A 57,671-nucleotide genomic window follows, 5' to 3' on the forward strand; every position below is an offset into this window, starting at 1 on the left:
GTTCTCGGACACGCATAAACTTCGTGAGGCCGCGGTGCGGGCGCGGCGGCTTGGCTTTGCCGGAGCTTTGGCGATCCATCCGACACAGGTGGCCATATTCAATGAGGCTTTCTCGCCAAGCGCCCAGGAGCTCGAGTGGGCCCATAAAGTTGTCGCGGCGGCAAATGATGCCGCCACGCGTGGACTGTCCGCATTCTCGTTGAATGGCAAAATGATAGATCCGCCAGTGGTGCGGCGCGCCCACGAGATCCTGATTCTTGTGGGCAACAACTGACTGGCCTGTTATCAGCGGCTGAACAGGAGCGAATGGCACTACACCGCGCCGGGCAAGCCGATGCAAAATGGCTACGCGATTCCCTCAACGGCCGAATGCGAGACGAGCTGTTGAACGATGGCCTGTTCTTCGGCCTCGACCACGCCCGCAGTGCCACTGCCGAATGGAGGCAGGACCTAAATCCTGTTCATAACACTCATCTGTCTATGTCATTTGAGTGAATAGGTTTTGCTGATCTGGATGCGATCCCATGGGGTATTTTGGGTTTTGCCGCGCGCGATGAACGATGCGCTGAGCCGCCGGTTCGTCAAGCGTTGATCGGCTGAAGACCCATGGACCGTCCGGCAGAGGATGAACGCCTTCGATCGACGCGAGTCCACCGAAGGCGATGCAACGCGGCTCGCCATTGTCAAGCAGACCACGCCAGCAGGAATAGCGCGGAATGTTGTGCTTGGTTCCCGTGTAGCGGACCGTCAGCTCGCGGCCGCAGCGCCGGCAGCGGACAAGGTCGGCGAGCAGAGCGTCGCCATGCTTGGGCGCCCCGTGATGCCGGCTCGTGGGCACGTGGTCGCTCACCATCTTGCGGATCGCTTCCGCCTTTCCCAGCCGACGTAGCCTTCGTGTGCACCCGGAATCAGCGCCAGCATCTCGCGCCTTACGGCGGCTGCGCGAGCGAATGGCGGCATCTGCGCGGTCTGCGCGTCGTGCGGGTTGGAGAAGATCGAACTGATATGTCGTAGGCTGGCGCGGTATGGACCTCTCCCCGGTTCGCTTCGTGAGGACCCGATGCTGCGCCCGAATCCTCCAATTGCGATGGGGTGTGGGAATTGGCCGTCGGGTCCTGCAGCAGTGTCACCAAGACGCCAAGCGTTCTGGGATCGATATGTGGGGCAGGGCAATGCGCCACGCGGTGCAGACCGCGATCAAACATCCAGGCCGGAACTTCCAGCCACCGATCGGAGGCGTGGCGGGAGAGACTGCAGCGGAAAACCTCCCGGTCGGCGTTCTCGATCACCTCATGAACGTGAACACAACGCCCGGCCCAAGGATGCCACGGATAAAGAAACTTGCGTTCCTCGGTCCTGTGGGTGTTCTTTCCTGGTGTTGTTCAACACCGTGAGGCCGCATTCCTCGCTCGCTATTTGACCCCGGCGGTCTTCGCCGGAACCCTCGCCGCAACCGGCTCCGACGCTGCACTCAATGAAGGCTTCGCGCCTCCGCCCGTTGCTCAAACCGCGCCATAACAGAAACGGCCGAGGCTAATCGCCACTGGTTGAAAGTTCAGTGGCAGGTCAGAGGGTCTGGCTCGACGGCCTTAGCTTCAGGCTATCCGGCCAATCCCGGCGATCACCCAGCGACACGATGACTGACCAGTGCTCAGCGCCACCGCCGGAGCTGCAAAAAGAGTTGCGTATGATTGAGCGTTCGACCACGTTGCTGTCGATCTTGATATGGCCTCGTCCAGGATGCGCGAGAGGCGCTTCCCAGCGCGAGAGCGTGTAGGGGATCGCCGCTGTGAGCTTGGTCTTCTGACTGATTTGGCCGAGCTTCTCTAGCCGCCCTGGGTCCAGTGCCGTGATGGTTGAGCACTTTTTGCCTGCGTGCAGCAAGGCCTCGTTGGCCTCGGCTACGGATGTCATCCTCGATCTTTTAGAGTTCGCGGATCCTTCTTAGCGCCTCGATCGGGCGCGGCATGGCAGAAGGCGAGCGTGAAGCCGCTTTTCGTCGGCCAGCAAGCGATGGCCCGCTATAGCCGTCGACCTGCAAGTTCCGGTAGAGAGCCTGCGAGATGAGCGATCGCACGCTGGGCCTTTTCGGTCCGGCGCATAGACATAAGACGCCCGGCGGTCCGCTCCCTCCCTAATCAGTCATCGCGGGCATAAATCCAGAGTAGGCCTGTCTTCGTCTTGCCGACCCCGGAACGAGCACCGGCGCGGTCGTCGCACGTCGGCGAAGAGTTTTGGCGAGGACTTCGGTTTTGCTAAAGCAACCGTTCATGGACCAGACGTAGGTGCCAGTCCGGCGCGGCCGACTACCGGCGCTGCCAGCAGCCTGGGCAAGCGAACCAAATTGTAGCCCGCCAAGTTATGCCGCGCCCGCGGTGGCACATCCTCGCAGCTTGACCTTGGCCATGCCGTCTGAGGTCTTGACTGACCGAACCCTCCTCTGACCCCTTAGGGCAGTGCTGACTGAGATCATAGCCCGGATGGCGCTTCGTGCGGTCATCGATCGCTATACGCGAGGCTTGTTGCTTTCTGCTCAAATGGGCGTTGAAGGCAACGCGCGGCGTGATCTTGCTCTTTGCAGGTCCTTGACTGGCGCGTCCTAGGCTTCGCCAGCGCCAGTCGATGCGCCGTCGCGGCGTCTGCGGTCCAACATAGCGAGAGCGGCATCACGCTCGCCTGTGCCAGGCCTGGGTATGAAACTTTCCAGTCAAGCCGGATTGGCCAGCACCTGGGTGCATAACCAACCTGTTGTCGCGGCTTCATTAGCATGAGGTGCCCGGAAACGAAGATACGTATGGACCCCGCCCCGCTTTCCAATTGAGCCTAGGGGCTGCTGATTCCTTCTTCGCCAAGGGTCGTGAACGGCGTGATCGACCAATGGATTAGGTTGATGGGACGATGAGTGTCGCCTCGGTCGAGCAATGGTGGATGAAACTGCGATGACATGTCCGATAGGATCTCTGTAATCGCCCTGCCTGACGCCCTGCCTTCAGGTTTTCGACATAAAATTTCACCTCGGTCACACCTGATCTTAATGTCGCCAGCGATCTAATCCAGTGTGCCAGGAATGAGGTACCGTACGGCCGCACTGCGAGAATGCCTTCTTCGCAAATCCCAGTCCTCGCCGTGACTGCTAGGTGCAATACTGCAAGCCAGCTGAACCAATTGAGGATCTGTCCCCTCATCGAGGCGCGGATTGACTTGGATGACGACGGGTCCAGGCTTCGTCCACGGAGTTCAATGTTCGTTGGCCCAGCTGAGGCCGTGAGCTTGCAAGCAATTCTGTGACACGTTGACGATACGATCATGCTCGTCATTAGTCAGCAGGGTTGGTTGGACAATTCACCTCTCGGAAGAGGAAATGGGGTGGCCGGCCGAAGTCCGCCAGCGGCAATAGCAATGACCTCCTTTCCCATCTTGTTAGCGCCGCTGGTTGCAATGGCGCTTGGTACTGAAGACTTCAGTGCAGCTGTTGGCGGTGCCCCAGAACTCGACCTGCTTTTGACGCCGAACCTTTCCGTTCTGTTCCCCATGCGGCAGTCTCGGCTCGATAGGAAGCATCGGCGATTCTTAGACAATGATAACTTCGTGGGGCCGCAGGCGATCCATTTAAACATCGATGGGGCTTTTCACCAAGCGCACAAGAACTCGAGGGACCCGTCGTGTCCTCGCGGCGAAAAAGATGCGACGGCGCAAGGCAAAGGCGCGTTCACATTGGACGGGAAGATGGTCGATCTACCGGTTATTCGAAGGGTCCGAGAAATCATCTCCATGGATCAGGGCGCCGAGTTGGCCGGTTGAAGCCTCGGCGGGTTGGGTCCATTCTGGACACATAGGTTACGGTTTTGGTCAAACCACACTGAGATGACACGACAGTTAGGCGTCATGTCGCTCTGCAATTATTGCTGTCGCGCCATCACATTTCGAGATAGATTACATCATTGCAGTCCGCCCTCGGAAGAGTACCCGTGGAAATCAGGCAGTTAAGATACTTTGTTGGCGTGGTCGAAGCAGGCAGTTTCACGAAGGCCGCTGGCTTTCTGAATGTCGCCCAGAGTGCGCTGAGTCTGCATGTGCGCCAATTGGAGGAAGGCTTCGGCACTCAGCTGCTGATACGCGACAGGACCGGCGTGAGCGTGACGGCGTCAGGAGCCAAACTCCTGGAGCGGGCGCGGGCGATTCTCAAAGAAATTCGAATTACCGAGGTGGAATTGACCAACACAGCCGCTTCCCCCGCCGGGGAGGTGACTATTGGCATTCCGTCTGGAGCTGCTCGCGTCCTGAGCGGTCCGCTGCTTGAGACGGTAAGACACGAACTGCCCAAGGTGTCCCTCAAGATGGTCGAGGGTATGACGGGACCGCTAGAGGAATGGATGGCGGCTGGACGCTTCAATCTGGCGGTTCTGTACCGCACTGCGGACAGTGTGGGGCGAATGACTGTGCTAGCGCGCGAAGACCTTTGTCTGGTGGTTCCGTCCGGCGAGCCACCGTTTGAAGATGCGATATCTCTGGCCGACCTGCATGCATTCCCCCTGGCGGTTCCCATGCGCAACAACAATGTCAGGCGTTCGGTGGCTGATGTCGTCGCACAACACGGTTGCGCGATGGACGTCAAGTTTGAAGTGGACTCGCTCTCAACGATCATCAACATGGTCGTAGAGGGAAAAGCGCATTCTATTCTCGCCCCGTCTGCCGTTCAGAAAGAAGCCTCTCAAGGGCTGGTCCGGACGGTCAAGATAGTCGATCCGGTAATTACCCGCTCCGTGGTGCTTGCTGTAAATCCCAAAGATGAGCGTTCTGCGGCCGTTTCTGCGGTCCGCAAGCTCATTCCGAAGGTCGCCAGAGAATTGATTGAGAGCCGGGGCTGGGTAGCATCGGCTCCTGACGCGACCTGAGAACCATCGATCTGTAAACAACGGCATGACTTCCTTCCTGTCGGAACAGATCGATCTGGATTCCAGATGGATTTAGGCACTAATCGATATTTGACCCGCTGCGACCATCGCGATGAAACTGGCTCAAGCGAGCTCAGCGGCTTCGAAAATTGAAACGGCGCTCGCATGGCCAGAATCACAAGTGGAGCCCGCGATGTCCCACGCCAGGAGCTACGAGCTCTTCATTAATGGCAAATGGCGAGCCGGTGGTAGCCGAGCCACTTTGCCGGTGATCAACCCGGCGACGGAGAAGGTATTTGCCTCAGTGGCCTCGGCTACGGTTCCAGACTTGGATGAAGCTCTTGCTTCGGCAGAACGCAGCCGCAAGGCGTGGTCCTCACGCCCCGCCAAAGAGCGTGGCGAGATCCTCGTCTCTGCCGCCAGCAATCTGGCTGAGAAAGCTGGCGCCGCAGCCAGGGACCTGTCGTCCGAACAGGGAAAGACGATTGCCGAAGCAACAGGAGAGTACGCGCGCGCAGTCGAAACGCTGGAATGGAATGGCCGGCATGCCGATGAGTTGTCGACCCCGATTCCGTTGGGTCCGAACAGGATGATCGTCCCGGAGGCCCTCGGTGTCGTCGCTGCCTTTACGCCGTGGAACTATCCAGCCGTTCTCATCGCCCGCAAGCTCGCCCCCGCGCTGGCGGCAGGCTGCCCGGTGATCCTCAAAGGGGCCGAAGAGACGCCAAGCGTGGCTGTCCATGTCGTGGAATCTTTGCGTCAAGCAGGGATACCGGAAGGCGTGGTCAACCTGGTGTTCGGTGTTCCTGTGCATATATCACGGCATCTGCTCAGTTCGCCAATTGTCAAAGTCTTGACGTTCACGGGGTCGACCGCTGTTGGGAAACAGCTGGCCACACTGGCCGCGAATAATCTGCAGCGCTGCATCCTTGAGCTCGGTGGACATTCCCCGGTTATTGTGTGCGAAGATGCCGACCTGGCAACGGCGATACCGGCTATTTCGGAATACAAATTCGAGTGCGCGGGCCAGAGTTGTAATGCGCCCAGCAGGATTCTTGTCGCCCGATCCCGCTATGAGGAATTCCTGTTCCGGATGACGGAGGCGGTCCGAAAAATCAGGATCGGTCCACCGGATGACCCTGCAACGCAGATGGGTCCCATGGCAAACGCGCGGCGAATCGAGGCCATGCAACGCCTGACCAAAGATGCGGTAGAGGGCGGCGCCCAAATCGAGACCGGTGGCATCCCCCTTGACCGACCGGGGTTTTACTGGCCGCCAACCATCCTGACTGGCGTACCGAAGGAAGCGAGAGTGCTTCATGAAGAGCCGTTCGGACCAATTCTCACCGTGGCTCCTTTCGATACGATCGAAGAGGCGATCGATGAAGCCAACGCCACGGAGTACGGTCTGGCCGCCTACTTGTTTACTGGCGCGGCCGATACGCAACAGAGGCTTGTGGGCGGTCTTTCTGCGGGCGCTGTTAGTGTGAATTACCTGAAAGGGGTTTCCGCTGATGCCCCTTATGGAGGAGTCAAACAAAGCGGCTATGGATATGAAGGCGGCGAGCAGGGGGTGCGAAGCTTCCAGATTCTGAAAATGGTCAATGGCCTCGGTTCATTTGGATAAAATCCGGTGGGAAACAGAACACGGACCATGGCCGGTAGCGACATCACAAGGAGCGTCGCCGACGCCCTTCAGTACATCTCGTACTATCATCCTCCAGATTATATCCGGTCTCTTTCTCACGCATACACGCGAGAACAGAGCCCGTCGGCGAAGAATGCCATAGGTCAGATTCTGCTGAACTCCCGCATGGCGGCCTTTGGGCGGCGCCCGATTTGTCAGGACACCGGACTTGTGGTTGTCTTCGCAAAGGTCGGCATGGATGCCCGCATTAAGTCAACAGCCAGTTTCGCGGATCTTGTGAATGAGGGCGTACGTCAAGCCTATCTCGATCCGGACAATCCCCTTCGGGCATCGATCGTTGCGGATCCCCTCGCTAGACGGGTCAACACCCGCGACAACACACCGGCAGTTGTCCATGTCGACCTGGTGCAAGGTAACCAGATTGAGATCACCATCGCCGCGAAAGGCGGCGGGTCGGAGAACAAGGCACGTTTTACCACCCTCAATCCCACCGCCTCCGTTTCCGACTGGGTGGTCAATACCGTTTCGACCCTTGGCAGCGGGTGGTGTCCACCTGGACTGATCTCTGTCGGCATCGGTGGTAGCGCTGAAAAGGCGATGCTGCTGGCCAAGGAGGCCATGAACGAGCCCATAGATATGGCGGAACTGATCGCAAGGGGGGCGTCAAGCGCAGAAGAGGGGCTGCGGATTGAGCTTTATGAGCGGATCAACGCGCTTGGTATCGGCGCCCAAGGCCTTGGTGGTCTGACGACAGTCGTTGACGTCAAGGTTGCGACCTATCCTACTCATGCAGCGTCCAAGCCTGTGGCGCTCATCCCGCAATGCGCCGCCAACCGGCACCTGAAGTTTACTTTGGACGGCTCTGGACCCATCAGCCTCCAGCCGCCCGATTTGCGCGAATGGCCCGACATCGGAGCCGACGAATTGAACCCAGCCGGCGTCCGGCGGGTCAATTTAGATACGCTTACGAAGGAAGAGACGGCATCGTGGCGCTGCGGTGAAACGCTCCTGCTTTCTGGAAAGATGCTGACGGGCCGTGACGCTGCCCACAAACGAATGGTCGAACTGATTGATGCCGGCAAGCCGCTCCCAGTCGATCTGAGGGGCCGCGTGATCTACTACGTCGGTCCCGTCCGGGCAGTGAGGAATGAAGTCGTTGGACCCGCCGGTCCAACAACCTCCAGCCGCTTGGACGATTTTACGGACAAGGTGCTCGCCGAAACCGGCCTTTTCGCGATGGTGGGCAAAGCGGAGAGGGGACCGGCGGCCATCGCGTCGATTGTAAGACACAGAACGCCATACCTTGCTGCAGTGGGTGGCGCTGCGTACCTGATTTCAAAGTCGATTAAGGCGGCGCGGATTGTCGCCTTTGAAGACCTGGGCATGGAAGCCATCTATGAATTCGATGTGCAGGACATGCCCGTCGTCATGGCTGTCGATGTTGAGGGAAACTCCATTCACAATTCCGGGCCTCTTGAGTGGCGTAAGCGTATGGCAGCCGACAGCATCGCACGCAACATCGGTGTTTGAGTCTTTCCGGTTGGGCGATTTCGGCCAGACCCGAGCGCCAAATTATCGGGCAAGCCATAAGACGAGCGGCATTTGCGGTGCCCTGCGCCTCGGCGAGCCGGCCAAGCAAGGCCTTCAATTCACCCTAATAGTTGAATGTGCGAGTGAATACTGCATTGAGTATGCCGTCCATGCGATCGAGGGTCGAATGCAGTCGCGCGTCTATCAAGTACGGCAGCGAGATTCAAGAAAATCGGTTATCTATTTATCATGGTCTCCGCCGCCGCCGACTATTCTCTCCAGCTGCACCATTGCCCCGTTGGGCGTTGGGGCGATAGCCAAATTACTTCTGCAGCTTTTCTCAGCGGATCGCTCACCCTCAGCTGATTTTCGTACCCCATTCTGGCACATCTCGGGCCTGGAACGGATGCCTTCCACTGCTACATTCGCTCGTTTCAATTGATGATAGAATTGATCGGCACACAACGCGATGTCATCGCTGAGAGCATAGGTTATGAAGTCGAAACCCGATCCCGTGCAACTCGACAGTTGGGACCTGCGGATCCTCTCCGAAATTCAGGCAGACGGTCGGATTTCAAAAAGTGAGCTTGCAAAACGAGTTCATCTTTCGGCGTCCGCCTGTTCGGAGCGGCTCCGAGCACTCAAGGCCGCGGGGATTATTGAGGGATTTTATGCGCGGCTGAGTCCTGCCCTCATCGGCGGCATGATCTTTGTGATGGTGGAGGTCGTGCTGGATCGTCATCGTCTTGAGGACCAACGACACTTCGAAACTGCTATCCAAGACATTCCGGAAATCCTGGACTGCTGGGCAATTGGGGGGCGCGTGGATTATCTGATGCGGGTCGCATCTCGTTCTATGGCCGCCTATCAGGATTTCATGGAGGGACTGCTGCAGGCAGGCTTGGGGATTGATCAATACTATAGCCTTGTCGTCACGAAACCAGTGAAGTCCAATTCACCGATACCTTTGTCCGCCCTGAGGCAACGGTAACCCAAAAGCTAAGTTTCAACGGCGTTTGGCACGGATCCCGTAGATTCGTCGGCAAAAGGCACCCATTCCGACGAAACTCAAGGGACATTTGCGGTATACTAATTGCTGGAAAAAGGTGGCCGAGCGCTATCCGCCAGTTGATCGCGAGCAAGGACGATGCGCTTGAGCAATCTGGAACCGATCTATTCCAGGAGAGGATCGAAGCAGCCATCGGACGCACTTGCCCAGCACGGTTACGGCGAGAAGCCAAACCGGATCGTGCCTGGTTGAGGAGGCGTCCATATCTAAGATGCGAAGTGCCGAAAAATGCCTCTACCGCTACTTCAAGGGGGGAACTTTCGCCCTGGATTGGCGATCAGTGGCGATTGAGCTTAGTCGCGGTCAGCGCATCCGTGTAGGGGGCGAAATCTACAGCGAGGGTTTGGCAAGCCGACGGGTAGCGGGAGTGCAAGCTGGCCCGCTCGGCCTTGGCGACCAACCCGGCCCTCGACGCCTGCGGACATTCGGAGATCGCGTTTTTACGTCCTAAGTTCGTTGCTGTTCGAGATTAGGAGATCGTCTGTCCTGTTTGACATTGCTGGTCTCCGCAGCCTTCTAAGCGAGGAGCATGGCTGTGCCGGGATCGCGTAGGTGGGTGACAAGGCCGGTCACTCCTGCCACCCGACGTGGTCTTTGAGAAGGTGGAGGTTGCGCTACCGGCTGGAGAGCATGGTGCCAGTTTTCACAAGACAAGGGTCGCTTAATCGAATGGGCGTCAAGTTCATAGATTGCGAACAGATCATGGGGGGATTTGAATAGTGCTACTGACCGAGGCAGAGCTGAAAAGAGTTGCGAATGCCAGTCGAGGACATAGAGCCGCATCGATCGTTCTAAAGGAAGAGACGGCCGCAGCTACAGCCAGATCGTCATTCGACGTTTTTCTGTCACATTCTTTCAAGGACGCAGAGATCGTTCTCGGTGTGAAGCGAATTTTCGAGGAGCTTGGGTTCACTGCTTACGTAGATTGGGTCGAAGATTCACAACTGGACCGCACAAAAGTCTCCTCGGCCACCGCCGAGTTGCTGCGGACCCGTATGAGGCAGTCAAAGACGCTAATCTATGTGCATTCAAACAATTCTCCAGGATCCAGATGGATGCCTTGGGAGCTTGGCTTTTTCGATGGGTTTCGGACCGCGGTAGCGGTTCTGCCCGTGGCAAAAAATTCTTCGGAAACATTCTCCGGGCAAGAATTTTTGGGCCTATACCCTTACATTGATGGGACAGGACCTGCATTCCTGTTTATGAACAGAGGGACCGCGCCTCGCTCAAGAATAGGCTCTGTAAGCTCGACTGCTAACCTCACGTTTGCCAAATCCTGGCTTAAAGAATTTACCGCCACAAAATAGACTGGTGTGCTTCAAAAATGAAATATCCTGGACTCTATAATAGCGCCGACGTGGCATCCAACGAGCAGCAGGCGACGTTTCTGCGCCTGATCCGGGCAGAGTACGTTCTTCTTTTTTTAGCGTCGGTGCTCTCTTTGGACTTGTCGCCATCAAAAGCCTATTTCGGTGTCTATGCTGCGGTATTTCTTTGCTCAATGGGAGTCCTCATTTTCCGGTCGGTCACAAAGCCCGAGCAGGTCTGGTATCAGGCTCGAGCTCTGGCAGAGTCGGTGAAGACATTGACTTGGCGCTTCGCGATGCGAGCACAGCCGTTCGATGACGCGCGCGCCGCTGACGCCAGAGCTGATTTTCGAAAGCTCATGGAAGGTATCCTTGATAGCAATCGTCACCTTGGTAGCGCGTTGAGCGGCACCGATTCAGCATCCCCCCAAACAACCGACCAGATGATGTCGATAAGGGACTCCCCGCTAAAAGAAAGAAAAGACCTATATCTGCAGAGACGAATCTGCGACCAACGGAAGTGGTACGAGAAGAAGGCGCGCTCGAACAAGAGGTCCGCGAAAGTCTGGATGGGCCTTGGTATTTTTGCATACGCTCTGGGATTCTCGTTCATCGTAGTACGCATCGCTGACCCCGCGATGCCAGGCTGGCCGACCGAGCCGCTAATTGTCATCGCCGCCTCCCTTATTGGGTGGACCCAGATCAAGAAATTTAACGAATTGGCATCGGCTTACACGTTGACAGCTCACGAGATCGGCTTGACTGCCGACCTTATTACGGACGCCAACTCGGATGAGGCATTCTCCGCCGCGGTGAACGAAGCCGAACTGGCTTTCTCACGGGAGCACACCCAGTGGGTTGCTCGTCAAAACAACTAAGAGACAACAATGGCATACAGCGATCCGACCTATGTAATATTTGACGGCGATGAAGACGCTTGGGCATACCGCTTTATGAAAGGGTGGAACGCCAGCGAGAATGTGAGTTTTGAATTCGCGAACGCTCACGATCTGGACAATATGACGAGCCGAGCACAGGACGAAGATTATGTTAAACGCAATCTTCGCAACAGAATGAATGGATCGAGCCAGGTACTTGTCCTGATCGGTGAGAAGACGAAAAACCTTTTTCGCTTCGTGCGCTGGGAAATGGAATTGGCTCTTGATCTAGGTCTGCCGATAATCGCAGCAAACCTTAACGGCTCGCGGCAACAAGATGTGAGCTGTCCGCCTATCATCAGGGACAAATGTGTTGTGCACGTGCCGTTCAAGATGAAGGCCATCAAGCACGCGCTAGCCAATTGGCCGAGCGAATTTCATCGGCTTTCAAACGCTCAGCGTGGCGATGGCGCCAGGAGCTATGGCGAAAGCACCTATCGCGATCTCGGCTTATAATCGCCACCTAAAAGCACTTAGCCGCCCAAACATCCTCGCCATCCGCTGGCGGCGACTAGCCTTAGCAACGTCCGCCAGCGTGTTCCGAGCTTGCCGAGCGATGATAAGAAGAGCACGACGTCCGATTTGCTGAGTTTGGCTGAAAGCTGCAGGTCATGTGCAACCTATTAGAGGAGCCCCGCTCGAAGCGTCGGATCGTCAGACAAGATCATGTCGCGCGAGGGCGCTGGTTTCGCGAGGAAAAGGAGCGGCTGTTCGATGTTTGAGGCTTGATCCAGCGTTTCGAGACTGCACGAGCGGCCAGCATTGATGGAGGCAGCTTTTCAGGCCGCGCAATTCTGTCGGCTCGCCCCCTCCTGCGAGCCGCAGCTCGGCTCGCCCTGCGCAGCAACCACGAATTTGCGATCGCAAGAAAGGCAACACGCTGACGATAGAACTTGGCGGCGCTGGTCGGCTGCGAATCAAGATGTCAATGGCAAGGAGCTCTCGCCGCGCGTCTTTGCCGGGCCGAACCTTCTGGCTATGCTCCTTCGAGAAGTCTGCCGAGCACCAGCCGCCGCACCGCCAAAGCTATCAATATGCGCGAGGGCACGACCTCAGCCTCTCAGCGCTGGCCAACCAGGTTGGAGCCTGTGCCGCGGCACGGAACCCGCTGCCTGCTGATCGAGGCGAATGTGCTTTGCCCCTGATCACCTCATTACCACCCTTGGGAAGGGCAAGACCGATCCGGACCGTCAGAATGTAAGGGATGACCGGCAGTTCGGCGGAACATGGCCGCCGGCGCTCTATCGTGCCTCGCGCGGCCGGCGGGAACAGCGTCCCGAGCGCTATTCATCCGTCAATATCGCCCGCTAATCGGGCACTATGCTGGGCGCATGCGCGTCGTAAGCTGTTCGTGTTTGCAGGACGCGCCCCCGACCCTCGGCTAAGGCGAAGGTGACGCCTTAGTTTTCACGGCAATTCGGGCCGATCCCGCGAATTTCACGGCGAATAACCTGCATTCCCGAGAAACTCAAGGGACGTTTCCGGTATGCTATTTGCTAAACAGGTGGCTGGCCGAGTGCCCTCCGCCAATTTATCGCGAGGAGAGGGACATGCGCTTGAGCAATCTGGGAACCGAGCAACTCCGGGAGAAGGATAGAAGCTTCGTCTTCCATCCTTCTACGCATCTGGCCAAGCACAGCCGAGGCGAAACGCCAAATAGGATTATGGCCGGTGCGGAAGGCGTCTATATCTGGGACACCGAAGGCCGAAGGAGCCTCGACGGTTTCGGAGGACTCTACTGCGTCAACATGGGATATGGATGCACGGAGATCGCCGAGGCCATTGCCAGGCAAGCACACGAATTGCCGTTCGCGCACGTCTATGCCAGCCAAGGTACGGAGCCGGTCGCCCTGTTGGCAGAGGCCGTGGTCGAGTATTTCGGTCAGAACATGCGAAGGGTCTATTTCGGCCTCTCCGGTTCCGATGCCAACGAAACCAACATCAAGCTGGTCTGGTACTATAATAACATTCTTGGCCGGCCCGAAAAGAAAAAGATCATCTCGCGAAATCGCGGCTATCACGGGTCTGGATTGGTCACGGGTAGCCTAACTGGCCTTCCCTTCTTTCACAATTTCTTCGACCTGCCTCTGGATTTGGTGCGCCATACAACCACGCCGCACTATTACCGCCAGGCGCGTGTCGAGGAGAGCGAGGAAGCGTTCTCCCGGCGCTGTGCCGATGAGCTTGAAGCCTTGATCCTGGCCGAAGGACCGGAAACGGTTGCAGCTTTTATCGGAGAGCCGGTACTTGGGACAGGAGGTATTGTGCCGCCCCCCAAAGGGTACTGGACGTCCATTCAAGCGGTGCTCGACAAATACGATATCCTTCTAATCGCGGATGAAGTGGTCTGTGGCTTCGCGCGAACCGGCGAGAAGTTCGGTTCCCACCTGTATAACATGCGTCCGGATTTCGTGACCATCGCAAAGGGTTTGAGTTCCGCCTACCTCCCCATCTCCGGGTCAATCATTGGCGACCGTGTCTGGTCGGTTTTGGAACAAGGAACTGAGAAGCACGGCGCACTCGGCCACGGCTGGACATATTCGGGGCACACGCTTTGTGCCGCAGCCGCGCTCGCCAATATTCGACTGCTTAAAGAAAAAAATATTCTGGAGCATGTCCGCGATGTTGGACCGTATTGGCAAGACCGGATGAAGGCCGAGCTGGCGGGACATCCCATCGTTGGTGAAGTTCGCGGAGTGGGTATCCTGTCGGCCGTAGAGATGATGCGGGACCCAAAACAAAGGATACCATTCGAACCCGACCTTCAGGTCGGGGTGCGCACTGCAGCTGCTCTGTTTGAGAATGGTGTCATCGGACGGGCCATGCCGCATGGCGACATCCTCGGTTATGCCCCCCCCCTGATCATTACCCGAAAAGAGATCGACATCATTGTCGACGCGACGGTAAAGTCGGTCGATACCACCTATCGCGCGCTGAAGGCCGAGGGTGCCGTATGATTTTGCGATCGCGAAGGAGCGAGTCCGGAGGCAGGCATGTCCCTGCGCGCTACTGCGCCGAGCAGACCCAAAACTGTTGAATTCCAGATATCTGATCTTGAGCATGCTCCGGGCTATTTCAGTCACGATTTGTAACCGAATCAGTTCTGCCGCCGCTGTCCTGTTGCCCAACGACCAGGACCTCTGTGCGGCGCGCCCTGCGGGTGTACCTCCCCGCCGGCAGGGCGCCCTTTTTGACCCACGTAATCAGTATCATTATGGCCCGTGCGGGATCGAGGGTCTGGTAAAGGTCATCTGCACGTTCCGATGCAGATTGAGCTTAGACGTGCCCTTTACATCATTGCAGCGGGCCATAATCATTGCGGTGAATTTTATCACGTCAGGTATATAGAAGGACGATACTCACACGCCACCCCGTTCACAAGGAAAGGCATTTTAATATTGTTGAGACGATTTGCCTATCAAAGAAAAGAAAGCATCGCAACACTTCTTTGCGGATCACGGCGCCCCGGGTGGGGGATGAGCGGCTATCCGAATTGTTATGCTAATGCCGACCCAAATTCCTGCAAAAGCTGGGGTCAATGATGGCTTTTGGTCAGCGCAGGATGATTTCTCCTGATTTGGTCGGTGCAGGGGCGGTCATGATTTAATGCATGGAGATTCTCTGATTGAGCTGTTGAGATCATGAGGCGTCTGCCAGACGCCCATCGGGTGAGCCCAGCATGATTGGGATGACCGACGAAGATCGAAAGTGTGGCAGCATTCTGGAGCCCGGTCAGCCCAGCGACGCCCGCGAATTCAATCACGTTTGTCGGGACATACACGACGCAGCCGGAAGGCGTGCAGAAAGAGGAAGAATCGAGCGCGACGATGACGAGGCACATGCCACTTGTTTTCGAGACATTCCTTGAAAGACTGTCACAGAGTATCGATGAGGCAGATTTCCGGGATGCCATGGCTGAGGCGGCCGGACGACTTGACCTAATCTTCTTTGCCTACCTCTCCTTGCCAGCACGGCCTTCCGGCAAACCGAGGTTAATTTCAAACTATCCACCCCGCTGGACCAGACAGTATCTGGAAAATCAGTATGAGAAACTCGATCCTGTGGTCTTGCGTGCTCGAAATGGCGGCTGCCCGTTTCACTGGGGATCGAATTTGGGAGGCGATAAAATGTCGCCGGCTCAACAGCAGCTATTCGATGAGGCGGCTCAATTCAGCATCTGCTGCGGTTTGACGATCCCAATTGTCGATCTCCGCGGCCGCATCGCTGCGGTTACTTTTGCCGCCGATGAGCCTCGTCCAGTATTTCTTCGGGTCGCTGAGCGGTACGAACAAGCTCTTCAACTGATGGCGGCCTGCTTTCATCGTTGCGTTCGCCGCAAATTGCCGAGCGATCGAACAGTGGATGGGGTTTCGCTGACATCCCGCGAATATGAGTGCCTGAGGTGGGCAGCGCGGGGTAATTCAGCCTGGGTGACCGGCCGCATCTTGGGTATCAAGCCACGCACGATCGCTTTTCATTTGGACAATGCCAAGAAGAAGCTAGGCGTGCGAACCCAAAATCAGGCTATAGCCCTTTTGGGGTCCGAAGGGTCCTCAATTGTCTGAGAAGCTTTTTGATCCCCTTGTGCTCGGGCCATTCGATCGCGCGCTTTGTATCGAGCGTTGACTGGATGCCGAGATCTTCTGTTCCGCCGGCTCGGGCGATGCAGCCGTATTCTTCCAGTCCGCGCCGGTGATCATAGTCTATGGGTGCTCGAGCGGGTGTGTCGTCGCTGACGAGCTAGTTGTGGAGCCTCAACAGGTTGTCCTCGGTTAGAGCGAGGCGACTGATAGGTGTTTTGGACTTTAGGCTCCCGTGGGGACGGTGCCAATTGTATCTGTGCAGCCAGACCGGCAACTCTGCGGCGCGGTGATCTGAAGTCGGATAAGCGATGGCATAAGCCCATTCGCGCAGTGCTGTCTGGATGAAGCGCTCGGCCTTGCCATTGGTCTTGGGTGTATAGGGTCTTGTCCTGACGTGCTTGAGGCCGAGATCGCGGCAGGCCTTGGCGAAGGCCTTTGATCTGTAGCAGGAGCCGTTGTCGGTCATGACGCGGGCTATCGTGACGCCGAGGCTGGCGTAGTAGGCCACCGCCGCCTTGAGGAAGGCGATGGCGCTTTCTTTTTTCTCGTCGGGCAGGATCTGCGAGAAGGCGATGCGGGAGGCGTCGTCGATGCAGACATGGACGAACTCCCAACTGCTGCCGCGCGAGCTGGCATTGCCGGTGCGCTTGCCGGTAATGCGATGACCGATGCGCTCGAAACGACCGAGCTTCTTGATATCGATATGGATCATCTCGCCAGGATGCTCGCGCTCGTAGCGTCGGATCGGCTCGGCCGGTTCGATATCCCGCAACCGCGACAGTCCGGCACGCTTGAGAACCCGGCTAACGGTGGCGGGCGAGACGCCGACCTCATGGGCGATGTGCTTGCCGGTCCAACGTTGCCGCCGCAGCGCCATGATGCGCTCGGCGATCAACGCAGCGGTGGCCTGCGGCATATTGGCGGGCCGCGAGGAACGGTCGATCATGCCGGCCCGCCCTTCGGACTTGTAGCGCTCGACCCAGCGCGCCACGATCTTGGCCGACACGCCGTAGACACGCGCCGCATGGGCTTTGGAGAAAGCGCCTTCTATCACCGACAGCGCCATCTCCTCTCGACGCAGCGGTGTGAGACGGGCATTCTTATGGATGTTCATTCGGACCCTCCGGTGAGTGCTGAAGCTTGGTAACTCCAGTCTCCCCGGTCCGGTCCGAATGGACAACCTCCCGAAAGCTCACAGCTAGTCGTGCGGTTATATAGTTTCCGAGGATGGCCCGCTTGCATACCTGCCTGCCGGTAATCTCTAACCCTTGACTTAGGGCGATGGCTATCGGTTATGCGGCTTGAAAGCGAAGAGGTGGACCCTTCGTCGAGCGCCGGTACGATATGGAGTGCTGCTCCGGGCTAATACCCATCCAGACAGAGCGGAACCTTCTATCACGTCAGACGCTCGGACAGTTGCCAAACCCCGATTTCCTGGGAACTGAATTGTGCTCGCCACCGGGTCCATTTTGCCGGCGCGTCTGTGGTGCAGGCCCCGATCAGCCTGACCAATGGCACAGGAACGCTTCTATGACCGAGCACTGCGAATTTGTCAGCTGGCGAACAATTCCTTGTAGCCGCTCGTCACCATCCAGTTCGCACGGTCGAGATGACTACGAAGCGCCTTCCTGGCGCGCTCCGGTTCAAGTGCCGGATCAATGCCGAGGATCAGTTGGGCCATTTCCTCTTCGGGCGCCTCATCGGCTGAGGCGTCCAGGAGCCTCATATAGATGGTAAAGTGCGCCCTGTCGTAGGCGGTAAGACGGTCAGACCAAGGGACTTCGTCGAGCAGTGTTGAGCTTTGAGTCCTATCTGTTCCCGTTGATTGATTCATGTCTGCCGCGAACCTCGCATGTTGATCGCTGGATCCAAGGCAGAATATCCCAAAATGGGATAATCCGAAACGGGGATTAGTCGCTGAGCCGGTCTCTACCTGCCGGTTCACCTAAATGCCCAAATCTCTTCGATCTCCCCGCCACCAGCGGTTTCTGGCCCAGTTGATCTCACTGCGCAATGTCAAAGGGCTGACGCAGGCGCAGGTGGCTGAGAAGCTTGGTCGTCCGCAATCTTTCGTGGCGAAATATGAGGGTGGCGAACGGCGTCTCGATGTCATTGAGTTTCTCGACGTAACTGCGGCCCTCGATGCTGATCCGTGTGAGATTCTGTTGAGCCTGCGCACGTAGTGGGCGCCCGCGCCCATCACCGCGCGTGCCGTGTGCCGGTGGGTCGAGCCCCGATTTTCTTGGCTCTGGCGTCTCGACCATTCCGCTGCGCCTCCTAGCGCGTCGTTAGACTCTCGCAATTCGCTCTGTTTTGTGCCTTTCTCAGCAGGTGGCGCCGCATCCTTCTAGGCCCGCCGCGGCGTCCCGCAACCCTTAGCCAGCTGTGAGCTTTCAGTAGGTTGTCCATCCGGCCCTTCGGATGCGGTGCGGCTCAGACGGCGGACCCGTTCCTGTCATGATTCGCCGCCGCACCCATTCCTGGGAAGCAGCCATTGGCGAGCGGAGGACAAAATGATGAGACAGCGAAGCGCTGGGCCATCCGCGCTGTGGTGATACGTCGATGCATGGCGGTTGCGCGACTTCGTTGCTTGAAGCGAAGCGACCGCACCGCCCATTTCGTCAACTGGCGAACAAATCCTTGTAGCCGCTCGTCACCACCCAGTTTGCACGGTCGAGATGACTGCGAAGAACGTTGCGTGCGCGCTCAGGTTCGCGTGCCGGATCAATGCCGAGGATCACTTTGGCCATTTCCTCTTCAGTGGCGTTGTCGGCCGAGGCGTCCAGGAGCCTCATATAGGTTGTAAAGTGGTCCTTGTCGTAGGCTGTAATGCGGTCCGACCAGGGGACCTCGTCGGCGAACGGCGTGTTCGATCTGGGCTGCAACATCGCTAATTCTATCTCCGGCCAATGGACCCGCGAAGCCCTGTGCCTGCTAAATGTGGATTACATATTATAGTTGATAAACTCAAGCCGCCTGATCCGCTGGCTTGCGTGCATGGATATGCGCAAGTTGGTCGGACGGAATGTGCAGAGGATCAGGCAAAGGAAGCGCCTGACGCAGGAGCAGCTTGCGGAGATTTCCGGGTTCAGTCAGCAGTACATCAGCGGCTTGGAGAAAGGCCGAAGAAATCCGACAATTATCACGATCTATGAACTGGCATTGGCCCTCGGCGTCAGCCACATGGATCTGGTTCGGCCCGACAAACAGGCATGATACACCCGCCCTCCAAGTAGCTGGCCGCCTGATGGCGCGCGCCGGGTGCTCGTGAACCCAGGCTTTTCTTAGGGTCCCCCGGCAGCCCCTGCCATTTGGCTCGCCCTGGCCCGGCGCACCCTATTGGACAGTCGGCCGCTGCGGTTTTTGTCAGCCTTTCCTGGGGCGGTCGGCATTGCCTTTTAGGCCCGCCGCGGCCTCCCGCAACCTTCGCTCTCGCTTCAGGTCCTTCTCTTGGTTACGATCCTTCGGATGCGGTTCGCCTCTTTCAGCGGGCCTAATCGCTTTCTGCCGCCCACCCCACGGGGACAGCCACGCGAGACTAGTATGGAGCGTTGCGGTTAGCGCACGAACAGCAAAGGAACTGAAAAAACAGGCAACTGTCGAAGCATGGCTGAACCAGCCATCGTGTCGGCATCTTGGAGCCGCGTGTTCGCCTTGAGGCCCTGCCGGTAGGATCCCTGCAGTTGAAGTCATTGTCGGCATTCTGACAACAATGGACATGAACCGCCGAACTATCAAGGCGACCAGGTTGTTGTCTAGCAATGGTTTTCCGAATCGGCACGGCACTTGCGTTACCAAAAACAAGTACGCCGCGGCACGGATCGCCCAAGAGGCTGAACGACCTGATCTGTTTGACCCTCGCAGCAGGGGTGGATGGCTAACACAAAGGAAACTTTGAAGGTGGACGTTTTCGAAAGTTCTCCAATACCTGTCAGGAAAACACGGACGCCATCTTTCTCGGTGGATCTAGCCTTGCTGGGAGTCGCATTCGTTTGGGGGGCGAGCTATCCGGTCGGGAAAGGCGCACTGTTCTACGCGCCGGTTTCGATACTTGTTCTTTATCGCTTCCTGATTACTACGATCATTACGGCAGTGGCTGCAAGACATGAGATCGCATTGGTCTCCTGGGGCGATTTCATCCGCGGCTTCGCATTGGGAACAATACTTTTTTGCATCTTTATTGCTGAAACTTACGGCGTTGCATCGACAAGCGCAATGAACACGGCCTTGATCATATCGCTTTGTGTGATTTTCACGCCGAGCATCGACTATGGGCTATCACGGCGACTTCCACCTACGGGCATTTTGGCAAGTGCTGCCATAGCGTGCATCGGTGTCGGCATTCTCACTGGCGGGATCAGCAGGTTCAGCCCGGGTGACGCGCTTGTCTTGGGGGCCGCGATTCTGCGAGCGGTTATGGTCGTTTCCACCAAACGCCTTCTGGCCGGCCGGCAGATTTCATCTGCAGCCCTGACGGCCATCCAAGGATCGACGGTGGCAACACTTACTTTCGTTTTGGCCGTCGCTCAGTTCGGAATTTCAGGCCTTGTTGTGAGGGCCACCCTTCAGTTTTGGGGCGCTGTTGCCTTCCTTGCACTCTTCTGCACCCTCGCTGCATTCTACATTCAAAATGCCGCAGTGAGAAAATCCACACCGACACGGGTTGGCTTCTTGATGGGAACAGAACCTTTTTTTGGTTTCGTTCTAGCGCACCTTCTTCTGAATGAGCCTTTGACAGTACCGAGCTTGATAGGCGCAGGCCTCGTCCTCGCTGCGACGTTTGCTGGCATCTGGTTTGAGAGCAGGACATCCAAATGAACCCCATCTTGGCTTCCACCAAACCCGCCATCGGCGGCATTTCGAGTTTTGAAGATCTGGAGGCTTTTCCGGACCGAACCGCACCAGTTGCAACCATGTTCAGCGGCGGTCTCGACAGCACCTATCTTCTCTACAAGCTGCAAAGCCTTGGCTTTGCGAACATTGAAGCTGTCGCAGCGGATGTCGGAACGCGCATCGATCAGCCTTTGTTGGAACGGACGGCAGCCATGTTCGGCGCGCGCTTTGTCTGCCTCGAAGGGCGGGATGCCTTTGTCGAACAAGGCGTGAAATCAGCCATTCGAGCCCACGCCAAGTACCTTGGCATCTATCCGTTGAGCAGTTCGTTGAGCCGTCCCATAATCGCATCTTTGGTTGTTAATCATGCTAGGTCAATCAACTCACGGCTGGTTCTTCATACAGCAAACCTTTCTCAAAACAGTCTTCCGCGCCTTAACAATAGCATTAAGCGCTCAGGATTTTCCGGCAACTTCGGCAGTCCGTATGAATGCTCTGTGATATCCCGACAACAGAAGACCTCCGACCTGTCCAAGTGTGGAGCGACTTTTGTGGCGGACCGCACGTGGAGCGCGGACGAAAACCTCTGGTGTCGGGAATTCGAGTCGGGGCCTTTGGAAGATCCCGAGAACTTTTCCATCCCCGAGGAGGCATTTGCTTGGACGCGCCACATTCCCGCAGAGCAGCCGGTAGAGATCAAACTCGGGTTTGCAGACGGAAGTCTCGTGTCAATTGATGACCGTGATGTTGCATTGGTCGACGCAATCCCGTTCCTGAATAACACGGTCGGCAAATTCGGGCACGGCCGCTTTGTCGGGCTTGAACACATCACAACCGGCCAAAAGGTTCTCGAAGTCCGCGAGGCCCCTGCCGCGGCCATTATCTTCGACGCGCTGCGTCACCTCGAAACCGCTTCTCTTGACGTGGCATCAATCGTTTTGAAGCAAGGGCTTGAGCAAGCCTGGTCCCAAGAGGCGGTTTCAGGTGCATGGGGCAGTACTATTCACCAGATGTGCGAACGGGCCATTGCATCCGCCCTCGAGGGCGTTAGCGGGAGCGTCAGCTACATAGTCGATCACACACGCTTTTTACCTCGGTCGATCCGAGCCAGGACGCCGAGATACATTAGGGACCGCGACCTTTGGGAATACCAAGCCGCAACCCACATAGCGTTGTCCAAAGCGTTCCGTCCTCGCCAAGTCACCAAAAGGGAGACACCCGTGGAAAACAACGCACCCCAGGCGCCGGCCAACCTCAGTCAACAATGCACTGACGGTCTGGTGACAAATGGATGGTGGTTTTCAAAAGGCGAGCGCGCCGAAGCCTGCTTTGGCATCGAAATTGATGCAGCCTGGAAGAACTTTGCTGACCATTGGAATCGACTTCTTCTCGATGAATACATGCGTGACGGCGGAACATATCGTTACCGGCGCTATAGCGCTTTTGAATATGACGCGACTGACGGAATCTTTAGGCTCCTACCCCACGCCCCCTACGAACAATCAAAAAGTGTCAATCATCTGAATGGCGGCTTCAAGCGCCACTTCGAGCCCCTTGAAAACTCCTTTATAGACCATCCCGTCTTAGAAAAGATTCTGACAGGTTTCTGCAGAATTCTATGTGAAGCCGCCCGACATGATCGTTGGAATATCAAGATCCATCCCTACCGGATTGTCGCGCGCGATGGTGTAAATGGCAAACCGGCACCCGAGGGCCTTCACCAGGACGGGGTGGACTTCATTGCTTGCTATATGATTGGGCGGGTCAACGTCACCGGCGGCATGAGCATGATCACCGACGCCTCAAAGGAGTTCCTCGGCGAGGTCGAAATGAACTCCCCGAATGATTTTGTGATCTGCAACGACCGCGAAACCTTTCACGATGTATCGTCGATTGTGGCCGAAAACCTGAAAATGCCGTACGCTTATCGCGACGTCCTTGTGATCGCCTTCGAGAAATTATAACGCCCAGCGCGCCGAGAGCATTTTCAACAAGGTTCAATACTGCTTGGTATCCTCTCGGGTGTTCCTGGTGCGGGAACAATGCAGGATTAATTTCTTGCATCTAAACACCTAGATAGCAGTTTCGCCTCTCTGGTATGATGGTTTTTGGCCTCGCGGATCTCGCGTAATACGAATGACCGTGGACACCCCCGATCTTCGCAAGAAAGTGAGAAATTATCCTCATGCTGTCCGACGAGGTGGTCTGCGGCTTCGGAGGCACCGGGAACTGGTTTGGTAGCCAGACATTTGGGATGGAACCGGACATGCTCTCGATCGCCGGGGGGCTTTCATCCGGTCACCTGCCCATTGGCGGCGTCATTATCTCGACAAGATTTATCAATGCGCCGCTGACGAGGCCCACAAGGTCGGCGTGTTCGGTCACGGTTTCACCTACTCCGGTCATCCGGTGATAGCGGCCGTCGCCGCCGAGGCGATCAGGATCTACAGCGAGATCGATTTCGTGACCCAGGCGCGTCGTCTCGGCGATCACTTGCATGGAGCCCTCGCGGACGCGCTCGGCGACCATCCGCTTGTCGGTGAAGCCCGCGGCCGCGGCTTCATCGCGGGGGTTCAGATCGTCGAGGATCGTGCGCCCGTCGCGTCTTCGCGCCCGAGCTGAGGATCGGCGATGTCGAGCGGCGGTGCCGCGAGCACGGCGTCATGATCCGCAATATGGGAGAAGTGCTTGGAATCTGTCCGCCCTATATAATCACCGAAAGCGAGATCGACCCCTTGGTTGACGGCATTCGTTCTGCACTCGACGGCGCCGCTGCTGCGAATTCCCGGGTCGGTCGGGTGGCATGAGTTCCAGCATTAAGACCGACTGCTTCACTTCAGTGGATATTATCGAGCAAACGCTCACCCGAGGGGTGCACTTCATCCGTGTCCGGTACAAAACGTCACCCATGTCTCAGGTCGGGCACGCCGCTCGCCAACGACACCGAGTTCGGCCTCGCGGCCTACTTCTACACCGGCGATCTCGGTCGCGCCTTCCGCGTGATGGAAGGACTGAAGTACCGGCGTCAATGAAGGCCTGATCACCACGCCGGAGGTGCCGTTCCGCGGCGTCAAGGAATCGGGCCTCGGCAAGGAAGGCGGCCTCCAGGGCATCGTGGATTATCTCGACACCAAACATGTCTGCATCGGCGGTCTCGGCGTCTAGTGGTTCCCGCCTGACATAGGAGTCCAATCAGAGATTCCCTTTCTGGCCTGCGCGTGCGAGTCTGGCGCATGCGCACAGGAAGATCGTTCACCGTTTCGTCGGCCGATCGCGTCCGTCTGACGGCGCTGATCAGGGATCGCAACGCCCCGCAAAAGCATGTCTGGCGCGCCGAGATAGTGCTTTTGCCCGCCGACGGCGTCGGCACCGGCGAGGTCATGCGCCGCATCGGCAAGTCGAAGACCGACGTCTGGCGCTGGCAGGAGCGCTTTGCCGCGGAAGGCTGTGACGGGCTGCTGCGCGACAAGACGCGACAGTGGCGCATTCCGCCGCTCGGTCCCGATGTCGGCGAGCGCGTCGTGGCACTGACGCTTGCCGATCCGCCGGGCGAGAGGACCCACTGGACCGCCGACATGATGGCGCAAGCCGCCGCAATCAGCGCCAGCGCCGTCAGGCGCATCTGGAAGGCGCATGGTCTCGCACCCCACCGCTGGCGCCAGGTTCAAGCTCTCCAATGATCCGAAGTTCGTCGACAAGTTGCGCGCCGTCGTCGGCCTCTATCTCGATGCGCCGGCCCATGCCATCGTTCTGTCGGTCGATGAAAAGAGCCAGATCCGGCGCTCGACCGCACCCACCCGGCCTGCCGATGAAGAAGGGGCGGCTCGGTACGATGAGGCACGACTACAAGCGCAACGGCACCACCACCCTGTTCGCCGCCCTCAACGTCCACTATTGTCCCGTTGACGAGAATATCATCTTAGTTGCTTGTAAAAATTTGTTCTCCACTTCCGTCTCCATCGTATCTCAGTCAACGCGATGGAGCAGGAAATGACTACAAACATTGTGAAACTGGAAGAAGGCAGGGCAATCGGCTCTAATCGTGACGTGCCGCTGTCAGATCATGAGGCGGAAGCCCTAGGGCATCTTGCGGTGGCGCTGAGTGGCATTTCGACGACCATTCGGTCCGCCGCCTACAAACACGCGCTAAACTCTAGTCACGCGATGAAGCCCCTAAAGGAGACGGAGGACGCGCTTACCGACTACGACGCCTTGGCGAGGGCGGCGGGCCGAAAGCAGCCGAAAGCGGCGGAGGAGGACGACAGGAAGGGGGACGCCCTAGCGAGAGAGGCCGCCGCACAGGTCAGCAGGGTCGATCAGACCCGATCTTCCCGCTGGAGCAGACCGCGAAGGGTACCGGTGGCATCAACGGACTACGTTCGGCAGGTGGTCATGGCAGATAGTCAGCTTGGAGCAGTGTCGGCACTGGTAAACGCGCGGCGAGTGGCTCCAGAACGCTTCCATGCTTCTGTTCCCAGTGTAGATAATAATCCGGATGCTCCGCTTCTGACCTCTTTTTCGGACTATCTGAGCAGGGTGTGCGGACTGGAGTCAAAGTCCCGCGAAGGCGTTCTCCTGGGCAGCCGCCGCTTTCTGGATTGGTTCCATCACCACCATTCCCGGCCAAGCCCTCGGCGCGTTGACGGCTGAGCATGTCCTTGCCGCTGTCGAACATCGGCTGTCACTATCGGCGACCTCCGGTACCCGCACCGGCAGCAACTTCTCACATCGTATTGGGCTGGCCACCACGACCAGAATCTCGCGCGCGTCGTCCCCAGGACGCCCCACTGGCGTTTGGCTCATCTAACCCTCGAACTCGGCTACGGCCCGTCGACGGTCTTCTTCACATGGGTCGGATTCGACGAAATGGACGAGGTCACAGGCGACGGCCATGCTGAACTGCTCGACGACGGCTCCATCGACATCACCTTCTATCACAACGGCGACGAGGCAATCCTCAAGGCCAAACGGGACACTTCTTCAACGGCCTGCTAGGAGATCCGTGTTCGCCTTGCGCTGACAAAGAAGCTCACACATGACGTCCGGGAGACGATGCTGGCAAATGGTCTGGCTGAAGCATTCCACCCACAATACCAAAGCCCGTCCCGATCCAAAGCGCTTCTAAGCACTCCACCTCAGGCGCAAGGCCGGTTGGCCAGTGCATCTTCTTGGTCCGCCGGAAGAGAACCCCGCCCGACAATAGCTTCATGAGGTCTTGCGCTGCAGTGTCGACCGTAAAAAAGGGCGCGCGAGGCGCCCTTCATTTAAACCGGCAGTCGGGAAGCAGACTTCACTCTGATATTCAAAAGCGGTAGGTGACACCTGCGCCTATCAGCCAGGGATCGAGCTCCGCCTTCCCCGTCAGCTTCGCGCCGGTCACCGTGACGTCGAAGTCCGGCTTCAGGAAAAGCTTCTTCACGTCGAAGTTGAGGCCCCAGTGCTGGTCCACCATGTAGTCGAATCCGACCTGCAGCGCCGTGCCGAACGTGTTCTTCACCTTGAGAGCATCAGCGCTGCCAGTGTCCTGGTTGTAGAAGATCGTGTAGTTCACGCCGGCGCCGACATAAGGCTTGAACGCGCCGAGATCGGTAAAATGGTACTGCAACGTGAGTGTCGGCGGCAGCAGCCAAACTTTGCCGATGTTGCCCAACCCTCCGATCGTCCCTTGGCCCGCGATGTTGGCATAAGTGGTACCGAGTATGAGTTCGGCGGCGATGTTGTCGGTGAAGAAATACGAGATATCGAGTTCCGGCGTCACCGTGTCCGAATACGAAAGACCGGAGCCGGGAAGCGTATCAACGTAGCCCAGATCTTTCGTAACGACGCCCAACGCCCGCAGGCGGACCTGCCAAGGGATTGGCGCTTCGGTGACCGAGGCTCCCGTCTCCGCCAGGACGGTCTCTGCTTGCGCAGGCTCCGCGGCGACGGCCTGCTGTCCCACCATGATCAGGGCCACCGCCGCTGCTGTTGCCCGCGCTACGCCCATTCGCGTTCTCGCCATGAGATTCACTCCTTGATGTTCAGAAAGGATGCACTGCACTATTTCGTCTCCTGCTCGAATGAATTGTTGATGGACCTCAAATGCCCCTCTTGCGTTGCAACGCGTTCCGCCGTCTCCGGAGGGTGATCGTTGAAGCCGATTGCGCTGCGGAGAAAATTGGTGCCTAGACTGATGAATGCGGCTTGCTCCCGATTGTCCTCGCCGCAGCCGTGCCCGCCTGCGCTGGCCTCGTAGAAGTAAGCGGGATAGCCAAGAGCCTGCAGTTTTGCGGCCATCTTGCGCGCATGGCCCGGATGGACGCGGTCGTCGCGTTTCGTGGTGGCGATCAGGATAGGCGGATAGGGCTGTCCCGGCGCTGCGGCGTGATAGGCGGAGATTTCCTTCAGGAAAGCCCAATCGTGAACCTTGTCCGGATCGCCATATTCGTCGATCCAGCTCGCGCCCGCCAAGAGCTTGGTGTAGCGACGCATGTCGATAAGCGGTGCTGTGCAGAACAGAGCCCCGAAATGCTCAGGATAGCGGGTCAGCATGTTTGCGATCAGCAGGCCGCCATTTGAGCCACCCTCGGCGGCAATCCGCCTCGGCAGGGTGATGCCCCTTCGCACGAGGTCGGAGGCAACGGCGGCGAAATCGTCGTGGGCGAGACGCTTGCCCTCCCTGCGCCCGGCTTCGTGCCAGCGGGTGCCGAACTCGCCGCCGCCGCGGATGTTCGCCTCGACACACGTGCCACCGCGCTCGAGCCACAGCTTGCCCAGCGGGGAGTTGTAGTAGGGCAGGAATGATACGCCGAACCCGCCATAAGCGGAAAGGTGAATCGGAGCATCTCCGTTCCCGTTCGCCGGACCAACCTGCGTATAGGGGATCAGCTCATGATCGATAGAGACTGCCTCGTGGCGCGTGACCACCAGTCCGGATGCATCGAAATTCTCCGGGCTGCGCTTCAGGATTGCTGAAGCGCTGAGAGACGGCGCGGCATTCAGATCGAACAGCAAGAGCTGCGGCGGCGTGATCGGATCCTGAGCACAGATCAGGACCTCTCCATTGGTCTCGTGAACTGCCGCATCGAATGACCAGACGTCGACAGTACCTTCGGCGGGCAGGGTGTTCAGGACTCGGCGCGTCCATTCCTGGTGGCCGGGAGTGAACATCTCGAAACGCGGTGCGAGATTGACGAGGTAAGAGATAATGAGCTTCCCGTCATTCCAGAAGAATGACTGCATGGAGCGCCTTTCCCCTGGTTGAAACAGGGTCTCAAAACGGCGTCCGCCGGCGAGGAAAGTGGAAAGCGAGATGACGATCAGCGCGTCGGCGGGATGGGTGGTGCCTCCCACCGTCCAGGGCTTGCGCGGCCTTACCGCCAGCCAGTCGCCGAAGACCCGCCACGACGCGTCGCGAGGAAGATCGATCTGCCTCCTCGGCCCGCTCCTATCGCCGATCCAGCTGATCTTCTCGAAGAAGGCCGGCTGCTCGATGAACCAAAGGCGCTCGCTGCGGCCGGTGCGGTCCGAATGACCAGACACTTGGAAGCTTTCGAACCCGGCCTCGAAGATTGCCGGCGTGGTGAGGGGATCCGCGTCACGCTTCCACAGTCGAACTGTGCGCGCATAGCCGGAGCGGGTGGCCATGCCATTACCAAGCGCACTGGAAAGCAGAAGCGTGTCAGGGTCCAGCCAATTAACGTAGCCTTTGGCCTCGGGGAGGTTGAAGCCGTCGGCGACAAAGCTCAGAGAAATCAGGTCGAATTCGCGATGCACGACCGCGTCGCTGCCGCCGCGCGACAGGCGCAGAACGGCTCTTTCCCGTCTCTCCGGCTCGATGGACGCGCCGTCCCAGATCCAGTCCTCTCCGTCGCTAGCCGCGAGAGCATCCAGATCGAGCAGTAGCTCCCATTGGGGATCCGCCTTCATGTAGGCGGCAAGGGTGGTCCGGCGCCACAGTCCGCGTGGATTACCGTCATCTCGCCAGTAATTGTAGAGGTACTGACTACGGCGCGCGATCAGGGGAAGATTGTCGCGATTGTCGAAAATGGCTGTCAGAGCCGCGCGGTCGCGCTCGAACTGCGTTCCACCGAAGTGCTTCAGAGTCCTTGCCGATTGGCCGGCGGCCCAGGCAAGTGCCCGCTCGCCCTCTACATCTTCAAGCCAGACATAGGGATCGTCGTCGGGAGCATCAAGCGTTGGACGGACATCAAATGCGTTCATGTCCGGACAGCCTTCAGAAAGAAGGGATAGAGGCTTCCGTCGGCTCGGGAACGCTCAGTGTCGGTAGCGGCGCCCACATGTTCGAAAAGCGTGATCATTGATGAGTTCTTCCAGTCGGTGCGGCATCGCAGTGCTTTTGCGCATAGGGCCGCAACCTTCGTGCCAACTGGGAAAATCGTTTCGGAACAATGCGATCGCTCTGGAAGCGTTGTGTCACATGTCCGACATCGTCGAGAATCCGACAACGAGTGCTCCTCCTAATCACCGGATCAACCTCCGGCGCCAGTCGTGGACACTGTGCAGAACTCGAGAAGTGAAGCTCATTGGAGTGAACCTGGTTGACGCCCAACATCTTCGCTCTGGAGCGCTTCACGCACACGGATTCATGGCAGACACCATGATGCGATCGATGCTGTTAGAGACCAAGCTGGCTGCGCCTGTGAGTTTCAGCCGCCAGCTGGAAGCAGCGGAGTTCTGAGGAGAAGGGTGGGGGGCCCAAGCCCTGCCGCAATCTTGGCCTGCACCGTCCCCTTGATTGTTGTGGGTCAACGTCTGCCTGCCCGCTGAATTTGGCACGCCTTACACCTACGTCACGACCAAGACCTTCCTGTTGCACTTCGGCCTCGACACACTGCGGGATTTGCCCGATTTCGAGGCGATTGAGGTTGCCGCGCTGCTCAGCAAGGAGAAGCTGCTGGCGGGCGATACTCCCATCGGGCTGGTGAGTGGTGGAGGAGGTGAGGAGCGACACTCCAAGGCCAGGACGGGCTAGCGCAGCAGATACATGGAAGTAATCGCTTGATATGAGCGGTTGAGAGTCGAATCAGGGAACTATGCGATCACTATCGATAAGAGGTGGCAATATCGATCGTGATTGTATCGGGCCACTCTACGGCGAAGGAGGCGGCAACTTGTGTCTCCGACCCGAAACGATTACCTTGCGGCCATTATGAGCAAGCATTTGGCATCCGTCTTGACGACGTGAACGCGCCCTGCAGCGTACAGCTGGACGACGCGGCGCTGGCCGATTGCTTTGCGGATCTCGATTTGGCCAAGCAGCATCCCGCTCATGTCAGCGCCTTTCTCGGCGAGGTCCCTCTCGCCCAGCAAGTCGAGTTCGCAACCGCGCACCACATTCGCGGTCGACGAGATGAAGGCTTTTGCCGCCAAGTTCTCTGCCTGGTCCGGCGAAAGCTATCCGCTCGCCGCATAATGGCTGGACATGATAGCCGACGCCCGTCCCGAATGGCGGCGGCTTTTTCGTATTATATCGACCTGATCGACAAGATGCGGCGGAACAGGGGTCCACGTGCGATGCGGCCAAAGCGGATCCAGCTCTCGAGCGCGACTACGGGGTAGGTGTGGTCGCTGGAGCCGCGGCCGACCTCGACCTCGCGCCAGCCGGTCTTGCCGCGCAGGGTGACCAGCAGCCCTTGCCGTCAAAAATCTCGATCCAGCTGGCGCCATCGCTGTTGTCGTCGCGCATGACGTCGAGACCGACGATCTCGGAGCGCCGCAGGCCGCCGCCACAGCCCAGGAGCAAAATAGCGCGGTCGCGCAGGCCCTGAGGTCGTGGCCGAGCGTGGCGATCATCGCCAGCAGATCGTCGCCAGGACCGCCTCTTTCTGCCGCGGTGGCTTTGCGTGCTTGCGGCGAATGCCGGCAAGAACCTTATAGATATGCCGCTCCGCGCGGTCCAACGGCCGGCCGCGCTGGGTAAAGTTCCAGGCGAGGCCGGAAAGCCGCCGCTCGATGGTCGCAAACTAAAGGGCAGGGGCGCCACGCTTCGGATCGCCGGCGGCGGTGCCCGAGGCACAGGCGCTGATATTGAGCCTGATCACCTTCGAGCCCGGAGGCAGGGGATCGAAGCCAGCGCGCCGGCACCAGGAGGAAAAATGCCGCCAATCCTTGGGGTAGGCGTCGCGCGTGTTCTCCGAGGTGGCGTTGTAGCCCCTCGCGGTCTCGACCAGTTCCTGGACATGCGCCGGGACTCTTTGAGCCGGGTCTCCATCTCCTTGTAGAGCTTGTCAAGCTCGCCATCGACTGGCTTCAGGTCGTCGATTGAACATTGCGTCATCATAGGCTTTGTGCCTTGTTGTAGCAGGCATCGTCCGTTCGCGCGGCGGACACAGACATCACCGTCGCTGAGCCGAGAACGACGGTAAAAGAAAATGCACTCACTGACTTCATAACCAATCTCTTTTGCGGGTGATTTAGAAACGGACGCCGAGCTTGGCGCTGAACCCGTGTGTCTGGGCATCCGAGGCGATCTGTCCCTGATAGGCGATGCCGAACGTCGCGTTCTCGGTGATGTTTACGTCAAGCCCAGCTTCGAGCAGAGCTGCGTTCTTTGCGATCGGCACGCCCTTGATGGCGAAGGAGGAACCGCCAGCAAAGGCAAGAGCGGTATCCGGCCTGACGTCGCCGAAGGCGTGGCGCCAGCCAAGACCGCCGCGCGCGGTAGCAGTCACGGTGCCGAGGGTCAGTACCGTCGACGCACGCAGACCTAGCGTGGTAAACGCCGTGTCGCTCGAGCGATCCCCGCTCGACAAGGCGGCTGCGCCGCCATTCTCGGTGAAGCCATCGGCGTCAAAATTCACATAAGCGAGATTAGCGTAGGGCTCGAAGGAAGCCGAAGCCGTATTGATACGGTAGCCGAGCTCGCCAAAGGCCTGGAACGTGCCGGCGTCGTAATCGGCCGAAAGGCTGTCGGCGAAGCCTGGAAAGACCACGGACCTGCCGGTCTCGATGCTGTGCCAGGTATAGGCAAGGCCGGAACGAAAACCGAGATTGCCGTTCTGCGTGCCGGCAAAAAGACCGAGATGGTAATTCTCGCTCGAGCCCGACGACGCGCGATCGTCCGCCTCCAAGGAGGTATGGCTGTAGCCGCTGATGAGGCCGAGCCGCCAGCTTTCGCCGACAGCCGCGTCACCGCCAGCCAGAAAGCCGCCTGTCGAGTGATCGAGACCGGCGGCATTGCCGTCGCTGTCGAGATGACCCCAGGCGCCGAAGCCACGGCCCCATACGGCGAAATTCTCACTCGTTGCCGGGGCCAGTTCCAGACCACCCAGCCCATAAGTCATCACCGGAACGCTGGAGGCACCGACGCCGTCGAACGCCGCACGGATCCGTTCGCTCGCGGCATCGCGTACAGAATGACTGTCCTCGATGAGGCCGCTATGAATGGAAGCATGAACCTCGCCTGATAGCATATCGAAAGCGTTGCGGGCTTCCGGCGCCGTCAGGAACAGGATGTTGTCCTGGATCGGATTACCGCTTCCAAGCGCCTGAGCCGCTGCGGCGACCGAGCGTTGATTGAAGGTGCTGGCTACATCGGCAAACGCCGTCGATGTGCGGCTGATATCGAGATAGACATTGTTGGCATCGTAGACGAGCTGGAAATCGACGAAGGGCGTCGCGTCTGTCGCCAGAGCCCCCGTCAGCCCGCCATAGGTGCCGCTTACGCCGCCTGCTGCGGAGAGCAGAGTATATCGGGCATCGACCGATAGCGTTCCCTGCCGCAGCAGCTCGATCTGCGCGCCGCTGTCGATCGCCGCTGCTCCGCCAACATCGATGAGATCGGACGACCTTGCGAGGTCGACCTGATAGATCGATCCGGACTGCTGCGCGAAATCGCCCGTGACAGTCAGTGTGGTGACGATCCTGCTCGGATCGGTCGCACTGCCAGGAGCGACCGTGCCGCCCTCGGAAATGGTGACCGCACCGTAGGTGCCGCCGCCTGCGACGACACCGCCGCTGTTTGCGATAGCCGTGCCCCCGATCTGCCCGTCATTCCCGAGAAAGCCGGACGTGGTCGCATCATGGGAAAGCACACCTGTATCGGCAAGCAGCAATCCCGCGCCGGAACCGACCGTCGTCATGCCGGAAAAATTGTTCTTTCCGCTCAGCGTTTGCACGCCACCGGCAACGAATAGTTTGCCGCCCATATTATTGTTATCAACGTCGAGGTCGTTGATGCTGCCGGCGAACGTGTCGTTCGAATCCGTTAGCACCAGGGTACGCTTGCCCAGTTCGACCGTTCCGCTGCCACTCAGGCTACGAATACGGGCATCGTTGTAGGCGTCGGAGATTCCCCAATAGTCGCTGCCATTTCCATGTTCGGAGATATCGAACGTGCCGTCTGCAACGACTTTCGCTGACCGTTGGATGTTGCCGAGCCCCGCAAGCGAGAGATAGGCATCCTGAGCAATATTCGTCTCGCCGGTGTAGGTGTTGACATTCGTCATCCGGACCACCGTCTTTGTATCAAGCGTCAGCGATCCGGAGCCGGAGACGACACCCGCTATGCCGAACCCGCCCTCATTCCCCATGCTCGTCGTGATCCTGCTCAGACCGGTCCCTTCGGGTGCGGATGAATCGGTAGAGAAGTTGCTGGCAGTGACGAAATGTGACGTATAAGCGGTATACTTCTTCTCCAGATCGAAAATGACCGATCTGTTTTTGAAGAAGTCAAGACCGGCAACAAAACTGGTCTGGTCATTGGGTTGTTCCGTCGTGCCGCTGGTGTAGGTGAAGTCGATATTGTCCAGCCTTACCGGATCGCCATCCGTTCCTGCGATTGTAACGCTCGGGATGTTGCCCGATGCGCTTACGATCTCGCGTTGCTCATTTCTCCGAACATTTTTAAGTTTGACGCCCGCATCCTGAAATTGCTTCAGCATCGCATCACTGATCTCCAGACTGCCACCGCCCGGTGTGCCGGTGTCGAGCAATACCGCGGTCTTGTTGGGGTCGGTGATTGGTGGGGCTCCATCCTTAACCGTGTACTGCAGATTGTAGCTGCCTTCGTATTCGGTCGAGGCATTGGCGCCAGAGCCAGGAAAATTCTGATAAGAATCCTGATCTTTTTCCTCGGGTTCTCCCCATGGCATGGCATTAGTATATTGGGCCCGGAGGCTTGGATTGAGGTTGACAATCGTGCAGGGGGAACAGCCAGGCGTTTGGTCGCTCTCGGAATCCGGATTCACATTGGCGGAGACCACGTAGCCAGACCTGGTGACACTGCCCATCATGCCCCAGACACTTGTCTTGCCAAGAAAATCGCCGGCCCCGAATGTACCTGCGAAATCGCCGCCTTCGTCTGCCATCTTGCCAGCGGTCATTTTCGCCCGCTGCTCCTTATCGGCGTGATAAGGTTCTTGGAGATCCTGACCATACATATCTTTAAGTCCATCCGTCACGGATCCCGGCGTGCACTTAAGATTGTTGTCCTTGCAATACGCATGGGTATAGACAAAATCGAGAATGCGAGCAGCCCGGTATTTCTTATCGCTTACAGACGGCCCGTCGATTGTTATCTTTTGATCTGGATCGACATATGTAAATTTATCAATTTCCACGTTCTGAAGCTTATTACCATACGTTCCGTCCCCGTACGTATATACGTAAGGCGTGTCGGCAATCGGGCGGACCCCGGTCACCTCTGACCCGATCTGCGTGTTGAGCTGGTCCGAGCCCGTGTCGAATACGTATCGCTGCGCGTTGCCATTGTTGATCTTGGCCCAGATGCCCAGGCGGTCATGGCCTTCCCCGACATACTCCAGCGGGATCGAAATCGGGTCGTCGGCCAACGCTTCTCCAGTTGGAAATGCTACCAGACCCACCCCGAGAGACACAGCCGGCAGGAATACCGTCGTCATCGCGGTGGTTGCCGCCAGAAAGTTCTTTGTCCTGAAACAAGCCTGCATACCTGGTCCTCGAAAAAGTCTCGCAAACTGATTGTTCATTGGAACGGCCTCCTGAATTGTTTAACGAGACCCTTTATGGCGGCCCTGGCTGACAACAGCCTGAAAGCTGCAAGCGGCCTGCGAGAATGGGGCGATCCTGAATGACGACAGGTGCTGTCAACAATGGATGAGTGCTCGGCCTGAAAGCTGAGCACGCTTTATGCTCAGGCTGCTGACAAGGCCAAAGCAGCGTAAGTGCGGAGTGAAATCCAAGGTCCACATGGGTCGTCGCGCTTCCCGTGCGCCTGGGAAGGCGCCGGCCCGGCCAAGCTTTCCCAGATCGTCCGGATGGCGCACAAGATACCGGTTCAGGTCGATCGAGATGGAGGCCGAGGCGTATGCCAAGGCGGTCGACTGCCTGACGAAAGATCAGAATGCGTCGCTGGCGCTCTACGATTTCCGCCGGCAGCGAGCTCAGCTCCTGCCGGGCATCCGTGTTTACTGGCGACGAGACACAAGATGTGCCCAAATTGCCACCAGACCGTCACCTGCGATGAGTTTCGGCAACTGATTTTGTCCTTTCAATCGTCGCCACTTCCTGGCCGCGGCCAACATGGGCCACTCGAAGGCAGCAGACTGGCGGCTATATGGACGGGCTGTGAGCCCGCACCGGAGACATTGGCGAAATCTACGATCTCTATAGCAACGTCAAGGAGAAGCGCGAGGTGTTGCAGATGTGGTCAAATCACATCGAATGGCTGATCAAGCAGGCTGCGGATGACGCTCTGGCGGCGTAGCTGCTGGCATGGGCGGAAGATGCGGCGCAACAATCGTCAGAGCCTCATCGAATTGGAGATCATGCTTGACCAGCAAATGCGCGGCCAATGCTTCGATGGCTGACCAGTGATCGAGTACTAGCCGGGCCGTGCGATCTTCGATCCGCCTCCAACGGGGGCGGCGCGGCATCAGGAACCGCAACTCACCATAGATTCGCTTGGCATCCGCGTAGTCGCTGCTCCCCTCATTCCCATCGGACGCATTCATCGCCATATCGCGCGGGTCCAGATAGCCTTCGAATGCGGATTCTGCAAAAGGACCTGCCAGACACGCAACTATCTCTTGGATCGCTTCATCGCGTTGGAAATGTCGATCCATATCGTTCTCGAAAATCGGCTTTAGCTCCGAGGTGAATCCTTGCGCTGAATAGAAAACCGTGCCTTCGACAAAACCACCGCACTCTCCGTCACCGGCGTCGGGGTAAATACTAACACTTGAGAAAGCAGGGAGTTCACGGTCGTCGTCGAACATCTGACGGTGCAAAACGATGGCGGCCACCGCGTGCCCGGCTTCGTGATGCGCCACAGACGGGAGAAGATATTGGGAGGCTACATTCATGCGGTGCGGCTCTCAGATCTAGTTTCCATCCAAGCCCTGATATCGGATTCAAGCCATGCGACTCGGCCGGGGGAGATGCGACGCCGCTTAGGGAACAGGCCTGCCTTCAGAGTCGCGCGGTCGCGCTCGAACTGCGTTCCACTGAAGTGCTTCAGGGTCTTTGCCGACTGGCCGGCGGCCCAGGCAAGTGCCCGCTCGCCTTCCACATCTTCAAGCCAAAGATAGAGATCGTCGTCGGGAGCATCCAGCGTTGGACGGACATCAAATGCGTTCATGTCCGGACAGCCTTCAGAAAGAAGGGATAGAGGCTTCCGTTTGATCGGGAACGCTTAGTGTTGGTAGCGGCGCCCACATGTTCGAAAAGCGTGATCATTGATGAGTTCTTCCAGTCGGTGCGGCATCGCAGTGCTTTTGCGCATAGGACCGCAATTGTCGTGCCAACTGGGAAAATCGTTTCGGAACAACGTGATCGCTCTGGCAGCGTTGTGTCAGATGTCCGACATCGTCGAGAATCCGACAACGAGTGCTCCTCCTAATCACCGGATCAACCTCCGGCGCCAGTCGGTGACACCGCATTCCTCTGTCTTTCCAGGAGACGGCGTGGACATCAATGCCGTTCCTCACCGAACCCGCCTCCTAGCCCTTCGCCCATACGTCACGGCCGCCCCCCGGTTTGGCTTCAACCTGAAGGATTACGGCGTCCTCTTCGCAGAGAAGATCGGGTTGTTCGTGGCGCGCGCAGCGGAGCCCAAGGAGCTTTTCTGGGTTGCGGATACTGGCATGTCGATATTACGACCGTGTGTCCTTCGACAAGCTTGGTGGCTTCTTCAACCAGAATCTCGCCGCGGAGATCGAATCGTTATCTGCGCCGCAAAGTGCGGCCGGTGAGCGGCGTGGCCCTGCGTTCCAGTTGGCCACGGTCCTCGCTGGGACGAGCAAGTAAATGGCTTGCGCAGCAACGGTGCGATCACACCTGGAGCACGGCGTCATCAGGAAAGCGCCATCCTTGTGCGCCCACGACACCCTGGTCGCCATCGGCCGCATCGCGGGGGGGCACTGTGGGCGATAACCATTCATTGATCTGGGCGATTGAGGGTTCTGCCGGGGCGCTATTGCTGCTCGGTAGGGCTGCGGGCTGGCGAGTCTACCAAGGCGAGCAACGACAGGCGAGACGGCAGACATTACGTGACGGAACTTGATATTGCAGTGCAGCAAGCGTAGAGCACCGCGCGCTTATCGGAGTGTCGTCCATGGCCCTTACCAATGCTGGTAACGAGGCAGAACCTGTCGAACAATCGAGCCATTCTGAGGTCGAGCAGCACAGCACCAAGGCGCTGATGTTGGGCGCACTAGGTGTCGTTTATGGCGATATAGGCACCAGCCCGATCTATGCATTTCGCGAGGCGTTGCATGCATCAGCGGGTGGCAACGTCGCCAGCCGTGGCGACATCCTCGGCGTACTCTCGCTGATCATCTGGTCCCTGACGATCACCGTGACGATCAAATACATCATGTTCGTGCTCCGCGCCGACAATCGAGGCGAGGGCGGAGTGCTGTCGCTTATGGCGCTGGCGCGCAACAGTTTCCCGACCTGCTCTGCGGTGATCCTCGGCATCGGCATCGGCATCGGCATCGTCGGCGCGGCGCTTTTTTTTGGCGACGCCGTCATTACGCCGGCAATCTCGGTACTGTCGGCGGTCGAAGGTATGAATGTCGTCACGCCGACGTTCCAGCCCTATGTGGTGCCGCTGACACTGGCCATCCTGGCGATCGTGTTTGCGGTACAGCGGTTTGGCACCGGCGGCGTAGGATTGGTGTTCGGACCCGTTACCGCGCTGTGGTTCCTGGCCATCGGCCTTTCCGGGCTCAACCACATCATGGACGACCCGGAAATCCTGCTGGCAATCAGCCCGCATTACATCGTGTCGTTCCTGGTCAACTCGCCTGACGTCGCCTTCGTTACGGTTGGTGCAGTCTTCCTCGCCGTCACCGGAGCCGAGGCGCTCTACGCCGACCTCGGCCATTTCGGCCGCAAGCCGATCGTGCTCGCCTGGCTGGCGATCGTGTTCCCTTGTCTGTTGCTCAATTATGTCGGGCAAGGCGCCTTCGTGCTGGCAAATGGCGGCGTTGTCGGTCATCCGTTCTTCGAGATGAACCAGGGCTGGACGCTTATTCCGATGGTCGTGCTTGCCACGGCGGCGACCGTGATCGCCTGCCAGGCGGTGATCTCCGGCGCCTTTTCGCTGACCAGGCAAGCGGTACAGCTCAACATGCTGCCGCGTTTCGTCATCCAGCACACGTCGGAAAAACAGTCGGGCCAGATCTATCTGCCGCGCATCAACCTGATGCTGGCGCTGGTGGTGATGCTGCTGGTGGTCGGCTTCGGCGAATCCAGCCGGCTGGCCTCGGCCTACGGTATTTCGGTGACCGGCAATATGCTGGTGACGAACATACTGCTTTTTGTTGTGATGACGCGCATCTGGAAATGGCCGCTCGGCGTCGCGATAGCCTTAATGGCGGTGTTCGTCTTCATCGATACCGGCTTCTTTGCAGCTAACATCGTCAAGGTATTCGAAGGCGGCTGGGCCTCGCTTGCCATTGCCGCAGTGATCGTGATGACCATGTGGACTTGGATAAGAGGCAGCAGGTATCTATTTGACAAGACGCGCAGGAACCAGATTCCGCTCGATTTCCTTGCGGGCAATCTGTTGAAGAAGAAACCGCAGCTGGTGTCCGGTACGGCCGTGTTCCTGACCAGCGATCCCGCCAGTGCGCCGACCGCGTTGATGCACAGCCTGAAGCACTACAAGGCGCTGCACGAACAGAACGTCATCCTCTCTGTGGTGACGGCGCAGCAGCCCGTGGTGCCCGACAGCGAGCGGATCAAGATGGAAACGATCAATGAGCTGTTCATGCGGGTGACACTGACCTTCGGCTACATGGAACAGCCTAACATCCCGCGTGCGCTGGCGATCTGCCGCAAGCAGGGTTGGAAGTTCGACATCATGACGACGTCCTTCTTCCTGTCGCGTCGCTCGCTCAAGGCGTCACCCAACTCCGGCATGCCGGTGTGGCAGGACAAGCTGTTCATCGGCTTGGCGCGCACGGCCGCCGACGCGACGGAGTATTTCCAGATCCCGACCGGACGTGTGGTCGAGATCGGAACGCAAGTGGCCGTTTAGGTATGCCCGGTTAAGCAGAATCAATTGGCATTTCGCGAGCCGGTGAATGCCTGACCGGGCGGAGGCCACGATGCTTGCGCCAAACTGGGGTCCGGTTCCAGGCCTGAAGCTTCCGGCCCCGAAAGCCGTCCTTTACGCCTGCGATCATTTCCGTTCCGCATTGTCTTGCCGACCCACCAGTCGAGATGCGCTGAAACGACCTCGCCGGGCAGCAACTTATCATTTGAACCTAATCGATGTGCCGCAAGTCCGACCTTCATTCTTCAGTTCACAGGCTAGCGTTGCCAAAATCGGCGTGCCGCCTAACCGGCGCCGCACCGTGACCTGTCAGGATGCTATGCAGGCGCGAGGCAGAAGCTGGCTCGAGGCCGCCGGCCTGGTGCTGGTCCGGCAGCGGCCGGGCTCGGCCAAAGGCTTCATGTTCCTCTGGAGGATGAGACGGGTGCGGCAAACGTCGTCGTCTGGGTCAAGATCTCTCGAGAAATTCCGGCGCGTGCTTCTTGCTTCGGCCATGCTCGGCGTCCGCGGACGCATCCGACGGAAGAGGAGGTGGTGCACCTCGTCGCCCACGAGCTGACCGATCTGTCGGCCGGGCTGGCCAGCGTGGGAAACCGCAAGACGCCGTTTCCGTTGCCGCACGGCCGAGGGACGAGGCTCATCACGGCGGATCGGGCATCGATCCGCGCGGCATGCCGAAGGGGCGCGACATCGTCGATGCAGTATGACCATATCGACCCTATCAAGTTCAAGACGCGTAACTTCCGGTAGCGCTTCCGGAGGCCACTTCAGCAGCATGTTGTGCACACTTTTGTCGGACCCTGTTAACTGCCGATTGGCAGCAGGTCACCCCGTGCCGGATCCCAAATGTCGTCGCTCTCAAGCGCAACGACTGCCCGCACCCTTTTTAAGTCAGCGAGCACCTCCACCGCCGGACGCCGCCCCGTTTCCTGAGCCGCGGCGTAACGGGTGTATTTGTGACTGTCCGGCTCAAACCACTTCAACGATTCCAAAGTAGCCATGGCATCGCCCTTGCGGCTGCGCGTGATGCGAATGATCGTGATCCCATCCTAAGCGCTCGCGTCGAATGGAGACACGCTGCCAACGCTTCATCTGCTCTACCCCATCTTTGTTCCAAGGCGGTCGGATCATCTCAATGAGCCCTGCCTCGGGGTGGCCAAAGCATGCATATTTATCGTTCGGCCCCGCATCGAATTATCATCTGCGATGTGGGACTCGATCTTGGGTTGGCGACGGCTTCGCTCCGGGAGTAGACGTCGGACCACTGATAAGTGCCGGACCTTCTCCACAATTTCTCGGCGGACTCATCGTGAACGCTCGATTGGACGTAAATGCGGTTCGCGGAAACGCAGGTCTGGCCGGCATTGCGGAACTTCGCCTGGACCGCACCGTCAACAGCACCGTCAATGTCGGCATCATCGAAGATGATGAAAGGTGCATTGCCGCCGGTTTCAAGGCTGACCTTCTTGATCTGGTCAGAGCACTGACGCATCAGCAGCCGTCCGACCTCGTTCGAACCGGTAAAGCTGATCTTTGGAATTGGTGCAGAGTTCACGGCCCACGCGATCACCTTCGGACGCATAGATCAGGTTGACCACGCCATCGGGAAAGCCGGCCTGATGGCGAGAGCAAACATTGCACCTAGCCACGCCACGATAAGATCGAGCGCGGCTTCGTTGCGTGCGGGTCTGTGGTCAGTGGAGGGCGGAGGAAAAGCGCTCGGCGTGCTCGCCCTCGCGATACCACTGGTTCGCGCCGGCAAGCGCCAGTTTCTGAGGCAAATCGCCGAACAGCTGGTAGAGCCTTACTCTCAGGGCTTGGCATCTATGTCGCCTACGACCGCCACATGCAGCCCGTCGCGTGCGAAAGCGGCTTTGTGGAAGGCGCTTAGATCGGAGGGCGTTACGCTAGTCAGCCTCCCTTGGGCGGTCTCGAATACGGATGCGTGCGTAGATTCCGCGCCGCCAGGCCAGCTCGGCGATCGCATGAGGTTCGCGCTCATTGGCAATGATTTCGGAGAGAAGCTGGGCGCGTATGCGGTCGAAAAGTGCTGGTGTAGCCGGATGCGGGTCCCGCCGCCGAGAATGTCGGCCAGCAGTCGAGCGCCGCGGCCCCGCACCAGGGACCGCCCATGAATGACTCATGCGAGGCGTCTCAAGGCTGTCCGCGATCCAGCGCCAGATCTCCGCCTCGCCCGAGACGCGCAGAGCTGGCCGGTTGTGCAGGAGCCGTCGGCAATATCCGCCTTCCTCGTTCGGATGGGTAACGCTTGCGATACGGAGTCTTGACTTTGGCAGTCGCTCTGTGACATTACCTATATAAAGTTCGAAAGAAGGCGATATGGATCATGCATAGGTCACAGAGACCCGAATGAAGGCAACGTATAAACGCACCTATTCGCGCTACGCGATGGAAGCGCTTGGCCTTTTCGGTAAGACCATCCGGCTTGGCCGGATGCAGCACCGGTTAACCGCACAGGAGTTAGCCGAGAGAATCGGTGTTTCACGCAGCACCCTGCAGCGCATCGAGAAGGGCGATCCCAAAGTCGAAATCGGACTGATGTTCGAAGCTGCTGCCATTGTCGGTGTGAAGCTGTTCGATGCCGACGGCAATGGCATCACAGCCCTCACAGGCCGCATGGACGATCGCATCGCGCTGCTGCCGAAGCACGTCTACAAGGCCGGCAAGCAGATCGTCGATGAGTTCTAAGGTCCCCAAGTACGACGAAGCCTATGTCTGGGTCTGGCTGCCGGGCGAGACCGCGCCGGTTGTCGCCGGGCGGCTATATGCCCATGACGGACTCGTCAGCTTCAACTATGGCAGGAGCTTTCGTGAACTGGGAAGCGCGATCCCGCTTTATCTCCCGGAACTGCCCCTGAAGGCAGGCGAATTGCCTTTGCTTCCTGGCCTAACCATGCCGGGATGCATCCGCGATGCTGCCCCTGATGCCTGGGGACGACGGGTTATCCTAAACCGCAAATTCGGTGTGAAGGGCGATGAAATCGCGCGGCTCGATATTTCAGAACTGACGTTCTTGCTGGAATCAGGCTCGGACCGCATCGGCGCGCTCGATTTTCAGTTTTCGCCAATGCATTACGAGCCGCGCGCACTGGCCAATGCCACTCTCGAAGAGCTTGTCCAATCGGCGGAGCGGGTAGAGAAAGGTATTCCGCTCACCCCCGAATTAGATCAGGCGCTGCATCACGGCAGCTCGATCGGCGGCGCAAGGCCAAAGGCGCTGATCGAGGGTGACGCCGTCAAGCATGTCGCGAAATTTTCCTCGTCTGCCGACCTTTACAGCGTCGTCAAAGGAGAATTCATAGCCATGCGGCTTGCCGCCTTGTGCGGCATCAGAGCGGCATCCGTCTCGCTCGTTCGCGCCGCAGGCAACGACGTGTTGCTCGTCGAGCGATTCGACCGGATCAAGGTCACGGGCGGCTGGCAACGCAAATCCATGGTCTCAGCGCTGACGATGCTCGCGCTCGATGAGATGATGGCGCGTTACGCCAGCTACCAGGATTTGGCGGAGATCATTCGCCACCGATTCACCGCGCCGTCGGAAACTCTGCGCGAGTTGTTCAGCCGCATTGTCTTCAACATACTTTGCGGCAACACCGACGATCATGCCCGCAACCATGCGGCATTCTGGGACGGCGCTAAGCTCACCCTCACGCCTGCGTACGATATTTGTCCGCAGGCCCGCAGTGGCCAGGAGGCCAGCCAGGCCATGCTCATCAGCGGCAATAACCGCATGAGCCGGATAGCGTCCTGCCTTGAAGCGGCGCATCACTTCCTGCTCAGCGCGCCGGAAGCTCTTGCGATTGTTGAAGGCCAGCTCCGATGCATTGCGGAGAATTGGCCGCGTGTCAGCGAGGAAGCTACGCTATCCGGCACAGATCGCAATCTGTTCTGGGGCCGACAGTTCCTCAATCCCTACGCTTTTACGGCGCTGGAAGGAAGCGCCGACGTTCTCCGCGCTCTGGCTGACGAACTACGCAACAGTGTTCACGCCTGATCCGGCGCTGGATTTCGGACAAGCTCGGCAAGCGCAAGACGCCCACAATATCGACAACCCTTGCCGTGCCAGGACGAAGATTGAACAAACGGCTCTTCAACAGTGACAACGTGCACTGCGGAGAGATGTGGAGCTGACACCGCAAAAGCCCAAGACGCGCGACTTCCCGCGATACAACTCCACATAACTGAGCGTCTACAAGCGGTGCAGCCAGCCAAACATCCAGCCATCAAAGCGATGATCGTCTGATCTTTTGCCGATGACATCACGTCGGGGAAGCCTTGTTCGAGCGCTTGCCGCTTCATATCGATACCGGCCTGGGCGTAGCGCATCGTTAGTTCAGCCCGAGTGGCCTGGCCATCGACTGATGGTGGCGATGTCAACACCCGCCTTGACGAGGTGGATGGCCGTCGTGTCCCGCAAAGGGCGATGATGGATGCTTTTTTCCGCCATGGTGGTTCCTTCGCCCGCAGCCATGTGTGCGCAGCAAGTATGGAACACCGAACCGGGTGAGCAGTGTGGGGCGGTCGTTGCTTTGCTCGGCGGGACAGGGCGATACCAGACGAAGGTCACAATCGAAGATTCAGGATCCCTGAACTCGTGCATCCGTATTGAACATCAGCGAAAACAGAGCGTAATCCCGCTGTCCAGAAGGCGTGCGGCGGACGATACGCGCCAGGACGCTCTTGATTTCCGGGCTCATCGAGATATTCGACAGGTGCCACCCACGCGCCCTCTTGAAGGGAAGTGTCACCACCAGTTGCAGCGTATCCTAATATTCGGGGTGCTCCGAAATCAGGAACCGCGCAAAGGCATGCATCGCCGCCAGCCTTGCATTGCGGGTCGCAACTGCCACGCTCGACCTCAAGTGATGTGAGAAAGCTGCCCATCCTGTCGGTATTGATGTCGGAGACCGCTTCTTCTTTCAAGAATATCTTCCCGCTCTCCCGCGGCATGAGCCCGTGGCATGCTTCGGCCCAATGCTGTGGATTGATGTTTCTTCATGCCACAACCTCGCTGACGAGACCGCCGAAAGCCCCTTCAAAGCGGTCGGTGGCGATCTCTCGCAGCTTTGGAAGGTAGTGCATTGATTTTTCGTGGAATGGGGACCCTGTTTAAAGGGTGATTTTCGTCCAAACGGGACCCCTTAACGATGGGGTCATCAAGATGCCTCCGGCTTGATCGGAGGCATTTGTGTTTTGGATGTTGGTTTTAGAGACGATTGCAAAGATACGTCGGCTGTCGCTGGTCCAGGGGAAGTCGATCAAAGCGATCTGCCGTGAGCTGAAGATCTCGCGCAAGGTGGTGCGCAAGGTCCTGCGTTCTGAGGAGACGCAGTTCCGCTACGAGCGCAAGCACCAGCCCTATCCCCGCATGGGAGCTCGGCGTGAGACGCGGGACCGGCTGCTGTCGGCGAATGCGGCCAAGCCGCAGCGGGAGCGGCTGCCGGTCGCTTCGACGGCTTCCATTGCATTCCCCCGTCGGTGTCGAAGACCTGCACGGTGCGCTTCGACAACAACAAATACTCGGTGCTGTCGAGTGCCGTCGGTCGGCCCATCGAGATCCATGCTTATGTCGATCGGATCGCATCCGCCAGAGGATGGCGTGGTCGTGGGAGAACACGTTCGCTCCTTTGGCCGCAACGAGGTCGCCTACGATCCCTGGCACACGGCGCGCGCCGTTCCTTGGCTGGGTCGTGCGGTCGGCAATGGAGAAGGTGCGGCGCAGCTCAAGGCGGTTGATGACGTCGACCGGCAGATGGTGTTGATCCTCACCTGGGTGCTGACCGACGGATTGAGCGCGGTCGAGGCCGCCTGTCAGGAAGCCATCGAGCACGGTGCATCGTCGGCGCCGGTGATCCTCAACATCCTGGCCCGCAGCCGCGATCCGGCGCCGGGCACGATCCTTTCCATTCCCCAAGCGCTGAAGCTAGCTCACGAGCGGTCGCCGACTGCACCCGCTATGACAGTCTCAGGAGGACAAACAGCCATGGAACGCACCGAGGTACTGGAACTGATGGGAGCGCTGAAGCTCTACGGAATGCGCAGAGCCTATGACGAGATCATGGGCGCGTCGCCATCAAGCGACGGCACGAGCCGCCCAGGATTGTCGGTGATCTCTTGCAGGCCGAGATATCGGAGAAGCAGGCCCGCTCCATCAAATACCAGTTCGCTGTCGCCAAGTTGCCGCTGGCCAAGGACATCGACGACTTCGACTTCGCCGACACGCCGGTCACCCCCTGATGCGCGATCTCGCCCGGCCGCGCCTTCGTCGCCGATCAGCGCAACATCGTCCTGGTCGGCCGCCTTCACGGGTCACCCAACTCGCGCGGAAGGTCGACCGCATTGCGACGGGCGCGTGTCGACTTCCCAACAATGTCAGACAGGAGACGCAACGCTATCGGAGCGATCGCATTGCCCGAAACGATTTTCCCAGTTGGCACGACAATTGCGGTCCTATGCGCAAAAGCAAACTAGACCTGAGAGCCGCACCGCATGAATGTAGCCTCCCAATATCTGCCGCTTGTGGCGCATCACGAAGCCGGGCACGCGGTGGCCGCCATCGTTTTGCACCGTCAGACGTTCGACGACGACCGTGAACTCCCTGCTTTCTCAAGTGTTAGTATTTACCCCGACGTCGGTGACGGAGAGTGCGGTGGTGTTGTCGAAGGCGCGGGTTTTTATTCAGCGCAAGGATTCACCTCGAAGCGAAAGCCGATTTTCGAGGACGATATGGATCGATGTTTGGAACGCGATGATGCGATCCGGGAGATAGTTGCGTGTCTGGCAGGTCCTTTTGCAGAATCCGCATTCGAAGGCTATCTGGACCCGCGCGATATGGCGATGAATGCGTCCGATGGGAATGAGGGGAGCAGCGACTACGCGGATGCCAAGCGAATCTATGGTGAGTTGCGGTTCCTGATGCCGCGCCGCCCCGATTGGGGGCGGATCGAAGATTGCACGGCCCGGCTAGTACTCGATCACTGGTCGGCCATCGAAGCATTGGCCGCGCATTTGCTGGTCAAGCATGCTCTCCAATTCGATGAGGCTCTGACGATTGTTGCGCCGCATCTTCCGCCCATGCCAGCAGCTACGCCGCCAGAGCGTCATCCGCAGCCTGCTTGATCAGCCATTCGATGTGATTTGACCACATCTGCAACACCTCGCGCTTCTCCTTGACGTTGCTATAGAGATTGTAGATTTCGCCAATGTCTGTCAAGGACGCCGCCTTGTGATTCAGTATGTGCTCGATGACGTGTGGCAATACCTGCCGCCTGCCGAGATTTGTCGCGAGCGTCCTGCGCAGATCGTGAAGGGTCCAGTTCTCCAAAGCCACCCCGTCAGTATTGACCTTGCCGTCTAGAGCCTTCTTGCCCTTCGCGTAGCCTGAGAAGTGGCTTCTTTCGTTGCCCCTCGCAGGGAAAAAAACGTGTCATTGGTCTTCGGTACCGTCTGGGGGACCGACACCGCCAGTGTGGACAGCGGAATAAGCGTAGGCTCTTCGTTCTTCGTGCGGTCACCCGATAGTTCCATGTTCCGGCTTCAAGGTTGAGGACCAACGCATCGCGGCAACTTCCGTACGCCTCTGTCCGGTCAGAATGAGCAGCTTGACGATGGAGCCGAACGAATAGCCGATATCGCCCGGTTCGGGCTCACAGCCCGTTCATATAGCCGCCAGTTCGGCATCGTTCACCACTCGCTTGCGCTTGACGATCGGGGCCGGATCCGGATTTTCCAATCCCTCGCGGGGAAACCGCGGATGAGCCGTTGCGGCGGTTTGCGACACCAGTTGAAAAATGCCCGCATACACCAGAAGGCCGTGTTAGCCGCTTGCGGGTGACCCCCGGCGACGATCTTCTTGGTGATGTTAGCAATGTCGGTGTCGATCACATGGTGGATAGAGCGACTCCCGAGGGCAGGCACAAGATACCGGTTCAGGCTGGCCTCGACCAGTGCGGTGTTTTGAGGGTCGTTACTCGGCGGCCTGGAGGTGACCGCCATCGCCGTCCTCGGTATCGTCAGCGCTGATATGCGCCTGATCGGCAAGGAAGGCTGGCAGTTCCGATGGAGCTATGCTGGAATTTGGGTGACGAGGCTGATCAAGCGGCGCTCTGCGGCTTCGTTTCGATGACCTGGATTCCGTCCAGGAACCTGGCACCTGCGATGAGTTTCGGCAACTGATTTTGTCCTTTCAATCGTCGCCACTTCCTGGCCGCGGCCAACAGCTTGAAGACCATCAGCTGGGCGGTTTTCGAGGATAGCGAGCCCTTGGTACGCACCGTGCGATAGCGAACGGTTGCAAAGACGCTTTCGATGGGATTGGACGTTCGCAGATGATCCCAGTGTTGGGCGGGGAAATCGTAGAGCGCCAGCGACGCAATATGATCTTTCGTCAGGCAGTCGACCGCCTTGGCATACGCCTCGGCCTCCATCTCGATCGCATGCGCAAGCAATTTGCGCGCGCCGCTGCGAAGTACATCCGTCAGGGTATCATCGATTTCGTCGGGCTGACGAAGGCGAACAATGTGTTGATAGTCTCGTTCATGGCGTATCACTCTCCTTGAGAGGTACTGGCAGGCTTCATCACCCGCCTCGATACGCCGCTCTCCTCAAGCCGCCATCATCCAGTTTCCGCCATGGCTCCCCCTGATTGATCCGCTTCACCTGTGCAACTGCACAGGCTGCCCTAGCGGGGAGATTGGCCTCCAATGGCGAAAGCTTGCCGCAGGAGACCCTCCGATGACCGTGCCTATGGCGCCGCCGCTACGACAACTTGCCGACAAGCAGCGTGCGATCCACTGCCGCGCTACTGCGCCTTCAAGGGACGTCTGGATCGCGACGCAGGAGCCGATGACCGTTACGGGATCAATTCCAGGTCGCGCTGGCCGTCGCTGTGCCAGTTCGACGGTCTGGTGGCAATTTGGGCACATCTTCTGTCGCCGACAGTGGCGATGGCTGACGCTTCAACGAAACGGGGTCTTCGACGTCTGCTGCCTTCGCCGATGCTTTGCGAAGTGGCATAATGTTTCGACGCACGCAGGCGCGGGCAGGGGATGTCAGTCATGAATCTCCTGACTGGCGCGGATCAGGCCGATTGGCGGGATGAAAGATCATACGACTACACCGCTGGCCTGACGCTGCGGGAGTGGGCTTGGGAGTTCTTACGCCGCAATCCAGCGTTCCAGCGCGATCTGACCGCTGCGCGCCAGCATTGCAAGACTTGGTCTCTCCAATCCTTTCTCGATATGGTCGCGTCGGCCGGCGACCTGTCACGCTGGGGTGTTCTGTTTCGCGGAGTCTTGTGGCCGCGCTTCGGTCGTATTCTGGTGTCCGCTCTGGTGCGTCCATGTGCTGCCGGTCATTGCGGAACGGTTGCCTGCCTCGTCGCCGACACCGCCGTTCGAACTCTCGGCATTGCCCTGTCGTGCAATCGTCCTGCTGGCGCCCGACAAGAGCCAGCATGTTCTTCTTCGCAATGCGGACCACGCGCTGCAGCTCGCCGTCTCGGGCGCGAATATCCTCCACCCTGTTTGCCTGCATACGCAAGCCATCTGGCCCGCGGTGCTTTTAAAGCATCGACTGAGGGGACTGGAGTGCCTCAATGCTCTCAGTCTAGGGCAACAGTTGCCCCCCCGCTTGTTTGCGCCGGAAAAGCGCGGCGTTCGTTTGTCCTTCGTTCTTCGTGCGCTCGACGGTTCGCTCGCCGGAGCACCTCATCGCGAGCTCGCCGAAGTTCTCATCGGTCAACGGCGCGTCCATGCCGACTGGGCGGATCCTCGCGATCATCTGCGCGACCGCATCCGTCGGGCCGTCTCGCGTGGCCGCGCGCTCATGAATGGTGGCTACAGAGATTTCCTAATTTGAAAAGCGACAGTCCGCGCTGTGCGTCGGTGGATGAACGTTCGCTCGCAGCTGTACCCGTCACCAACAGTTCGCCCGCCGACAGGACTGCATGGCGCCTTGCAAGTGCGCTCTGGTCTAGCTTGTCGATGCCGAAATGAGATGGGCGAGGGTGCCAAGGCGGTGGTTCATTAGGGCCGGCCTCGACCTGGACGCACATCATTGGTCGGAAAGCGGCGTGCACCGCAATGTCGCCATAGCAGCCAAGATCCTTTGAGGCCGGACCTGCAGTCCTGTTGGACCGGCGGGTGCAACAATATGGAGGGATCTGAGGCCTCACACCGTTCCCTGGTCGACAGCTCGGTCAACATAGCACCCACCGCTTGATTATGGAAATGGTGTGCCTGGAGTGCAGCGAGTAGCGGCTTGCTGCGCACTGTCCTAAGAATAGCAGTCATGACCCGTCTGGGGTTCTGCAACACGACGATTCAACCGCTTGGGCATTGTCGCATATCCCACAATGTAGAATGCGCAACAGGGCAAAAGCTGATCCATCGGCGGTTTATCAATGCTTTTTGGCTTGGCACGGCACATGCAACGCAATCGGCAAAAGGCGCACGAACTGAGTGGCCCATCGGCCCTAGGAGCGCTGACTTATGCCCTCCCAAGGCATGTCCGGCCCGACAGCGAGCTCAGTCTCCTGCCGGGCATCCGTGTTTCAGGTCAACGGCGTTTGGAACTTCCAATTAGGTGGCGGCATTGACCGCAGGCCGCCCCCCGGTGGGGCGGAGAGACAGTGCAGCAGGTTTCAAATCCCGCCCATGCAAAGATATTTCATTTCCAGATAGTCCTCGAGGCCATGACGGGAACCCTCCCGCCCGATGCCGGATTGTTTGATCCCGCCAAACGGTGCCGCCTCCGAGGACATGCGTCCCGTGTTGATGCCAACCATGCCATATTCCAGAGCCTCTGCCACACGCCAGACCCGCTTCAGGTTTGAGGCATAGAAGTATGCGGCGAGGCCGTATATCGTGTCATTGGCCTCGCGCACGACCTGATCCGCATCGTTGAAGCGAATGATCGGCGCGAGCGGCCCGAATGTCTCCTCTTGCGCGACTGCCATGACGCTGGAAATCTCGGTGAGGACCGTGGGTTCGAAAAACGTGCCATTCTTGCCGATACGCTGGCCCCCGCATCGTATTGTGCCGCCTTTCGCAATGGCATCTGCGACGTGAGACTCGATCTTGGCCAGAGCATGCTTGTCGATGAGCGGTCCGATGTCCACTCCGGCATCGAATCCGTCGCCAACCGACAAGTGCCGGATTCTTTCCACGAATTTCTTGACGAACTCATCGTGAACGCTCGATTGGACGTAAATGCGGTTCGCGGAAACGCAGGTCTGGCCGGCATTGCGGAACTTCGCCTGGACCGCACCGTCAACAGCACCGTCAATGTCGGCATCATCGAAGATGATGAAAGGTGCATTGCCGCCGAGTTCAAGGCTGACCTTCTTGATCTGGTCAGAGCACTGACGCATCAGCAGCCGTCCGACCTCGGTCGAACCGGTGAAGCTGATCTTTCGAATCTTGGAATTGGTGCAGAGTTCACGGCCCACGCGATCACCTTCGGACGCATAGATCAGGTTGACCACGCCATCGGGAAAGCCGGCCTGATGGGCGAGGGCGAACATTGCGCCAGCCACGAGCGGCGTCTGTTCAGCGGGCTTGAGCACGATTGTGCAGCCCGCAGCCAAGGCCGGCGAGATTTTGCGCGCCACCATGGAGGCCGGGAAATTCCATGGCGTGATCGTGCCAACAACGCCGATGGGCTGCTTGATCACTAGCATTCGGCGGTCTGTCGAGGGTGCCGAGATCGTCTCGCCATAGACGCGATTGGCCTCCTCGGCATACCATTGCAGATACGCCGCCGCATGCGATACCTCTGAAATGGCTTCGGCAAGCGGCTTGCCCATTTCCGCAGTCAGAATCGCGGCGAGATCGCCTGCATGGTCGATGATCAGCTGATGCCATCGCCAAAGAACGTCGCTACGTTCTCGGGCCGTCAACGCGGCCCATCCCGACTGCGCAACATAGGCCTTGTCTACCGCAGCACGTGTCTCCTCCACGCCCATATCGGGAAGCTCTGCCAAAACTTCGCCGGTCGACGGATTGACGACCTCGAACGTCTTATTGCCAACTGGTCTGCCGAGTGCCGGCAGGCGGTCGATGGCTCCAAACAGGTGCGGGGATTTCAGACGGCGGATCATCGGCAGGCACAGGGGCAATACCGGATTCCTCCTCAACGCAGCGAACATCCAGGTCGACAGGCCGTCAGTGTGTATTCTGCACCAGTGGGTTCGTCGTAGGGCCTCGGCAAAGCAGCTGGTAGACCACGCTAGCCCGATGAAAAGACAGCAGTTTCGTTAGTTTGAGTGCCCGCGGTTCATCAATTGATGGATTAAGCAGTCGGATGTTTGCTTCATCCACCATGCCTGCTGGTGGCATGCGACTGAATTCTGCAAAAAGGCGGCATACATGCTGAGGAGCGCCATTTCGGCGAGAGGCCGCCGGACCGCCAATGCCGCGCAAGGTCGGCGAAAACGACTCCGCGCGTCTGCATGATCTGCTTGGCCCACGGGCCTCCACATTCGCTCTTCCCACGAGAAGCCCCGATGAAGAAGGAAGGTGAGATGAGTTTCTTTACTCATCCTTGCCGCCCAGCGGCGGGCCGACCACCAAAATGGCGGGCTCGGCCGAAAGCAGCTTTTTGGCCGCCGCCTTGACCTGTTTGAGCGTCACCCGACCGATGCTGCGGGCGCGACGCTGGTTGTAGTCGACGTCGGCCTTGTGAATCTGCAAATCCAGGAGCCGGTCTGCAATCGAGCGGGTCGAGCCCAGTTGGTCGATGGCATAGGCGCCGATCAGGTGCTTCTTCGACGCCTTGAGCTCGGCCCCGGTCGGTCCTTGCTGCGCCATCTGCTTTACCACATCTCGCACGATGCTCAGTGTTTGGGCAGCGCAGTCCGAGCGTGTCTCTGTCGTAACCAGAAGCGAGTCAAGGGTTAGTTCAGAGCTGACGTGATAGGCAAGGCCGCGTTTTTGACGTACCTCCTCGTAAAGGCGGGAAGTCAAGTATGAGCCGCCAAGGATGTCGTTCAGCAGCACGGCCGCGTAGAAATCCGGCGCGCTAGGCTTCACGCCAGGCCAGGCCAACGTCAGCGAAGTCTGCGGCAGGTCGTAGTTCTCCTCCACCAGTTGACCGAGTTTCGGCGCGACATCGTAGACGGGGACGAGGGTTTGTTGCTCAGGCAAATCACCAAACAGCTGGTCAAGCCTTTCCCTCAACGTGTTCGCGTCAATGTCACCCACCACGGCAATATGGAGCCCGTCGCGAGCGAAAATGGCCTGGTGGAAGGCGCGGAGGTCGGACGGCGTGATGCCGGGCAGGCTCTCTTTTGTGCCTTCTCCCAGCCTTGAACAAGGATGCGCGCCATAGATCGCGCGCAGCCATTTGCGCTGAGCGATGGCGTTAGGGTCTCGCTCGCTGCCGACGATGCGGGAGACAATCTCGGCGCGGACGCGATCGATCGGCCCCTGCTCGAAGCGCGGCGCGTTCAGCGCGAGCCGAAGCAGGCCGAACGCCGCGTCCTGCTTTTTGGAAAGCATGCACATCGATCCGTAGATGTCGTCGCTTTGCGCGTCCAAACTCATTTCGGCGCCGGCATGGTCGAGCTTCACCTGGAAGGCACCGCTGTCGTAATGGCCAGCGCCTTCGATGAACAGGCCGGCCATCAGTTTGGCCATCCCCTCCTTCCCGACCGGGTCCTGCTTGGTGCCGCCCTTGAAGGCAAAGCCGATGTTGACGATTTCCACTGTGTGGTCCTCCACCAGCCAGGCGATGATGCCCTTTTCGGACTTCACCTCCTGGATGTTCATCGCAGCATGGGGCCGAGCGCCGAGCGTCATCTCTTGATTCTCCGTCTTGGGCAAGAGATAGCCCGTGGTCGAACGGTCGAACGCGAGATAGCGGGCGGCAACTGCTTTGATTTGCTCGGGGGTAACCTTGCGGATGCGATTCGGCCGTTCCTCGACATCCTTCACGGTACCGCCGGTGGCCAGCGTCGAGCCGTAGATGCTGGCGAGCCAGTCCAGGTTGTCTTCCGCAAAGATCATATTGAGCAAATAGTGGTCCTTGGCCTTGCCTAGTTCCTCGTTGCTGACACCATCCTCGGCAATGCGGGCAACTTCGGCAGCGGCCGCCGCTTCGAGATCAGCCAGCTTGGCATCGCCGCGCGGTGCGCCATAGATGGCGAACTTGGTGTCGTCGAGCATAGTGCCCTGGAAATAGACGCGGGCGCTGGAAGCGATACCTTGCTGGACAGCGAGCGCCTGGTAGAGCCGGCCGCGGTTACCGCCGCCGAGAATTTCGGCCAGCAGGTCGAGCGCTTCGGCCTCGCCCGGCTTGGCGGTGTGGTAGGACGGCACCACCCACTGCGTCGAAAAACTGGGCACGCTGACGCGGGCGTCTGAGAGCGTGACGGTGCGCCTGGTGTTCTGCTCGGGCTCAACCGGCCGGATGCGCGGCGGCAGGTCAGGTCCGCGCGCCACCTTGCCATAGGTCTTTTCGGCCAGCGCCCGCACCGTGTCCGGTTCGACATCGCCGGCCACGATCAGCACGGAGTTGTTGGGCCAGTAGTACTTTTCATAGAAGACGGTGGCGTCGACGCGGTTCAGCTGCTCGATCTCCTGCATCCAGCCGATGATCGGGATGCGATAGGGGTGGTTCTGCCACAGCGTCGCGTCGATCTCCTCATGGAGAACGTCCTGCGGGTTGGTGTCGGTGCTTGAGCGGCGCTCCTCGATGACCACATCGCGCTCGGTCTTGACGACATCGTCGGTCAGGATGAGGTTTCGCATTCGGTCGGCCTCGAAGCTCATCATCAGCTCGAGCGCCGACGGCGCCACTGTCTGATAGAAGGCGGTGTAGTCGGAGGAGGTGAAGGCGTTGTTGGAGCCGCCGATCTCGAACACTGCGCGGTCGAATTCGCCGCCCGCATGGTTGGTCGTCGCCTTGAACATCAGATGCTCGAAGAAATGGGCGATGCCGGATTTGCCCGGCGGCTCGTCGGCGCTGCCGATCTTGTACCACACCATGTGGGTGACGATCGGCGCCCGGTGGTTGGGAATGACGACCACCTCCATGCCGTTGTCGAGCACGAAATCCCTCGCCTTGCCGTCCTCCCATGCGACGGGGATCGGAGCCGGCCCCGCGCCGACCAACTCGGACGCAACGGACGTCCTGCGAAGCCCATGAGTGCGGGGCTTGCTTGGTAGTTCTGGTAGGGAGAGTGGGGTTATGGGCTGCGTTCCTGGCAAAGTGATCTGTTCCTCATTTTGAAGGATCTATGTCTCCCGAACGCCTATTGGGAGAAAGTGGATCGGCACGCGACGCCGAGCCACATGAGCCGTCAGCGTGTTGCTGGGCCTGACGCGAGCCTCATCTTTGGATGCGTCCGGGAAACTTTCGGCATGGTGAGGCCATGGGAAGTCTGCTCGTTATCCATTGGGTGTTTGCGGATACCTGAGCATGCCCCGTGCCAAGTAAGAAAGCCCCGATTCGCAAGGTTTGATCCAACCTTGATACTTGCGATATCCGACATTGTCGGGCATCCGACAGAAAGCGCCTTTCGCCGGCGCGCCGGCTATGACGCTCGCCTCCTCCGGCGTGACGACGATCCTTTGGCGGGCGCCGCGCACACCGATCTGCCCGCCTATCAGCACCGCGACATCGAAGGACAGCGCGATCGTGACTGGATGGGTCTTACGCAAACATGCAGCAGTGCCACCGCGATCAGGACTTCATCCGCCCCACAAAGACCCGAGCGCGAGGGACGACGTGTAAGGCAACATGTCATCCTCGATAATGATGCCGCGCATAAAGAGGTAAGGTCCCTCGTCGTACCGGCGAGCCCCTTCGCTGGGTCTCGCGAGGGTCTGGTTTGCGAACGTCGACCGACAGCATCACGGCATGGGCGGCCCCATCGGTAGGCAAGCATTGACCGTGCCATCAGCGTTGAGGCAGCGCAGAGCCCAATTTCCCGGTGCCAGCCGGTACGTTGGAGCTTCAACTGTGGCCAGCCAAGCGGGCCGAGGCCGTGAAACTCCTGATACCCTGGACCGTCCGGATTGCAACGCACGACGCCTTGGTCTCGCGCCAACGTCCATTGACGCTCAGCGAAGCATCATGCGGACGAGCTGGGAAAGCTTGGCCGGGCCGGCGCCTTCCCAGGCGCATGGGACGCGCGACGACCCATGTGGACCTTGGATTTCACTACGCACTTACGCTGCTTTGGCCTTGTCAGCAGCCTGAGCATAAAGCGTGCTCAGCTTTCAGGGCGAGCCTCTTTCATGTTGATAGCATCTGTCGTCATTCAGGATCGCCCCATTTTCGCATGCCGCTTGCAGCTTTCAGACTGTTGTCAGCCAGGGCCGCCATAAAGGGTCTCGTTTAACGCATTCGGGAGGCTTCATCACTCGACCACATTAATTTCGGGCCGTTCGCCGGCGCTCCGAATGGCACTTAACACCAGATCCTCTCCAAACCCGTGATGATCCAAGAGGAAAACGAAAAATCCCTAAATCATAAAAAAGCACCGATACGGTCGGCTCCAGGCTGATGAAATTGCGGTCTCACTGGCCACGCACGATACTTGCGATGGCGATGGCCATTGCAAAGGCCGGTCAAGCACCCAAGACGCTGACAAGCACGCCTCCGACCAAAGCTCGATCGTTGGCAGCCTTTCTAGCCGTATACTTGGGGCATTTTGGGACGGCGATCCGGACGCCGATTAAAACCTGCCGGTCGTCTAAATGGAATGGTTGGTCCGGGTCCTTACTGGACCTGCGCCAACCCGATCGGGCCGGCGCACAGGGGCACCCAGACAATTGGACACGTCGCCTTTGCGCGGCGGCTTGCACTTTCTCGGATGGCCTTTTTTCTCCCCGGGCGAAATCGAGCGAGCGGTGAGGCGGAGCCTTCGATTTTGCCGATCATGTCGTGTCGCTTCGATCGAACTGCTCAGACGATGATAGCGGCATTGATTGCCGCGGCCGAAATGCGTTGTGTGAAGTACGATTTCTACGCCGTATACATACTGCCGTACAGTTCGCCCTGTCAGCAGCCTTGCCAGCAATCCGCCCTGTGTCCAACTGTCGTCGAATTCACCGGTGTCATTGAGGAATTCGTATGATCGCCTCGAAACCATCATTGCGACCGCGGGCGGGCGACGCAAGCTCTAGACTGCCACCGATCCGCTGGATAACCATGTTAGCGATATGTAGACCAAGGCCTGAGCCCGCAGCAGGAGTAGCACCACGACTAAATCGCTTTGTAAGCCCTTCGAGGTCGGGGAGGGGCACCACCGGTCCGGCGTTTGCAATAGCGATGGTTCCATCAGTTTGGACGGAAACTGTTGTCGGAACAGTGGGCAGTCCATGTATCAGCGCATTCTCGATCAGGTTACGAAGGAGGATCCCAAACGCATCGACATCCACTTTGCGCATCAAAGTGGGGCAGCCGTCGACGTTAAGATGCAGGCGTCCGGCATATTGCGGCTTTTTCCTCAGGTCATCGATTTCCAGCCGAACCGATCGGACAAGATCGATCGCGTGATCCGCCATGCCAACCCCCGATTCGGCTTGAGCGAGCTGAAGCACTTTTTCGACAAGGCGGCCAAGGCTCGACAGCGCTTGCTCGATGCCGCGCGCACGCATTTTGGCCGACCCATTGGGAAGCTCGGCCACTAATCTCTGCATCTGAGCGATTGAACCTGCGATCGGCGTGCGCAGTTCATGCGCACTGTTTGCGGCGAACTCGCGTTCGGCCTCGAGAGCCGCCCGCAGACGATCGAGAAGCCGATTGACGGATGCCGCGATTGGAGCCAACTCTGCCGGGAAATCGCCCAAGTCCATTGGTGACAGATTGCCGCCGTCGCGCGATCCGATCTGCTGTCGCAGTACCTCGATTGGCCGCAGCGAGCGCCGGATCACGATCCACCAAACAGCTAAGCTAAAGGGCAGGAGCACGAGTGTCGGAAGGAAGACAAAAAGTGCGCCCTTCGCGATTGTGGTACGGCGGCCATCAAGCGGTTCGGCCAACTGATGATACACGCCGTCTTGGATCTCCTCTGTGTAGACGCGGTAATCAGCGTTTCGCCAAAAGCCGTTACTCAGGGGAGCATCAGGGAAGGGCTGCTGACCCTCTTCCGGTTCAGAAATAAGCACTACCCCGTACTTATTAATAACCTGCTCACGATAGGTCCAGTACTTTTCATAAGTTGGCAAGTGGTTATTGTATTGATCAACGTGTTTTCCATTCAAGACCTTGATCAGCTCTGGTTCTCTGTACTCTGCGCTCCCCTGGAGCAAGTCATCCGAACTTTCGTTTACATTATTGCAAAAAATGAACGCAGCAATGGTTGGGGCGGCGATCCAAACCAGGAGCGTTGCCCCGCCTAACCACGATATCAGC

Annotated in this window: 40 protein-coding genes and 12 pseudogenes (2 of these 52 cut by a window edge); 32 read left to right on the plus strand and 20 right to left on the minus strand. The window is 58.6% G+C overall.

All coding sequences use genetic code 11. From position 1 onward, the window contains the following. Both CK219_RS23175 and CK219_RS23180 read left to right on the plus strand, forming a co-directional pair. Nucleotides 1-274, plus strand: the end of a protein-coding gene (locus CK219_RS23175; protein WP_210326668.1) for a CoA ester lyase. Its footprint begins 629 nt before the window's first position; the window shows 274 of its 903 coding nt (coding positions 630-903); the start codon falls outside the window, past its left edge; its stop codon occupies nucleotides 272-274. Nucleotides 275-298: 24 nt separating this feature from the next. Continuing rightward, nucleotides 299-423, plus strand: a pseudogene (locus CK219_RS23180) (integrase core domain-containing protein); the annotation flags it as partial. A 55-nt stretch (nucleotides 424-478) separates the two neighbouring features. On the opposite strand, the gene CK219_RS32290 reads toward CK219_RS23180, so the two are convergent. Beyond that, a complete protein-coding gene (locus tag CK219_RS32290; protein ID WP_063169311.1) occupies nucleotides 479-853 on the minus strand; it encodes a zinc ribbon domain-containing protein in 375 nt (124 codons plus the stop codon). 528 nt (nucleotides 854-1,381) lie between these two features. Here CK219_RS32290 and CK219_RS32295 point away from each other — a divergent pair. Further along, nucleotides 1,382-1,518 (plus strand): annotated as a pseudogene (locus tag CK219_RS32295) (IS3 family transposase); the annotation flags it as partial. A 48-nt stretch (nucleotides 1,519-1,566) separates the two neighbouring features. Here the strand turns inward: CK219_RS32295 and CK219_RS23190 are convergent. After that, the gene (locus tag CK219_RS23190) at nucleotides 1,567-1,914 is read right to left on the minus strand and encodes a transposase (protein WP_063169310.1); all 348 of its coding nucleotides are present in this window, start codon (nucleotides 1,912-1,914) and stop codon (nucleotides 1,567-1,569) included. 1,485 nt (nucleotides 1,915-3,399) lie between these two features. Between CK219_RS23190 and CK219_RS23195 the strand changes: the two genes are divergently transcribed. From CK219_RS23195 to CK219_RS23235, 10 genes and pseudogenes are all read left to right on the plus strand, one after another. Next, the gene (locus CK219_RS23195) at nucleotides 3,400-3,801 is read left to right on the plus strand and encodes a hypothetical protein (protein WP_063169309.1); all 402 of its coding nucleotides are present in this window, start codon (nucleotides 3,400-3,402) and stop codon (nucleotides 3,799-3,801) included. Between the two features lie 167 nt (nucleotides 3,802-3,968). Beyond that, nucleotides 3,969-4,895: a LysR family transcriptional regulator gene (locus tag CK219_RS23200; RefSeq protein WP_063169308.1), complete on the plus strand. Its 927-nt coding sequence runs from the start codon at nucleotides 3,969-3,971 to the stop codon at nucleotides 4,893-4,895. Nucleotides 4,896-5,088: 193 nt separating this feature from the next. Next, nucleotides 5,089-6,522 (plus strand): NAD-dependent succinate-semialdehyde dehydrogenase, encoded by a 1,434-nt coding sequence (locus CK219_RS23205; RefSeq protein ID WP_063170369.1) that lies wholly within the window; start codon nucleotides 5,089-5,091, stop codon nucleotides 6,520-6,522. Between the two features lie 27 nt (nucleotides 6,523-6,549). Continuing rightward, nucleotides 6,550-8,073, plus strand: a complete 1,524-nt coding sequence (locus CK219_RS23210; protein WP_063169307.1) for a fumarate hydratase — start codon at nucleotides 6,550-6,552, stop codon at nucleotides 8,071-8,073. 493 nt (nucleotides 8,074-8,566) lie between these two features. Next, a complete protein-coding gene (locus CK219_RS23215; RefSeq protein ID WP_063169306.1) occupies nucleotides 8,567-9,064 on the plus strand; it encodes an Lrp/AsnC family transcriptional regulator in 498 nt (165 codons plus the stop codon). A 1,402-nt stretch (nucleotides 9,065-10,466) separates the two neighbouring features. Further along, the gene (locus CK219_RS23220; protein ID WP_063169305.1) at nucleotides 10,467-11,327 is read left to right on the plus strand and encodes a DUF4231 domain-containing protein; all 861 of its coding nucleotides are present in this window, start codon (nucleotides 10,467-10,469) and stop codon (nucleotides 11,325-11,327) included. Between the two features lie 9 nt (nucleotides 11,328-11,336). Further along, nucleotides 11,337-11,843: a TIR domain-containing protein gene (locus CK219_RS23225; RefSeq protein WP_063169304.1), complete on the plus strand. Its 507-nt coding sequence runs from the start codon at nucleotides 11,337-11,339 to the stop codon at nucleotides 11,841-11,843. 483 nt (nucleotides 11,844-12,326) lie between these two features. Continuing rightward, nucleotides 12,327-12,747, plus strand: a pseudogene (locus CK219_RS32300) (transposase); the annotation flags it as partial. A gap of 190 nt (nucleotides 12,748-12,937) precedes the next feature. Beyond that, entirely contained in the window at nucleotides 12,938-14,344 is a 1,407-nt protein-coding gene (locus tag CK219_RS23230) for an aminotransferase (RefSeq protein WP_063169303.1), read from the plus strand. An 870-nt stretch (nucleotides 14,345-15,214) separates the two neighbouring features. Beyond that, nucleotides 15,215-15,952, plus strand: coding sequence for a LuxR family transcriptional regulator (locus CK219_RS23235; RefSeq protein ID WP_082826574.1), 738 nt, complete (start codon nucleotides 15,215-15,217; stop codon nucleotides 15,950-15,952). Nucleotides 15,953-16,127: 175 nt separating this feature from the next. Here CK219_RS23235 and CK219_RS23240 read toward each other — a convergent pair whose 3' ends face one another. Together CK219_RS23240 and CK219_RS23245 are read right to left on the minus strand one after the other, a co-directional pair. Beyond that, nucleotides 16,128-17,084, minus strand: a complete 957-nt coding sequence (locus CK219_RS23240; RefSeq protein ID WP_063169302.1) for an IS481 family transposase — start codon at nucleotides 17,082-17,084, stop codon at nucleotides 16,128-16,130. 438 nt (nucleotides 17,085-17,522) lie between these two features. Beyond that, nucleotides 17,523-17,804 (minus strand): DUF2285 domain-containing protein, encoded by a 282-nt coding sequence (locus CK219_RS23245; protein ID WP_063169301.1) that lies wholly within the window; start codon nucleotides 17,802-17,804, stop codon nucleotides 17,523-17,525. Between the two features lie 115 nt (nucleotides 17,805-17,919). Here CK219_RS23245 and CK219_RS23250 point away from each other — a divergent pair, with 115 nt between their 5' ends. Then, complete coding sequence (locus CK219_RS23250) at nucleotides 17,920-18,153, plus strand: helix-turn-helix transcriptional regulator (RefSeq protein WP_082826573.1); 234 nt, start codon at nucleotides 17,920-17,922, stop codon at nucleotides 18,151-18,153. 438 nt (nucleotides 18,154-18,591) lie between these two features. On the opposite strand, the gene CK219_RS23255 is transcribed toward CK219_RS23250, so the two are convergent. Then, the gene (locus CK219_RS23255; RefSeq protein ID WP_063169299.1) at nucleotides 18,592-18,858 is read right to left on the minus strand and encodes a DUF2285 domain-containing protein; all 267 of its coding nucleotides are present in this window, start codon (nucleotides 18,856-18,858) and stop codon (nucleotides 18,592-18,594) included. Nucleotides 18,859-18,967: 109 nt separating this feature from the next. Here CK219_RS23255 and CK219_RS23260 point away from each other — a divergent pair, with 109 nt between their 5' ends. From CK219_RS23260 to CK219_RS32650, 8 genes and pseudogenes are all read left to right on the plus strand, one after another. Continuing rightward, entirely contained in the window at nucleotides 18,968-19,186 is a 219-nt protein-coding gene (locus CK219_RS23260) for a helix-turn-helix transcriptional regulator (protein WP_029354714.1), read from the plus strand. Nucleotides 19,187-19,843: 657 nt separating this feature from the next. Beyond that, a complete protein-coding gene (locus tag CK219_RS23265) occupies nucleotides 19,844-20,788 on the plus strand; it encodes a DMT family transporter (RefSeq protein WP_082826572.1) in 945 nt (314 codons plus the stop codon). Next, nucleotides 20,785-22,767: an argininosuccinate synthase-related protein gene (locus CK219_RS23270; protein ID WP_063169298.1), complete on the plus strand. Its 1,983-nt coding sequence runs from the start codon at nucleotides 20,785-20,787 to the stop codon at nucleotides 22,765-22,767. Before CK219_RS23265 ends, CK219_RS23270 begins: the two co-directional genes overlap by 4 nt. Nucleotides 22,768-22,988: 221 nt before the next feature. Then, nucleotides 22,989-23,216 (plus strand): aminotransferase class III-fold pyridoxal phosphate-dependent enzyme, encoded by a 228-nt coding sequence (locus CK219_RS32640; protein ID WP_263485461.1) that lies wholly within the window; start codon nucleotides 22,989-22,991, stop codon nucleotides 23,214-23,216. Beyond that, nucleotides 23,177-23,425, plus strand: a complete 249-nt coding sequence (locus CK219_RS32645) for an aminotransferase class III-fold pyridoxal phosphate-dependent enzyme (protein ID WP_063169297.1) — start codon at nucleotides 23,177-23,179, stop codon at nucleotides 23,423-23,425. Before CK219_RS32640 ends, CK219_RS32645 begins: the two co-directional genes overlap by 40 nt. A 308-nt stretch (nucleotides 23,426-23,733) precedes the next feature. Further along, nucleotides 23,734-23,968 (plus strand): annotated as a pseudogene (locus CK219_RS23280) (aldehyde dehydrogenase family protein); the annotation flags it as partial. A gap of 68 nt (nucleotides 23,969-24,036) precedes the next feature. After that, nucleotides 24,037-24,692: pseudogene (locus tag CK219_RS23285) on the plus strand (IS630 family transposase); the annotation flags it as partial. A gap of 977 nt (nucleotides 24,693-25,669) precedes the next feature. Next, nucleotides 25,670-25,798 carry a hypothetical protein gene (locus CK219_RS32650; protein WP_263485462.1) on the plus strand — a complete coding sequence of 43 codons (129 nt, stop codon included), beginning with the start codon at nucleotides 25,670-25,672 and terminating at the stop codon, nucleotides 25,796-25,798. 307 nt (nucleotides 25,799-26,105) lie between these two features. Here CK219_RS32650 and CK219_RS23300 read toward each other — a convergent pair whose 3' ends face one another. Both CK219_RS23300 and CK219_RS23305 read right to left on the minus strand, forming a co-directional pair. After that, a complete protein-coding gene (locus CK219_RS23300; RefSeq protein WP_063169295.1) occupies nucleotides 26,106-26,804 on the minus strand; it encodes an OmpW family protein in 699 nt (232 codons plus the stop codon). Between the two features lie 38 nt (nucleotides 26,805-26,842). Continuing rightward, nucleotides 26,843-29,005: a prolyl oligopeptidase family serine peptidase gene (locus CK219_RS23305; RefSeq protein WP_082826571.1), complete on the minus strand. Its 2,163-nt coding sequence runs from the start codon at nucleotides 29,003-29,005 to the stop codon at nucleotides 26,843-26,845. 217 nt (nucleotides 29,006-29,222) lie between these two features. Between CK219_RS23305 and CK219_RS23310 the strand changes: the two genes are divergently transcribed. Together CK219_RS23310 and CK219_RS23315 are read left to right on the plus strand one after the other, a co-directional pair. Next, nucleotides 29,223-29,483, plus strand: coding sequence for a hypothetical protein (locus CK219_RS23310; RefSeq protein WP_095769041.1), 261 nt, complete (start codon nucleotides 29,223-29,225; stop codon nucleotides 29,481-29,483). A 93-nt stretch (nucleotides 29,484-29,576) separates the two neighbouring features. Then, nucleotides 29,577-29,777, plus strand: a pseudogene (locus CK219_RS23315) (SMC-Scp complex subunit ScpB); the annotation flags it as partial. A 161-nt stretch (nucleotides 29,778-29,938) separates the two neighbouring features. Here CK219_RS23315 and CK219_RS31820 read toward each other — a convergent pair. From CK219_RS31820 to CK219_RS23340, 5 genes and pseudogenes are all read right to left on the minus strand, one after another. Then, nucleotides 29,939-30,175, minus strand: a complete 237-nt coding sequence (locus tag CK219_RS31820; RefSeq protein ID WP_063169293.1) for a hypothetical protein — start codon at nucleotides 30,173-30,175, stop codon at nucleotides 29,939-29,941. A gap of 116 nt (nucleotides 30,176-30,291) precedes the next feature. Further along, nucleotides 30,292-30,975, minus strand: a pseudogene (locus CK219_RS32305) (integrase); the annotation flags it as partial. A gap of 243 nt (nucleotides 30,976-31,218) precedes the next feature. Then, on the minus strand, nucleotides 31,219-34,752 hold the full coding sequence (locus tag CK219_RS23330; RefSeq protein WP_082826570.1) for an autotransporter domain-containing protein: 3,534 nt from the start codon (nucleotides 34,750-34,752) through the stop codon (nucleotides 31,219-31,221). Between the two features lie 702 nt (nucleotides 34,753-35,454). Next, complete coding sequence (locus CK219_RS23335; protein WP_063169290.1) at nucleotides 35,455-36,087, minus strand: hypothetical protein; 633 nt, start codon at nucleotides 36,085-36,087, stop codon at nucleotides 35,455-35,457. Further along, nucleotides 36,084-36,362: an AlpA family phage regulatory protein gene (locus CK219_RS23340; protein WP_063169289.1), complete on the minus strand. Its 279-nt coding sequence runs from the start codon at nucleotides 36,360-36,362 to the stop codon at nucleotides 36,084-36,086. Before CK219_RS23340 ends, CK219_RS23335 begins: the two co-directional genes overlap by 4 nt. A gap of 975 nt (nucleotides 36,363-37,337) precedes the next feature. Between CK219_RS23340 and CK219_RS23345 the strand changes: the two genes are divergently transcribed. Together CK219_RS23345 and CK219_RS23350 are read left to right on the plus strand one after the other, a co-directional pair. Further along, nucleotides 37,338-39,269 carry a potassium transporter Kup gene (locus tag CK219_RS23345; protein ID WP_063169287.1) on the plus strand — a complete coding sequence of 644 codons (1,932 nt, stop codon included), beginning with the start codon at nucleotides 37,338-37,340 and terminating at the stop codon, nucleotides 39,267-39,269. Between the two features lie 307 nt (nucleotides 39,270-39,576). After that, a pseudogene (locus tag CK219_RS23350) lies at nucleotides 39,577-40,037 on the plus strand (OB-fold nucleic acid binding domain-containing protein); the annotation flags it as partial. Nucleotides 40,038-40,549: 512 nt separating this feature from the next. Here CK219_RS23350 and CK219_RS31825 read toward each other — a convergent pair. Further along, nucleotides 40,550-41,046: pseudogene (locus CK219_RS31825) on the minus strand (aldehyde dehydrogenase family protein); the annotation flags it as partial. Between the two features lie 611 nt (nucleotides 41,047-41,657). Here CK219_RS31825 and CK219_RS23370 point away from each other — a divergent pair. Both CK219_RS23370 and CK219_RS23375 read left to right on the plus strand, forming a co-directional pair. Further along, nucleotides 41,658-41,996: a helix-turn-helix transcriptional regulator gene (locus CK219_RS23370; protein WP_063169282.1), complete on the plus strand. Its 339-nt coding sequence runs from the start codon at nucleotides 41,658-41,660 to the stop codon at nucleotides 41,994-41,996. Beyond that, complete coding sequence (locus tag CK219_RS23375; RefSeq protein WP_063169281.1) at nucleotides 41,986-43,302, plus strand: HipA domain-containing protein; 1,317 nt, start codon at nucleotides 41,986-41,988, stop codon at nucleotides 43,300-43,302. The genes CK219_RS23370 and CK219_RS23375 overlap by 11 nt, the downstream gene beginning before the upstream one ends. Nucleotides 43,303-43,871: 569 nt before the next feature. On the opposite strand, the gene CK219_RS31400 is transcribed toward CK219_RS23375, so the two are convergent. Beyond that, nucleotides 43,872-44,231, minus strand: a complete 360-nt coding sequence (locus CK219_RS31400; protein ID WP_126066776.1) for a hypothetical protein — start codon at nucleotides 44,229-44,231, stop codon at nucleotides 43,872-43,874. Nucleotides 44,232-44,747: 516 nt separating this feature from the next. On the opposite strand from CK219_RS31400, the pseudogene CK219_RS32310 reads away from it, so the two are divergent. The 3 genes and pseudogenes from CK219_RS32310 to CK219_RS23390 form a co-directional block, all read left to right on the plus strand. After that, a pseudogene (locus tag CK219_RS32310) lies at nucleotides 44,748-45,281 on the plus strand (IS21 family transposase); the annotation flags it as partial. 10 nt (nucleotides 45,282-45,291) lie between these two features. Continuing rightward, nucleotides 45,292-45,605 (plus strand): annotated as a pseudogene (locus CK219_RS23385) (ATP-binding protein); the annotation flags it as partial. Between the two features lie 192 nt (nucleotides 45,606-45,797). Next, nucleotides 45,798-46,427, plus strand: a complete 630-nt coding sequence (locus tag CK219_RS23390; protein ID WP_063169279.1) for a hypothetical protein — start codon at nucleotides 45,798-45,800, stop codon at nucleotides 46,425-46,427. On the opposite strand, the gene CK219_RS23395 is transcribed toward CK219_RS23390, so the two are convergent. Next, entirely contained in the window at nucleotides 46,393-46,638 is a 246-nt protein-coding gene (locus CK219_RS23395) for a tyrosine-type recombinase/integrase (protein ID WP_082826569.1), read from the minus strand. The genes CK219_RS23390 and CK219_RS23395 overlap by 35 nt on opposite strands. A 763-nt stretch (nucleotides 46,639-47,401) precedes the next feature. Further along, nucleotides 47,402-47,857, minus strand: a complete 456-nt coding sequence (locus CK219_RS23405; protein ID WP_256748481.1) for a transposase — start codon at nucleotides 47,855-47,857, stop codon at nucleotides 47,402-47,404. Nucleotides 47,858-48,650: 793 nt separating this feature from the next. Here CK219_RS23405 and CK219_RS23410 point away from each other — a divergent pair. Continuing rightward, nucleotides 48,651-49,166, plus strand: coding sequence for a DUF2285 domain-containing protein (locus tag CK219_RS23410; RefSeq protein WP_224570032.1), 516 nt, complete (start codon nucleotides 48,651-48,653; stop codon nucleotides 49,164-49,166). Between the two features lie 784 nt (nucleotides 49,167-49,950). On the opposite strand, the gene CK219_RS23415 is transcribed toward CK219_RS23410, so the two are convergent. The 4 genes and pseudogenes from CK219_RS23415 to CK219_RS23435 all read right to left on the minus strand — a co-directional run. Then, on the minus strand, nucleotides 49,951-51,426 hold the full coding sequence (locus CK219_RS23415) for an NAD-dependent succinate-semialdehyde dehydrogenase (RefSeq protein WP_095769043.1): 1,476 nt from the start codon (nucleotides 51,424-51,426) through the stop codon (nucleotides 49,951-49,953). Nucleotides 51,427-51,841: 415 nt separating this feature from the next. Next, nucleotides 51,842-53,107 carry a pitrilysin family protein gene (locus CK219_RS23420; protein ID WP_128311092.1) on the minus strand — a complete coding sequence of 422 codons (1,266 nt, stop codon included), beginning with the start codon at nucleotides 53,105-53,107 and terminating at the stop codon, nucleotides 51,842-51,844. Nucleotides 53,108-53,116: 9 nt separating this feature from the next. Further along, nucleotides 53,117-54,421, minus strand: a pseudogene (locus CK219_RS23425) (pitrilysin family protein); the annotation flags it as partial. Nucleotides 54,422-56,371: 1,950 nt separating this feature from the next. Beyond that, nucleotides 56,372-57,671, minus strand: the 3' portion of a protein-coding gene (locus CK219_RS23435; protein WP_063169275.1) for a HAMP domain-containing sensor histidine kinase. The gene runs 29 nt beyond the window's last position; 1,300 of the gene's 1,329 nt are visible here — the last part of the coding sequence; its start codon lies beyond the right edge, outside the window; its stop codon occupies nucleotides 56,372-56,374.

This window comes from Mesorhizobium sp. WSM4313 (assembly GCF_002294725.1).
Classification (GTDB): Bacteria; Pseudomonadota; Alphaproteobacteria; order Rhizobiales; family Rhizobiaceae; genus Mesorhizobium.

Bases quoted from the DNA above. Each gene is read 5' to 3' on its own strand.
- CK219_RS32640 (WP_263485461.1), top strand. From the start codon at position 22,989: ATGCTGTCCGACGAGGTGGTCTGCGGCTTCGGAGGCACCGGGAACTGG.
- CK219_RS23390 (WP_063169279.1), top strand. From the start codon at position 45,798: ATGAATGTAGCCTCCCAATATCTGCCGCTTGTGGCGCATCACGAAGCC.
- CK219_RS23370 (WP_063169282.1), top strand. From the start codon at position 41,658: ATGAAGGCAACGTATAAACGCACCTATTCGCGCTACGCGATGGAAGCG.
- CK219_RS23190 (WP_063169310.1), bottom strand. From the start codon at position 1,914: ATGACATCCGTAGCCGAGGCCAACGAGGCCTTGCTGCACGCAGGCAAA.
- CK219_RS23250 (WP_082826573.1), top strand. From the start codon at position 17,920: ATGCCCAAATCTCTTCGATCTCCCCGCCACCAGCGGTTTCTGGCCCAG.
- CK219_RS23245 (WP_063169301.1), bottom strand. From the start codon at position 17,804: ATGAATCAATCAACGGGAACAGATAGGACTCAAAGCTCAACACTGCTC.
- CK219_RS32290 (WP_063169311.1), bottom strand. From the start codon at position 853: ATGGTGAGCGACCACGTGCCCACGAGCCGGCATCACGGGGCGCCCAAG.
- CK219_RS23230 (WP_063169303.1), top strand. From the start codon at position 12,938: ATGCGCTTGAGCAATCTGGGAACCGAGCAACTCCGGGAGAAGGATAGA.
- CK219_RS23335 (WP_063169290.1), bottom strand. From the start codon at position 36,087: ATGAATGTAGCCTCCCAATATCTTCTCCCGTCTGTGGCGCATCACGAA.
- CK219_RS23215 (WP_063169306.1), top strand. From the start codon at position 8,567: ATGAAGTCGAAACCCGATCCCGTGCAACTCGACAGTTGGGACCTGCGG.
- CK219_RS23310 (WP_095769041.1), top strand. From the start codon at position 29,223: ATGTCCGACATCGTCGAGAATCCGACAACGAGTGCTCCTCCTAATCAC.
- CK219_RS23340 (WP_063169289.1), bottom strand. From the start codon at position 36,362: ATGAACGCATTTGATGTCCGTCCAACGCTGGATGCTCCCGACGACGAT.
- CK219_RS23270 (WP_063169298.1), top strand. From the start codon at position 20,785: ATGAACCCCATCTTGGCTTCCACCAAACCCGCCATCGGCGGCATTTCG.
- CK219_RS23265 (WP_082826572.1), top strand. From the start codon at position 19,844: ATGGCTAACACAAAGGAAACTTTGAAGGTGGACGTTTTCGAAAGTTCT.
- CK219_RS32650 (WP_263485462.1), top strand. From the start codon at position 25,670: ATGGACGAGGTCACAGGCGACGGCCATGCTGAACTGCTCGACGACGGC.
- CK219_RS23225 (WP_063169304.1), top strand. From the start codon at position 11,337: ATGGCATACAGCGATCCGACCTATGTAATATTTGACGGCGATGAAGAC.
- CK219_RS23205 (WP_063170369.1), top strand. From the start codon at position 5,089: ATGTCCCACGCCAGGAGCTACGAGCTCTTCATTAATGGCAAATGGCGA.
- CK219_RS23260 (WP_029354714.1), top strand. From the start codon at position 18,968: ATGGATATGCGCAAGTTGGTCGGACGGAATGTGCAGAGGATCAGGCAA.
- CK219_RS23220 (WP_063169305.1), top strand. From the start codon at position 10,467: ATGAAATATCCTGGACTCTATAATAGCGCCGACGTGGCATCCAACGAG.
- CK219_RS23240 (WP_063169302.1), bottom strand. From the start codon at position 17,084: ATGAACATCCATAAGAATGCCCGTCTCACACCGCTGCGTCGAGAGGAG.
- CK219_RS23300 (WP_063169295.1), bottom strand. From the start codon at position 26,804: ATGGCGAGAACGCGAATGGGCGTAGCGCGGGCAACAGCAGCGGCGGTG.
- CK219_RS23235 (WP_082826574.1), top strand. From the start codon at position 15,215: ATGACGAGGCACATGCCACTTGTTTTCGAGACATTCCTTGAAAGACTG.
- CK219_RS23255 (WP_063169299.1), bottom strand. From the start codon at position 18,858: ATGTTGCAGCCCAGATCGAACACGCCGTTCGCCGACGAGGTCCCCTGG.
- CK219_RS23375 (WP_063169281.1), top strand. From the start codon at position 41,986: ATGAGTTCTAAGGTCCCCAAGTACGACGAAGCCTATGTCTGGGTCTGG.
- CK219_RS23305 (WP_082826571.1), bottom strand. From the start codon at position 29,005: ATGAACGCATTTGATGTCCGTCCAACGCTTGATGCTCCCGACGACGAT.
- CK219_RS23345 (WP_063169287.1), top strand. From the start codon at position 37,338: ATGGCCCTTACCAATGCTGGTAACGAGGCAGAACCTGTCGAACAATCG.
- CK219_RS23195 (WP_063169309.1), top strand. From the start codon at position 3,400: ATGACCTCCTTTCCCATCTTGTTAGCGCCGCTGGTTGCAATGGCGCTT.
- CK219_RS23330 (WP_082826570.1), bottom strand. From the start codon at position 34,752: ATGAACAATCAGTTTGCGAGACTTTTTCGAGGACCAGGTATGCAGGCT.
- CK219_RS23210 (WP_063169307.1), top strand. From the start codon at position 6,550: ATGGCCGGTAGCGACATCACAAGGAGCGTCGCCGACGCCCTTCAGTAC.
- CK219_RS23420 (WP_128311092.1), bottom strand. From the start codon at position 53,107: ATGACGCTCGGCGCTCGGCCCCATGCTGCGATGAACATCCAGGAGGTG.